Raw genomic sequence first — 54,905 nt, 5'->3', positions numbered from 1 at the left:
GCCTGCGCCAGCGCTTCCCGTGCGCCCAGATCGGCGACGTTCAGGCCGATGTGGTGAAAGTCGATCTGCCCGAACAGCACCGCGGGCTTGCCCAGCAGGTAGCCGTCGAAGGCCACCGCGCTGTTTTGCGTCGCGACAAAGGCGCAGTCGCGGATCAGCCGCGCGGTGTCGCCGCCGATCCGCAGGTTAGGGTAAAGGGTCGCCAGCCGGGCCAGCGCGGCATGGTCGGCGTCGTCGTAGCTTTCCCTTGGGTGCAGCGTGGCGATGGTGGGCCGGCCGGTGGCGGCGACCGCTTCCAGCATTTCGATCGGGCTCATGGTCTGGAACGAGCGGCAGCGGCGGATATGGCCTTGCAGCGGCACCAGGACCGTATCGCCGCGCCGGGGCGGCGGGCCGGGCAGCACGCGGTCGTGCAGCCGCTGGGCAAAGGCGCGCGCGGCCTGCGAGTCGACCGTGCCGGGATCGTAGCGGCTTTGCGCCACGGCAAAGCGCCAGCGTTGCTGCACCGGCTCGATCTGCCAGAACGGATAGTGATAGGCGCGGCGAAAGGTCAGCGCGCGGTCATGCGTCGGCGCCTCCATGTGAAACAGCGCATATCCGTCCCGCAAGGGCGCGGCCATGCGGGCCATGGCGCCGGTCTGGTGCCATTCGATGCGCCAGCCCGCGCCCTCCACCGCCTGGCGCAGTACGTTCATGAAGTTGAAGCTGCCGGCGCGCGCGGTTTCCAGCATCGAGCCTTCCAGATAGACGCGCAGGACGGGGGCATGGGTCATGGCCGGCAAGCTAGCGGGTGGCGCGGCGTGGCGGAAGGGGGCGGGTTGCGAAAGCGCGGCCCGGCCCATATCTGACGCGGCAGGGCTGAGATCGGAGAGAAGCATGTCCGAAGACAAATTTCCCGGCTGGCACGGCACCACCATCCTGGCCGTTCGGCGGGCCGGCCGCGTGGTCGTCGCCGGGGACGGCCAGGTCAGCGTCGGCCAGACGGTGATGAAGGGCACGGCGCGCAAGGTGCGCCGGCTGAACCCCGGCGGACATGAGGTGGTGGTGGGCTTTGCCGGCTCGACCGCCGATGCCTTCACCCTGCTGGAGCGGCTGGAGAAGAAGCTGGAGGCGGCGCCCGGCCAGCTGGCGCGGGCCTGCGTCGACCTGGCCAAGGACTGGCGCATGGACAAGTATCTGCGCAACCTGGAGGCCATGCTGATCGTCACCGACGGGCGCGACATCTTCGTGGTGACGGGGGCCGGCGACGTGCTGGAGCCCGAGCATGACGTGGCCGCCATCGGCTCGGGCGGGAATTTCGCGCTGGCCGCGGCGCGCGGGCTGATGGAGAGCGACCTGGATGCCGAGGCCGTGGCGCGCAAGGCCATGGCGATCGCGGCGGATATCTGCGTCTATACCAACGGGAACCTGACCGTCGAGGTTCTGGGGTAGTCAGGGGGCTCCGCCCCCCGCCCTTGCAGGGCGTCCCCCGGGGTATTTGGAAAACGGAAAAAGCCGGGACGGGGCGCTTTTCGGCGCTCGATCCGTTGCGGTTAGCGGTCCCTGGTCCGGCGGCTTGGTTGAAACGGCGGCGGGGCGGCTCTAAGTGATGCCGGAATGAGACAGGAGCCCCGAATGTCCGACCTGACCCCGCGCGAAATCGTGTCCGAACTGGATCGCTTCATCATCGGGCAAAGGGATGCCAAGCGCGCCGTGGCCGTGGCGTTGCGCAATCGCTGGCGCCGGCGGCAGCTGGGCGACGACTTGCGCGACGAGGTCTATCCCAAGAACATCCTGATGATCGGCCCGACCGGCGTCGGCAAGACCGAGATCAGCCGCCGCCTGGCCAGGCTGGCGCGTGCGCCCTTCCTGAAGGTCGAGGCGACCAAGTTCACCGAGGTCGGCTATGTCGGCCGCGATGTCGAGCAGATCATCCGCGACCTGGCCGATGCCGCCGTCATCGAGACCCGCGAGCGCATGCGCGACGAGGTCAAGGCGCGTGCCCACAAATCGGCCGAGGACCGGGTCGTCGCCGCCTTGGCCGGCGAGGGTGCGCGCGAGCAGACCCGCGAGATGTTCCGCGACAAGCTGAAGCGCGGCGAACTTGACGACAAGGTGATCGAACTGGAATTGCAGGACAATTCCAGCCCCTTCGGCATGATGGAGATTCCCGGCCAGCCGGGACAGCCCATGGGCGGCATGATGGACCTGTCGGGGCTGATGAAGGCTTTCGGCGGGCGGCGGGTCCGTCGCAAGCTGAGCGTCGCGGAAAGCTATGACCTGCTGATCGCGGAGGAGGCCGACAAGCTTCTGGACGACGAGGCCGTCAAGGCCGCGGCGCTGGAGGCGGTGCAGGAGAACGGCATCGTCTTCATCGACGAGATCGACAAGGTCGCTGCCCGCACCGATGCCCGCGGCGGCGATGTCAGCCGCGAGGGTGTGCAGCGCGACCTGTTGCCGCTGATCGAGGGCACCACGGTTTCCACGAAATACGGGCCGGTCAGGACCGACCATATCCTGTTCATCGCCAGCGGCGCCTTCCATATCGCCAAGCCCTCGGACCTGTTGCCCGAGCTTCAGGGCCGGCTGCCGATCCGGGTCGAGCTGCGGGCGCTGACCGAAGAGGATTTCATCCGCATCCTGACCGAGACCGACAACGCCCTGACCCGGCAATATACCGCGCTGATGGCCACCGAGGGCGTGACGGTCCAGTTCACCCAGGACGGCATCCGGGCGCTGGCGCGCATCGCGGCCGAGGTGAACGGATCGGTCGAGAATATCGGTGCGCGGCGGCTTTATACCGTCATCGAACGGGTGTTCGAGGAGCTTTCCTTCAGCGCGCCGGACCGTTCGGGCGAGACGGTGGTGGTGGACGCGGCCTTCGTCGAGAAGCATCTGGGCGATCTTTCGCGCTCGACCGATCTTTCGCGCTATGTGCTCTGAGGGAACCGCGGCGTGGTCCCGTCCGTTGTGCCGGCAGGTCAACGGACGGGAACGCCCATGAGTTATATATTTGGAATCATCATCTTCGTGCTGGATGTCTGGGCCATCGCCTCGATCATCAACACGAACGAGACCATGACCACCAAGCTGGTCTGGATCGCGCTGGTGGCGATCCTGCCGGTTCTGGGCTTCATCATCTGGTGGTTCGCAGGACCCAAGGCGAATTACGGCTGAGGGCTTTTCCGCCGTGCGCGGCGGTGGCATTGTCGCCCGCATACCACCAAAGGGCGGGGGACATGCCGGGGCGGATTCTTGTTGCGTTGCTGCTGTTGCTGCCGGCCTGCGCGCCGCGGGGCGAGATCACCGTCGCGCCGGAGGCGGCGCGGGTGGGCCATGTCGAGCGCATCTATGTCGCCACCAACCGCACCCCCGACGGCAGCCGGCAGGAGGGGGTCAGCTTCGGCCGGGTCGATGTCTCGGTCCCGCCCGAGCGCCGGCCCGGCTCGATTACCTATCCCCGCCAGGGCGCGAAACCCGATCCGCAGCGGGATTTCCTGGTCGCGGAATATGCCCGCTTTGCCCGGCCCGCGGATTTCCAGGCCGATCTGCGCCGCGCCATTGCCGCGCGGCCGGCGGGCGACCGCGATGTGGTGCTGTTCGTGCATGGCTACAACAACACCTTTGCCGAGGGGCTGTATCGCTTTGCCCAGATCGAGCGCGACCTGAGCCTGCCCGGCGTGCCGCTGCATTTTTCATGGCCATCGCGCGGGCAGCCGCTGGCCTATGCGGCGGATCGCGACAGCGTGCTTTATTCGCGCGACGGACTTGCACGCAGCATCGGCATCGCTGCCGAAGCCGGCGGCGGCAAGGCGATCCTGGTCGGGCATTCCATGGGCGCCCTGCTGCTGATGGAGAGCCTGCGCCAGATGGCCATCGCGGGCGAGCGCCGCACCCTGGACCGGATCGGCGCGGTGGTGCTGTTGTCGCCCGATATCGATGTCGGGGTCTTTCGCACACAGGTGCGGGCCATCGGCAGGCTGCCGCAGCCCTTCGTCATCTTCACTTCGGGGCGGGATCGGGCGCTGAACCTTTCGGCGCTGATCTCGGCCGAGCCGGTGCGGTTGGGCAGCCTGACCGATGCCGGGCCGGTGGCGGACCTGCCGGTGATGCTGGTCGATGTCGGCGCCTTTTCGACCGGGGACGGGCATTTCAACGTCGCGACCTCGCCGGCGCTGCTGCGCATCCTGTCGCAGGCGCAGGAGCTGAACAGCGTGTTTTCCTCGGACGTGGGCGGCGGGGTCGGGCCGCTGACCCGTGCGGCGCTGCGTGCCGAGCGGGCGGCGCAGATCGTGATCTCGCCGGCCTTCTAGCGCCGCAGATAGACGTAATATGCGCCCTCGCCGCCATGGCGGCGATGCGCGGGGCGGACCTGCAGCACCATGGCATTCAGCGGCGGCATGTGCAGCCAATGCGGCACGTTGTGGCGCAGCGCGCCGGGCCTGACCGGCAGCGGCGCATCCGGCCCGCCCTCGCGCCCCTTGCCGGTGATGACCAGGACCAGCCGCCGTCCCTCGGCCCGGGCCTGCAGGATGAAGCGGGTCAGCACCGGCTGGGCAACGGCCAGCGTCATGCCGTGCAGGTCGATCCGAGCTTCGGGCACGAGCTTGCCGCGGCTCATCTGGCGATGGGTCTTGTGATCCATGCGCAAGGGCTGGGCGTGCAGCGCCTCGCGCGGGGGCGGCGACAGGTCGAGACGGGTCGTGCCGGCGCTGGGCTTGCCGCCGATCCGCAGCCCGGCCAGCGGCAGCGGTGCGATTTGCGGCGTGGCTTGCGGCATGGCGGGCGGCTTTTTCAGGGGTCTGGGCTCGGGCGCAGGTTCGGCCTGCTTGCGTGCCGGGTGCAGCGCCACGGCCGTTGCGGCGACGCGGGACCACAGGGCCTTGTCCTCGGCCGAGAGTCCTCGCCGGCGTGCCATGGATCAGGCCGTGGCGACCAGTTGCCAGTTCGGGTCGTCCTGACCCATGCGGCGGGCAAAAGTCCAGGTGTCGCGCTGCTTGCGGGCGGCCTTGGGATCGCCTTCGATCACATTGCCGTCGGCGTCGCGGGTGGCGACGATCATCTCGCCGACGAAGCGCACCGAAAGCTCGGCCATGCCGGTGGCGGGGGTGAACTCGGCCCCGGCCAGCGCGGTTTCGCGGGTGCCCAGGAACTGCGCCTCGGTGGTCAGGTTGCGGGCCTTGCGATCCTCGATCACCGACTCGAAAGCCTCGGCCACCGGCGGCGCCAGAAAGCCGCGCACCTCGGACAGATCGCCGCGCTCGAAAGCCATCAGGATCATCTCATAGGCGGATTTCGCGCCCGACAGGAACGGACCCACGGCGAAATCGGGCTCGATCCGCTTCATCTCGGCCAGGGCCTTGGCTGCGGGGCTGCCGGGTTCGGCATGGTCGGTGATGTCGCTGTCGCCCGCCTCGGCGGTCCCGTCGATCACGTCGAAGCGGCGGCGCTGCACCGGCTCCTCGGGTATGCGCGGCGATTCGAACCCGTCACGCGTGCCAAGAACCCCGCGCAGGCGCAGGATCAGGAATACGGCAATCGCCGCGAGGACGAGCAGTTGCAGCAGGGGGTTCGACATCAACGGACCTAACGAGCTTTGTATCGGCGCTTTCGCATGCTTATGTAGGGTGGAGACCGGCCCAAGTCCAGTTTTGTGCCGGAAATAGAAGTGCCGGAGGAAAAAGGCGTTATGTGGCTGCTGTTGCCTTTCGTGATCCTGCCGATCGTCGAGATCGCGCTGTTCATCCAGGTGGGGGGCGTGATCGGCGTCCTGCCCACGATTGCGCTGGTCCTGGCCTCGGCCGTGGCCGGTGCGGCGGTGATGCGGCATCAGGGTGCGCGCGCGGCGCTGGACGTGCAGCGCGCCATGCAGGAATTCCGCGATCCGGGCCGGCCGATGGCGCATGGCGCGCTGGTCATGATCGCCGGGCTGCTGATGGTGGTGCCGGGGCTGTTCACCAGCGCATTGGGGCTTTTGCTGCTGATTCCGGCAGTGCGCAGCCTGATCCTGCGGCAGATGGCGTCGCGGGTGCAGGTCTCGGGCAGCGGCTTCAGCTATCGGCAGGGCTATGGGGCCGAAGGCGATTTCGGTGCCGATCCAGCGGGCTTTCGCCGCGGTCCCGGCTGGCGCGACGAAGGGGTGATCGACGGCGAATACTCGGTGCAGGACGACCCGCCCGGCCCGGTGCGCGAAGGGCTGACCGACCAGGGCGACGGCACGGGCGAGCAGTCTACGCGGCGCGGCAATTCGGGCTGGACCCGGCATTGAGCGCCGGGCGGCGGGGTGCTAGAACCCCGTCAGATCCGAGGAGAATTCCATGAGCGACGAGAACAACAGCGGCGCCGCCGCGCCCGAGGCCCAGAATCCCGGGCAGAATGCCGCCCAGCCGGCCGTGCGGTTGCAGATCCTGACGCAGTATATCCGCGACCTGTCCTTTGAGAACGCGGTGGCGCAGAAGGGCCTGCCCTCGGGCGATGTGCAGCCGGAAATCAGCGTGCAGGTCAGCCTGGATGCCCGCAAACGCCCGGCCGAGCACCAGTATGAGGTGATCAGCAAGTTCCGCGTGCAGTCCTCGAACGCCACGGATAAATCGCCCTTGTTCCTGTGCGAGCTGGATTACGGCGGCATCTTCCATGTCGAGGGCGTGCCCGAAGACCAGTTGCACCCCTTCCTGATGATCGAATGCCCGCGCATGATGTTCCCGTTCGTGCGGCGCATCGTCTCGGACATGACCCGCGACGGCGGCTTCCCGCCCTTCAACATGGACCCGGTGGATTTCGTGGCGCTTTACCGGCAAGAGATCGCGCGCCGGACGCAGGCCCAGCGGCCCGCCGACCAGCCGCTGTCCTGAGACGATCACTTCTGCGTGAGATCGACCCGTTTCCGCCCGCGGTCCCCAAGGCCGCGGGCTTTTCGCTGTCCGCCGCCGCTGCCGATGCGGTGCTGGCGCGGCCTGCGCGAAGGGGCTAGCTTCGCGGGGAAAATGACGGAGAACGGCATGGCGAAAGGCGCGAAACGGGCCTGGCAAAGGATGCTGTCGGGGCGCAGGCTGGACCTTCTGGACCCGACGCCGGTGGATATCGAGATCGGCGACATCGCCCATGGCCTGGCCTTCGTCGCGCGCTGGAACGGCCAGACCCATGGCGACTGGGCCTATACCGTGGCCGAGCATTCGCTGCTGGTCGAAGAGATCCACACCCGCGCCAATCCCGATTGCGAGCCGCGCTGGCGGCTGGCGGCGTTGCTGCATGATGCGCCCGAATATGTGATCGGCGACATGATCTCTCCGGTCAAGGCGGCGCTTGGCCGGGAATACGGCGAAATGGACGCGCGGCTGGCGGCGGCGATCCACCGCCGTTTCGGCCTGCCGGCGCAATTGCCCGCGACGGTGAAGCGCGCGATCAAGCGCGCCGACCGGATCTCGGCCTGGCTGGAGGCCGTGCAGATCGCCGGGTTCTCCAGGGCCGAGGCGGATCGCCTGTTCCCCGCGCCCCGGCCCGAATTGCTGCAGGGGTTGGAAATACGGCTGCGCCCGCCACTGGAAACCCGCAACGCCTATTTGTCGCGCTTTTCCCAGCTTATTGCGGAAATGGACCGGAAATCGTGATCCCGGAAAGAAAAACCCCGCATCAGGGATGCGGGGGAAACGGGCTCAGATTTCCATCTCTTCCAGTTTTTTGCCGGTATCCAGCGCCTCCTGCACCCAGCGCGGTTTGCGGCCACGCCCGGTCCAGGTTTGCGACGGATCGGCGGGATTTGCGTATTTGGGCGCAACCTTGCTGCGTGCTTGCTTGGCGATCGTCAGCTCGGCCAGGTTGAAGCCATATTCGCGCGCGGCACTTTCGGCCGCCGCCAGCGCCTCGCGCTTGCGACGATCCTCGAAGGTGGAAATGGCGCGGTCGAGCTTGTTGCGCAGATCCCGGAGTTCGCGCAAGGACATGGCGTCCAGTTCGATGCTCATATCGTTATCCTTGGTTTTGGCAGTCTGTGTCCCCAATATTTGCATTCCAATATGAATTGCAATCTTTTTTGAGAACCAGATTATTAACGCGGGCTGCGTTTGGCCAAAATCCGCTGCAAGGTCCGTCGGTGCATATGCAGGCGCCGCGCCGTTTCGCTGACATTGCGGTCGCATTGCTCATAGACGCGCTGGATATGCTCCCAACGTACGCGGTCGGCCGACATCGGCGTTTCCGGCGGGGGCGGCAATGTGTCGCCCCGCGCCAGAAGCGCGCGGGTCACGTCATCGGCATCCGCCGGCTTCGACAGATAATCCGTCGCACCCATCTTGACCGCGGCCACCGCCGTCGCGATGGCGCCATAGCCGGTCAGGACGACGATCCGGGTATCCTCGCGCGCCTCGCGCAGGGCATCGACCACATCAAGCCCATTGCCATCCTCAAGCCGCAGGTCGACGACCGCATGGGCGGGCGCGTGCTCGGCCACCGCGGCGCGGGCCTCGGCGACCGAGGCGGCGCGGGTGACGGCGAAGCCACGTTTTTCCATCGCACGGGCCAGACGGTTCAGAAAGATCTCGTCGTCATCGACCAGCAGAAGGCTGGGGTCGGGGCCGATTTGGTAATCCTCTGCCATATTCACTTGCCCTTGAAAGTTCACTGTTGATTAGAGTGTTTTGCCCATTCGGTCAAACCCCGGTGCTTGACGCAGCGTCAATGAAACAGGCGGCGCGTTCCGCCAGATCCTGGGCGGAAAGCTCACGGCCGAAGAGTTCGACGGTCCCGGAGCCGGGAATCACAAGATAGGTATTGGTCATGTGATCGACCAGATAGTTCTCGGGGTCCTCCTGATCATTCAGCTTGTAATAGTTCCGCCAGGCTTTCGATACGGCATCGATTTCCGCTGCGGTTCCGGTCAATCCGATCATTCGCTCATGCATGGCCCCGGCAAAATCGCGCAGCACCTCGGGGGTGTCGCGTTTCGGATCGACGGAAATGAAGACCGGCGTGACCTGCATTCCCTGTTCTTCCAGCATCGCCACCGCCTCGGCATTGCGGGCGCTGTCCAGCGGGCAGACATCCGGGCAATAGGTATATCCGAAATACAGCAGCGCCGGTTTTGCCAGCACTTGCCGGTCGCTGACCCGTCGGCCGTTCTGGTCCGTCAACTCGAAGGGCGCACCCAGACCGTCCAGCCCGCCCTGCGCCACGCCCTTGCGGCAGGGGGCGAAGGGATCGGCCTCGCCGCGCGACAGCCACAGCCAGCCCGTCACCAGCACCATCACCGCAGTGAGGCTGCCGAGGATCAGGATCGTTCTGTCTTTGCCCATCCGGCGCATCTCCAGTCCGTGGGCGCATTGATCGCGCATCCGGCCATGGGTATCAATGCAAAAGCCCGTCCTCCAACAGAAAGACCCAGCGTGCCATTCGGCCTTGTTTCCCACCGCATCGACCTTTTTCCCGGCCAGCCGGCCCCCGAGCCGATCCGCCTGCGCACCCTGATCCTGTTGCGCTGGGTGGCGATCGCGGGCCAGTTGGCGGCCGTGGGCGTCGCGCTGCTGATCGGAGCCGGCTTCCCGCTGGCGGCGGTGCTGGCGGTGATCGGGCTGGCGGTGGCGCTGAACCTGGCGCTGACGGCACGGCCGGACCGGCGCATCTCGGCACGCGAGGCGGCTTGGCAGCTGGGTTTCGACCTGGGGCAGGTGGCGGCCTTGCTGGCGCTGACCGGCGGGCTTGCCAATCCCTTTGCGTTGCTTCTGCTGGTGCCGGTGACGGTCGCGGCGACCGCCCTGCCGCCCCGGCATTTGCTGGCGCTGGGTGCCGCCACCTTCCTGATGGTGACGCTGGCGGCGGTCTGCGCCCAGCCGCTGACCTTCGGGTCGGGCGGGCTGGTCACGCTGCGCGAGCCGCTGCTGGTCGGGCACTGGTTCGCCATCGTGATCGGCGCGGTGTTCTTTTCCGGCTATGCCCGGCTGGTCGCCGCCGAGGTCAGCGCCACCTCGGATGCGCTGTTCGCCGCCCGCCTGGCACTGGAGCGGGAACAGAGGCTGCAACATCTGGGCGGCGTGGTCGCCGCCGCGGCGCATGAACTGGGCACGCCGCTGGCCACGATCAAGCTGGTCGGCGCCGAACTGGCCGACGAACTGGCCGAGGCCCTGCCCGAGCGCGAGGATCTGGCCGAGGATGTCGCCTTGCTGCGCCAGTCGGCGGACCGTTGCCGCGACATCCTGAAATCCATGGGCAGCGCCGGGCGCGACGACCTGCTGATCCGCTCGGCTCCGCTGATCGAGGTGCTGGCCGAGGCCGCTGCGCCCCATCACGGACGCGGCGCCGAGATCGTGGTGCTGCCGGCCTCCGAGCCGCTGATCGTCCAGCGCGATGCCGCCGTGATCCACGGGCTGCGCAACCTGATCCAGAACGCCGTCGATTTCGCCGCCCGCAGCGTGACCGTCGAGACCGGCGCCGACCGCCGCGATCTTTGGGTGCGGGTCGCCGATGACGGGCCGGGCTTTCCGCCCGCGCTGTTGCCGCGCATCGGCAGCCCCTTCCTGACCACCCGCCCCCGGGCCGAGGACGGGCGCAGCTATGAAGGCATGGGCCTGGGCCTGTTCATCGCCAAGGCTCTGCTGGAGCGCTCGGGTGCGCGGCTGCGCTTTGCCAACGGGGCGCAGGGCGGCGCCGAGGTCGTCGTCACCTGGCCGCGCGAGGTGATCGAGACCGGAAATCGCGCACCGTTGGGACCGAACCCCGAGATACTGGCCTGATCTCCGGCCGCGTTAACCACTTCTTAAAACATCCCGCTATAGTTGTATCCGACTGTATCGTTCAGGGATGTTCCGATGGTTGTGCATTTCCTTATCGCCTTTGCGGCGGCGGTGCTGGCGGTCTTGCCGGCCTTGGCCTTGACCCGGCTTATGGATCGGCGCCTTGCCGGGGCAGGCACGGCGCGCGGGCTGGAACGCGGGCTTGAGCCGACCGTCTTCCTGTTTCGCGACGGGGTGCTGGTCGATGCGACCTCGCCGGCCCGCGCCCTGTTGGCCAGCTTGCCGGGCGAGGGAGACTGGCAGCGGCTGAGTTCATGGTTGTGCATGCGCCTGCCGGAATTCGGCGCGCTGCTGCCCGATCTGGGCGACGCCGCGCGGATCGAGCTGAAGGAGCGCGCCGGCGACAGCCCGTTGCGGCTCTTGGCCGATGATCTGGGCGATGGCCTGCTGCGCCTGACACTGGCCGACCCGGCGGCCGAGGATGCCGGTATCCTGGTCGATTCCCTGTCCCTGCGCGCCATGGAGCAGGAGCTGGAAATCCTGCGCAGCGCCATGGACCATTCGCCGATGCTGGCCTGGCGGCAGGATCCGCAAGGTCAGGTCACCTGGGCCAATTCGGCCTATCTGAACCTGGCCGAGGCCAAGGCGCGGGGACAGACGGTCTGGCCCCTGCCCCGGATCATCGACCTGTCGGCGCGGCCGGTCCAGCCCGCCACCTCGGGCGGGGCGCGGCGGATGCAGGTCGACCATGACGGGCAGAGCCGCTGGTATGATTGCCACCTGCACGAAATCGGCGGGCAGACCGTTGCCATCGCCCTGCCCGCCGATGCGGCGGTCCGGGCGGAACGCTCGTTGCGCGAATTCGTCCAGACCCTGACCAAGACCTTTGCCGACCTGCCCATCGGGTTGGCGATCTTTGACCGCGATCGCAACCTGCAACTGTTCAATCCGGCACTGATCGACCTGACGGGGCTTGCGACCGGGTTCCTGACCGCGCGGCCGACGCTTTACGCCTTTCTGGACCGGCTGCGCGAGGCGCGGATGGTGCCCGAGCCCAAGGATTATCGCAGTTGGCGCAACCAGATGAACACGCTGGAGGCCGCGGCGTCCTCGGGGCATCACGTCGAGATGTGGTCGCTGCCCGGCGGGCAGACCTATCGCGTGACCGGACGGCCCCATCCCGACGGCGCGGTGGCCTTTCTGTTCGAGGACATCACCTCGGAAATCTCGCTGACCCGCAAGTTCCGCGCCGACCTGTCGCTGGGTGCCGAGGTGCTGGATGCGCTGGAGGATGCGGTGGCGGTCTTTGGCGCCAATGGCGATCTGCTGATCTCGAACCGCCGCTATGCCGATCTGTGGGGTGCGGCGGCGCCCGGCACGCTGGAGGGGCATGTCCAGGTCTGGACCGATGCCTGCGGTGCAAGCCCCGGCCTTGCCGCCCTGCGCGATGCGCTGAATACTGCCCTGCCGGACCAGCCCTTGCGCGGTGCCATGGCGGGGCCGGCGGGCGGGTTGTTGTCCTGGGGGCTGCGCGGGCTGTCCGGTGCCCGCCTGCTGCTGAGCTTTGCCGCCCCGGTGCCGAGCCTGCCGGTCGGGCGCGATGCGCCCCGCGCCGCACATGATCCCGAGCCGGCCGAACGTGCCGCGATGTCACGCGCCCTGACCGGATGATCGCGCCGCTCTTGCCCTGCCCGCCCGGCTGCGCTTCCCTTGGCAAAACCTGTCGGAGGGGATCATGGTGGCAATCGGACGAATGGCGGACACGGGACTATGGTCATGACGGTGGACCCCGATCTTCTGGCCGGGCGGCGGGTGCTGTTCGTCATGGCGCTGGATGCGGAATATGGGCCGCAGCTGCGCGCGCGGATCTCGCCGCTGATGACCGGCGTCGGGCCGGTCGAGGCGGCGGTCGAACTGACCGCGGCGCTGTCGCGGCTGGCCGCGCGGGATGAGTTGCCCGAACTGGTGGTCTCGCTGGGTTCGGCCGGCTCCCGCCGGTTGCAGCAATTGGGCGTCTATCAGGTCGCCTCGCTGGAATATCGCGACATGGACGCCTCGGCCCTGGGTTTCGCCCGGGGCGAGACGCCGCTGCTGGGCCTGCCCGTGCGCGTCGACCTGCCCTTGCAAATTCCGGGCATCTCCTCGGCCAGCCTGGCAACCGGGGCCAGTATCGTCAGCGGTGCCGGCTACGACGCGATCGCCGCCGAGATGGTCGATATGGAAAGCTTTGCGGTGCTGCGCGCCTGCCAGCGTTTCGGCCTACCGCTGATCGGGCTGCGCGGTATTTCGGACGGGGCCGAGGAACTGGCGCAGCTCTCGGACTGGACGCAATATCTGCATCTGGTCGATGAGCGCCTGGCCGAGGCCGTGGACCGGCTGGCCGAGGCGCTGGAGCGCGGCGAACTGGCGCTTTAGGCGTGCCAGGGCTGCCCTTCGCGGCTTTTCGCCGGCGCGACGTGGGCCAGCCCACGCCAGATGTCGCAGGGGGCATTCGCGGCGGGTGCCGGCGACATCGGGGCAAGGCGCGGCTCGCGGCAAGATGCGCTGGCCGCCACCCTGCGGGGTGGGCCTTGCAATCCCTTGCCGGCAGCAGGCGAAGTGCCGTCAGTCGCCGGCGATCAGCGTCTGCCCCTCGGGCCAGCGCAGCGAGGTGGTCAGGGTGATGACGCGTTCCTCGCCCGCGGCGATCTTGCCGTTCCAGACCAGCAGCCCGCGCTTGCCGTCGGGATCGGTCTCGTCGGGGCTGGGATCGGCGGACCAGTCGATGCGCAGGTTTTCCTGGGTCGAAACCGGCACGCGGTCGATCACCCGCAGCGGCCATTCCTCGCCCGTCAGGTTGCGCAGGCGCAGGATCGCGGTTTCCCGGCGCTCCGAGGATTTCGAGATCAGCCCGCGATTGCCCTCGATCTCGTCGGGAATGCGGCGCTCCAGCTTGATGCCGGTCAGCGGCCCGAAGCCCAGCTTCATGTCGTCGCCGGCGGCGGTCAGTTCCAGCGCGCCGCGTCCGACCATGGCGCCATCGGCATAGAAGGTCGCGTCGCCCGGCAGGATCACCGCCCCGGTCGAATTCACCGTATCGGCAACCAGATAGGCGCTGTCGTCGCGGCGCGGCACCGCCTCGGCGACGATCTCGGGCGCCAGTTCGTGCGAATCCAGCGGCAGGCGCAGCGCATCGGCGCCGTCGCGCATGTCCACCGGCGTCGGATAGTCATAGACCACGGTCTCGCCCACCATGCCGGCCAGGGCCGAGCCGGCGATCCCGGGCTCGGGTGCCGATGCGGGATAGGCGCGCTCCATCGAATCCATGACGGCCTGCTCGGCCATGGGCGCGGCCGAGCGGCTGTAAAGCTTGGCCTCGGGATCGCCGATGCGCGGGAAATCGGGCTGCAATTCGCTGGGCGCCGACTGGTCCATCGGCCGCGCAGTGGACAGCACCAGATGCACGCCGCGCCAGTCCTCGCCGGTATTCTGCCGCACCAGCAATTCGCGATCCAGCCGCAGCTTGCCTTCCTTGCGCTGCAAGGACAGGTCATAGACCGGCTCCCAGCTTGCCTGGCCGGTCAGGCTGGTGATGCGGATGCGGGCAGGCTGGCCCTGCCCCTGCACTGCGATCACCAGCGCGCCGCGTTCGGAATCCGGGCCGCGCAGGGCCTCGAGCCGGGCTTCGGCGCGGGCGAGTTCCTCGGCCAGTTCCTCGCGCCCCGCATCGGCGGCCTCGGCCTCGAGTTCGGCGCGGATCGCGGTCTGGCGCGCTTGCAGCAACTGCTCGCCCACCGAGCGGGTCAGCGCCGCGATGTCGCCGGTGCCGGCGGCGTCGGATTCGGCCAGTTTCATCAGGAATGCGATGGTGTCCTCGGCCGCCTCGGCCCGGGCCTTGATCTCGGCCACGCCGGCATCGCGTTCGGCCAGCGCGGCTTTCAGGCGGCGGACCTCTTCCTCGGCGGTGCGCAATTCGGGGGATTTCGCCGGGGTTTCGGGCAGGGCGCGTTCCTGCTGGAAGCCGGTCGCGCCGATCACCGCACCCTCGGCCGAAATGCGCAGGCTCGAGGCGTCGATGCCTTCCGGGATGCCGGGGATCACCAGCTCATGCGCGCCGGCGGGCAGGTCCAGGCTGGCCTCGCGCGTGACGCCGGCACCCCAGGGATAGACGGTGACATCGGTGACGCGGGCGGTCGTCTCGATCCGGTCGGCCAGCGCGGGACTGGCCAGCAGGATGGCGGTGGATATCAGAAGATGGCGCATCGGACCCCCTTGTCATGACCGGGCCAAGGTCAGCGAGGGGCGCCGGAAATGCAAGAGGGCGCCCCGGGGGACGCCCTCACATATCCGTTTGGGATCAGCCCTTCTTGAGGCAGCGATTGCCCAGAAGCTCGGCGATCTGCACCGCGTTCAGCGCCGCGCCCTTGCGCAGGTTGTCGCTGACGATCCACATGTTCAGGCCGTTTTCCACCGTCACGTCCTGGCGGATGCGGCTGACGAAGGTGGCGAAATCGCCCACGCATTCCACCGGGGTCGAGTAGCCGCCCGGCTCACGTTTGTCGATGACCAGGATGCCCGGCGCCTCGCGCAGGATGTCGCGGGCCTCGTCCTCGTCCAGGAAGTCCTCGAACTCGATGTTCACCGATTCCGAATGGCCGACGAAGACCGGCACGCGCACGCAGGTCGCCGTGACCTTGATCGCCGGATCGACGATCTTCTTGGTCTCGGCCACCATCTTCCATTCTTCCTTGGTGTCGCCGCTGTCCATGAACACGTCGATCTGCGGGATCACGTTGAAGGCGATCTGCTTCTGGAACTTCTTCGGCTCGACTTCCTGACCCGGGACATAGACGCCCTTGGTCTGGTTCCACAGCTCGTCCATGCCCTCCTTGCCGGCACCCGAGACCGACTGGTAGGTCGAGACGACGACGCGCTTGATGCGGGCGCGATCATGCAGCGGCTTCAGCGCCACCACCATCTGCGCGGTCGAGCAGTTGGGGTTCGCGATGATCATCTTGTTGCGGTAATCCTCGACCGCATCCGGGTTCACCTCGGGCACGACCAGCGGGATCTCGGGGTCGTAGCGGTAAAGCGACGAGTTGTCGATCACCACGCAGCCCTGCGATGCGGCGATGGGCGCATAGGTCTTAGTCGCGTCCGAGCCGATGGCAAACAGCGCGATGTCGTAGCCGGTAAAGTCGAACCCCTCGATATCCTTGCATTTCAAGGTTTTGTCGCCATAGCTGACCTCAGTGCCAAGGCTCCGGCGCGAAGCCAGAGCGACAACCTCATCAGCAGGAAACTGGCGCTCGGCCAGGATGTTCAGCATTTCACGGCCCACGTTCCCCGTGGCGCCGGCGACAACGACCTTGTAGCCCATTGGGGTCTCCTTCAACAAAGGACGCCGCGATATAGGGGGTATTGCGGAAAAGGGAAAGCGAGATTTCGTCAAAACGCCCGCTGATCTGGCAGGATTTCGGCTTAATGCCGAGCAATTCGGCGATCTGCCAGCATCAACTTATGCACCCATTCGGATTCCCCTTTGAAATCATGGGGAACCTGGTCGGCGGTTCGCCGGCCCGACAGCGAGAGCGAAGCGAAGAAATCGAAGCCGTAAAGCTCCAGCCGTGCCATGTCCGAGCGCGCGATCAGGTCGATCATCATGGCGCCGGTGGTGGGCGGGGCGCCCAGCCGGGCCTTGAGTGCCTGATAATCCGCAAGCGGATGCAGGTAGAAGCCGGGGCTGGTCGCCGTCCGCCAGTCCAGCCGCTTGCGCTTGGGCGACATCCACAGGACGCGGGTGGGTGCCAGGCGGGTGCGGTCGGCTGCGGAAAGCCGCACGGCCAGCGCCAGCCAGTCCGTGCGGCTGCCATGGCTTTCGGCCGAGGGTATCGGCGCGCGGTTGATGCGGATCACCAGATCGGCGGCGTCGATCTGTGCGCCGTGCCGGGTATCGGCCAGCGCGCGGGCATTGCCGACCAGCGCGATGCGCTTGCCCGCCAGATCGCCCAGCACCGCGGATTGCGGCGCCGAGAGGCGTTGCAGCGCGCCCTCGTCCCGCAGGGTGCGGGCAATCAGGAAGCCGAGGCGGTTCACGAAAGCAGCCCGCGATAGACTTCGACCAGGGCGCGGGCCTCGGTTTCGATGGCGTGATTCGCCTCGACATGGGCGCGTGCCGCCTGTCCTGCGGCATGGCGGGCGGAGGGATCGTCCAGCCAGCGCGCGATGGCCGCCTGCATGGCGGGCTGGTCCTCGGGCGGGATCAGGCTGCCGGTCACGCCGTCCGCGACCAGTTCCTCGAAGGCGCCGACGCGCGTCGCCACCACCGGCACGCCGCAGGACATGGCCTCCAGCGGGGTCAGGCCGAAGCCCTCCCATCGCTGAGGCGCGACATAGAGGTCCAGCGCGCCATACCACGCCGCCATCCGGTCCACCGGCACCTCGGGCGGAAACAGGATGCGCTGGGACAGGCCCGCCTCGGCCACCTGCGCCTTGAGCGCGGCCAGATAGGTGCGGTGCTTTTCCGTCGCCCGGCCCATGACCAGCGCGGTCACGCCGGGGCGCGAAGGCAGCAGCGCCAGCATCGCCTGCACGAAATCGCCGGTGCCCTTTTGCGCGCGGATGCGGCCGTAGCAGCCGACCAGAACCTGATCCGGCGGCAGGCCCAGGCTTGAGCGCAGCGCGGCCCGGTCGGCCGGGGGTGCGAAGCCGTCGGTGTCGATGCCGTGGTGGATGACGCGGGCGGGGTGGTCCAGATAGGCCGCACCCCTGGCCGAGGTTGCCACCAGCGCGTCCATCTGCGAGATCAGCCATTTCGTATAGCGGCTGTGCCGGCGCTGCGAGGCCGAGGTGAAGAGCAGCCGATAGCGCCGCCGCAGCACATGCCGCAGGATCAGCCCCAGCGCCATCTCGGTATTGCGGCGCGCGTGCCAGACCCGCCAGCGGTCGCGCGGCAACAGCGCGGCGCGGGCCAGCGGGATATGCGGCAGGCCGGGCGGCAGGCCGGGGCCGGTGGTGGCGATGCCGATCATCCCTGCCTGCACCGGGATCAGCCGCACCACGGTCGCCGTGACGCCCGACAGGCGGCGCTTCAGGTTCGGGGCGACCACGTCGATCCGGTCGGCGGGCATTTCAGGCATCGGGTGTCTCGGGCGTCAGGAAATACAGCAGGAACCCCACCGTAAGCGGAATCAGGAAGAACAGGAACAGGGTCGAGTATGCCTCGGCCGCGCTGCCTTGCGCGCTGGCCCAGCGATAGACCGGGCGCGAGGTGAATTGCAGCACCCCTGCCCCGCCGATCGAGAACATGTTGAGGAAGGTCACGCCCCGCCCCACCAGATGCGGGGGCAGAAAGGCGCGGCCATGCGCCATCAGCACGGTATAGGTCGCACCCGACAGCCCGACCAAAGCCAGGAATGCCACCGACAGCGCGACGCCCTCGGCGGGAAACAGCCACAGCCCGGCCATCACCGCCACGCCGGCGCCGTTGGCGATCAGCGCCAGCCTGCGGATCGAGCCCACCAGCCGCGTCGCCGGCCCGACCAGGAAATTGCCGACCACCATGGCGACGCCCATCGCCAGCGTCGCCCAGCCGATCAACTGGTCCGAGGCGCCATGCACCTCGGCCATGTAGGGGCCGGCCCAAAGGCCGCGGATCGCGGCCGAGGCGGCATAGTTCACCGAAAACAGCGGCAGGATGAACCATAGCGGCCGCAGCCGCAGGATCTCGGCCAGCGATCCGCGCGGCGCGGTGGCGGCCAGCCGCTCGGGGTCGCGGGTAAAGGCCAGGATCGCCAGCGCCACCGCCAGCGTGACCGCGGCCAGCGCCCATAGCGTCTCGCGCCAGCCGAAGGCCTCGGTCGCCCAGACCAGCGGCGCGGCGCCCAGGATATTGCCCAGCGAGCCGAAGCCCACCGCCGCCCCGGCCAATGTCCCGAACAGCGCTGTAGGATAGTTGCGGGCAAAGATGTAATAGCTGCCCATCAGCGCCGGCGCGCAGCCGATCCCCATCAGCGCCAGCGCGACATGCAGATGCCACGGCGCCTGCGCCAGCGCAAAGACCGCCGCCCCGCCCCCGCCGCCCAGGGCCAGCAGCACGGCCACCGTGCGGCGCGGGCCGATGCGGTCCAGCGCCCCGCCGATGGGGATCTGCATCAGCGCGAAGGTCAGGAACCACATGCCCGAGGAAATCGCCAGATCCTCGGGCCCCGCGCCCAGTTCAGCCTGCAGGACCGGCGACAGCACGGCCAGGAAGGCGCGATAGAACTGACTGAGCGTATAGGCCAGGATCAGGCTGATGATCCCCCCCGACAGCAATGCGCGCATGAAGCGCCCCCCTCCGATCCGACGGGCCGAGACTTGTCGATTGCCGGGCGGGACGCAATGGCCCCGCGGCGGATTTGCCGCGGGGTTGCCCGAACGCTTCACGACCCGCCCGCCTACCCAAGCCGGATCGGGCTGAACTGGGCGGATGCGGCTATTCGGTCTTCAGCTCGGCGTCCCAGGCGGTCAGGGGCGCCTCGCTCCATTCGCCATAGGTCGCGTTGGGCAGCACGATCCAGTCCACGCCGAAATGCGCCCGGTTCTCGTCCACCTTTTCGCGCTTGGTCGCGGTATCGGCCTTGTGGAACACGCCGTCGAAATCGTGCAGCGTATCGCCCAGCAGCAGGACGATCTCATGGTCCTCGGACACCACGCCGCGCCGCTCGACCTTGGTGGTGCCGTAAAGCAGCACATGATCCTCGGAAACCTGCGGCAGGCCCAGTTCGTTCAGCGTGGCGATGGTCGAGGGCTTGTTCTCGCCGAAACGGTCCGAGATGTAATAGATCGCCACCCCGGCCTTGTCGGCATGGTCCAGGAACTCCCTGGCGCCGGGGATCAGCGTGGGCTTGCCGTCCCGCTCCCAGAAGCCCCAGGTGTCCCAGGTGTCGTATTGGTGGCACGCCTGCATGTCGCGCACCAGAAGCGGGGTGTTGTCGATCACCGTCTCGTCCAGGTCGGTAACGACGGCCAGCCTGGCCGGATCCTCGGCCTTGGCGACGGCGGCGTCCAGCCGCTCGGTCGCCAGCGCAAAGGCCTGCAATTGCAGCGCCCGGACCTCGGCCGATTGCTGCTGATAGCGCAGGCCCATGGCGAATTCGCCGACCTGGCATTGCGGCATCTGCGCCGCGTCCTGCGCCACGGCGGCAGGCGCGATCAGGGCGGATGCGGTCAGGCCCAGCAGCAGGCGGCGGGCGATGTGGTCGTGGGTCATGGAACTCTCCCTGTTTTCTGGCGGGCGTTTGGGGCACCCCGGCGGAAGCGTCGGGATTGTTGATTGACCAGTCAAGCAAAAACCTGTCGTCAGGCCGAAGCCAGCCGCGCCGGCGCCTCGCGCACCGGCAGGTGGATCAGCGCGCTGAAGGCGCCGACGCCCACGCCGACCCACCAGACCAGCGTGTAGTCGCCGTAGATGTCATACATCTTGCCGCCCAGCCAGACGCCCAGGAACGAGCCGATCTGGTGGCTCAGGAACACGAAGCCGTAAAGCGTGCCCATGTAGCGCAGCCCGTAGATATAGGCGACGAGGCCGGAGGTCAGCGGCACGGTGGCCAGCCACAACCCGCCCATCACCAGAGAAAAGACAATGACGCTGGTGGGCGTGATCGGCATCAGGATGAACGCGGCGGCGGCGATGGTGCGCAGGGTATAGATCCCGGCCAGCAGGTATTTCTTGGTATAGCGCTTGCCCAGCCAGCCGGCAAAGATCGCCCCGGCGATATTGGCCAGCCCGATCAGCGAGATCGCCGCCGCCCCCAATGCCGAGGTGGTGGTGATGCCGATGCTGGCCAGCGTGCCCATCGGACTGATCGGCCCGCACATCTCGGTCACCATGGCGGGGAAATGCGCGGTGATGAAGGCAAGCTGGTAGCCGCAGGAAAAGAAGCCGGCAAAGATCATCAGGTAGGACGGGTCGGTAAAGGCGCGCTTCAGCACCGAGCCCATGCTTTCCTCCAGCTCGCTGCGGCTGGCGGGCTTGCCGCCGCCCAGCAGCGGCAGGAAGAACAGGCAGGCCAGCACGATCACGCCGAAGATGACGAACACCGTCTGCCACGGGTAATGGACCAGGAGCACCTCGGCCAGCGGCGCGCCGAAGACCTGTCCGGCCGAGCCGGCTGCGGTGCCGATCCCCAGCGCCAGGCTGCGGTTCTCGTCGCTGGCGGCGCGGCCGATCACCGCCAGGATGACGCCGAAGCCGGTGCCGGCGATGCCGAAGCCGACCATGACCTCCAGGAGCTGCATGGCCAGCGGGTCGGTGGCATAGGCGGTCAGGATCAGCCCGGCGGAATAGAGAAAGGCGCCGATGATGACCGACCAGCGGTCGCCCCAGCGTTCGGCCAACGCGCCGAAGATCGGCTGGCCGATGCCCCAGGCCAGGTTCTGGATGGCGATGGCCATGCTGAACTCGGCTCGCGGCCAGTCGAATTCCTGTGCGATCGGGATCTGGAAGACGCCGAAGCTGGCCCGCAGGGCAAAGTTGATCAGCAGGATGATCGAACCGCCGATCAGCACCGGCGTGAACAGCGGCGCGCGCATTGCCTTGGTCATGAACCTCTCCCTTTCGCAGCCTGCAATTCCTGCGCCCGGCCGGCGGTCGCGTCAATGGCGCTGATTGCCTGAATCGGGCGGCGGCGCTAGCCTTGGGGTTCAAGGCGATGCGGGGAACTGGATGTATCAGGTGATCGGAACCGGCAAGAGCCGCGCCATGCGCGTGCTCTGGATGCTCGAGGAATTGGGCCAGCCCTATGAACATGTCGCCGTCAATCCGCATTCCGAAGGCGTCCGGCCCTTCAACCCCGCCGGCAAGGTGCCGGTGCTGGTGGTGGACGGCACGCCCATCACCGATTCGACCGCTATCCTGAACTATCTGGCCGACAAGCATGGCGCGCTGACCCATCCGGCCGGCAGCCTCGACCGGGCACGGCAGGACAGCCTGACGCAATTCGTGCTGGACGAATTCGACGCGGCGCTGTGGCTGGCGGCGCGGCACAGCTTCGTGCTGCCCGAGGAAATGCGGCTGGCGGCGATCAAGAACACGCTGCGCTGGGAATTCGAGCGCAGCCAGCGCACCCTGGTGCATCGTATCGCCGAGGGGGGCTTCCTGATGGGCGATCGCATGACCGTGCCCGACATCATCCTGGCGCATTGCCTGACCTGGGCGCTGACGGCACGCTTTCCGATCACCGAGCACCGGCTGACGGATTATCTCCAGATGATGCGCGCCCGCCCGGCTTACCTGCGCGCGGCGGCCAGATAGGCGGCGGCGCCCTGCCCGGCCAGCCGCCCGGTGGCAAGGCAGCCGGTCAGCAGATAGCCGCCGGTCGGCGCCTCCCAGTCCAGCATCTCGCCGGCGGCAAAGACGCCGGGCAGCGCCTTCAGCTCCAGCGCATCGGTCAGGCTTTCGGCGGCGATCCCCCCGGCCGAGGAAATCGCCCGCTCGATGCCCATCGGCCCGTCGTGCCGCAACCGCAGCGCCTTGGCGCGCATGGCCAGCCGCTCGGGCTCGGCAGGCAGCGGTTGGCCCCACTCCATCAGCAGCGCCGCGCGGACCGGATCGCCCAGAACCCGCCGTAGCCGGTTGCCGACCGACAGCTTCGAGGGCGCGCGCGCAAGGCGCCGCGCCAGTTCCCCGGCATCCAGGTCCGGCGCCAGATCGACGAAAGCCTCGGCCCCGTCGCGCATCGCGGCCGAGACCTCATAGATCCCGCCGCCCTCGATTCCCTGGGCGGTGACGACCCATTCGCCGCGTCCGACCCGGCCGGCGACATGCAGGGCCACGCCCTTGACCGCCTGGCCGAAATGCCGCGCCATCTGCGCCGACCATGTGACGCGGAACCCCATGTTCGCCGGCCGGAACGGCGCCACCGCCACGCCCCGCCCAACCAGCCAGGGCACCCAGGCCGCATCCGAGCCCAGCCGCGGCCAGCTCGCCCCACCCAAAGCCAGCACCACGGTGCGGGGCGCCAGCACTTCGATCCCGTCCGGCACCTCGAAGCGCCAGCCTTCGCCCAGAAAACCCGTCCAGCGCCAGCGCGCCCGCAGCTCGACCCCCATCGCCGCAAGCCGTGCCAGCCAGGCCCGCAACAGCGGCGACGCCTTCATGCCGACCGGAAACACCCGCCCGGTCGAGCCGGTGAACAACTCCACTCCCAGCCCACGCGCCCAGGCCATGACCTCCTGCGGCCGGATTTCTCCGTTCTTCAAATACTCCGGGGGAGGCCGAAGGCCGGGGGCAGCGCCCCCATATCGCGTCACGAACAGTTCCCAGGCTTCATCCCGCGTCAGGTTCAGCCCGGATTTCCCCGCCATCAGGAACTTGCGCGCCGGGGTCGGCATGGCCTCGGCCACCACCACCCGGGCGCCCTGCCCGGCCAGCACCTCGGCCGCCATCAGCCCGGCCGGCCCCGCGCCGATCACCAGGGCCTCGATCTCGGTCACCGCCCGCCCCGCGGCATCATGCACAGCCGCAACAGCATCCGCTCCATCAGCGCCATGGCCGGCGCCCGGGACGAGGATCGCAGCACCAGGTCGGTCTCGATCAACTGGTGGATCGCATCCTCCAGCGCCCGCATCCCCCAATCCTGCGCCTGGCGAATCATCCTGTCGCGGCGCGGACCAAAAACCGGCGGCCGCAGCCGCGAAAGCCCCGCTCCCGGCCCGCCCGGGTCCGAGGCCCCGGCATGCAGCGCCCGGAAATGCCGCAGCGCCGCGATGCACAGCGTCACCGGCACCGTGCCCTGCCCCTCGATCCGCCGCATCAGCGTGCCGAACTCTCGCGCGCGGCCCTCGGCCACGCAATCGATCAACTCGTCCACCTCGGCCTCGATGGTGGCGGGCGCCAGGGCTGCGATCTCGGCGGGGGTCAGCGGCTCGGGGTCGCCATGCTTGTAAAGCCCGATCTTTTCCACCGTCTGCCGGAAATCCCCCGGATCCAGTGCGCGGGACAGCGCCATCAGGTCGCGCATGGCGTCGCGCGGCACCTCGCGCAGGCCGGCATCCTTCAGCCAGCGCCCGATCTCCTCCTCGCCGGGCGGGTCGTCGTAGATCGGCGCCGTGACGGCGGCGGGATGCGGCTCGAAGAGCTTGCGCAGCGCCGAGGACTTGCCCAAGGCACCGCCTGCGACCACGATCACCGCATCGCCCGGCTTCCATTCCGCGATGGCCGAGGCGACGGCGGGCGCGGCGGCGTCCGGCGCGTCATCGACCAGCACCACGCGCTGGCCGGGAAAGAAGCCCACCGCCTTGACCGCATCCAGAAGCGCTGCCGGATCCTTGCGCAGATCAGCGCCGGGAATGCGGGTCAGGCGCATCTCTTCCTCGGCGCCCTCCCCGACCAGCGCCTTGACCGCCTCGGCGCGCTTCAGCGCCACGCGCATCGCGTCCTGCCCATGGAGCAGCAGCGCCGGCCGCGTCGGATCGGGCCGCGCCAGGTAGCGTCCGATCTCGGCGCCCTTCAGGATCATGGCACCGCGTCGGGCTGGACGGCCAGGAGCCGCGTCACCACTTGGTCGGCCAGCATCCGCGCCAGCCGTTCATGCGCGTCCTGCTCGGCCGCCATGGTGGCGATGGTGGTGCCGGTCGTGGAATACGAGGTAAAGCTGCTGACCTGCCCGTGCGTCACCTCGCGGCCGGTTCCGGCTTCGGTCAGGGTAAAATCGGCGCTGCCGTTCAGGGCATAGCGCGTCGTTACCTCGTCGGGGGTGATCGCCTGCGGCACCACGGCGATGCGCAGCCTGTAGTCTAGCAGGAAGCGGGCATTCGCTTCGGGCCCCAGCCGTTCGGCGATGCGGCCGGCAAAGGCAAAGTCGTCCGGCGTGCGCGGATCGGCGGTGCGGACCTGGCCGAACAGCTTGCCGCCCGTGCCCCCCGGCCCGTAGACCGGGGAAAAGCCGCAAGCCGCCAGCGCCAGCGCGGCCAGGATGACCGCCCGCCTAGACCACGACATTGACGATCCGCCCCGGCACCACGATCAGCTTCTTCGGCGCCTGCCCCTCCATGAAGCGCCGCACGGTTTCGTCGGCCAGCACGATGGCCTCGATCTGGTCCTTGGGCATGTCCTTGGGCACCTCGATCTCGGCCCGGCGCTTGCCGTTGATCTGGATCGGCAGCACCACGCTGTCGGAAACCAGCAGCGCCGGATCGGCCTTGGGCCAGGCGGCATCGACCACCATGCCCTGCCCGCCGGCCTTCATCCAGATCTCCTCGGCCAGGTGCGGCACCATGGGCGCCATCAGTTGCGCCATGATGCGCAGCGCCTCGCGCCGGCTTTCGCCGCCCGCGCCCGACTTGGCGATGGCATTCGCCAGCTCATAGATCTTGGCCACGGCCTTGTTGAAGGCAAAGCCCTCGATGGCGCGCGTCACCTCGTCGATGGCGCGATGCGCGGCGCGGGTCAGGTCGGGGTCGGCCCCGTCCTCGGGGATCTCGTCGGCCAGCCGCCAGACCCGGGCGAGGAAGCGGTTCGCGGCCTCGGCCCCGGCAGCGGTCCATTCCACGTCGCGCTCGGGCGGGCTGTCCGAAAGCATGAACCAGCGCGCGGTATCGGCGCCGAAGCCTTCGACGATGTTCACCGGATCGACGACGTTCTTCTTGGACTTCGACATCTTGGCCGAGGGAATCACCTCGACCGGCGTGCCGTCGGCCAGCTTGCCGTCCACCACGTCCTCGGGCAGGTGATAGACCGGGCGGCCGCGCTCGTCGCGGGTCATGTAGATCTCATGCGTGACCATGCCCTGCGTGAACAGCGCGTCGAAGGGCTCCTTGGCGCTTTCCGGCAGGTGGCCGGTCTTGACCATGGCGCGGGCGAAGAAGCGCGAATAGAGCAGGTGCAGGATCGCATGCTCGATGCCGCCGATATACTGGTCCACGTTCATCCAGTAGTCGGTCTCGGGCCGGTCGGTCGGCGTGGCTGCGTGCGGCGAGGTGAAGCGCGCGTAATACCAGGACGAATCGACGAAGGTATCCATGGTGTCCGTCTCGCGACGGGCCGGGCCGCCGCATTTCGGGCAGGTCGTCGCGGCCCAGGTCGGATGCCGGTTCAGCGGGTTGCCGGGCACCTCGAAGCTGACGTCCTGCGGCAGCAGCACCGGCAGGTTCGCCTTGGCCTCGGGCACGGTCCCGCAGGCGTCGCAATGCACCACCGGGATCGGGCAGCCCCAGTAGCGCTGGCGCGAGATGCCCCAGTCGCGCAGGCGGAACTTGGTCACGCCCTCGCCGTAGCCGGCGGCCTCGGCATGCCGGATGGCGGCATCCACCGCCGCCTCGCCGGTCTGGTCGGCTGCGCCGGCAAAGCCGCGCACATAGGTCACGGTCTCGGATTTCAGCGGCACGAAAGGCGCCTTGGCGACCAGCGCATCGGCCTGTTCCAGGTCCATGCCGCGCTCGCCGAAGGTGGCGCGGATCGGCAGCCCGTATTTCGTGGCGAACTCATGGTCGCGCTCGTCATGCGCGGGCGAGCCGAAGATGGCGCCGGTGCCGTAATCCATCAGCACGAAATTGGCGATCCAGATCGGCAGTCGCCAATCGGCATCCAGTGGGTGGCGCACCGTCAGGCCGGTGTCGAAGCCCATCTTGGGCGCGGTCTCGATGGCTTCCTCGGTGGTGCCGATGCGGCGGCACTCTTCGACGAAAGCCGCGACCTTGGGGTCCGAGGCGGCCAGCGCCTTGACCAGCGGATGATCCGGCGACAGCGCCACGAAACTGGCGCCCATCAGCGTGTCGGGCCGGGTCGTGTAGACCTCGATGGCCGGGAAATCGGGCAGGTCGACGGTGTGGAAGCGGAATTGCAGCCCGCGCGACTTGCCGATCCAGTTCGCCTGCATCAGCCGCACCTTCTCGGGCCAGCCCTCCAGCCCGTCCAGCGCCGACAAGAGCTCATCCGAGTAATCCGAGATCTTGAAGAACCACTGCGTCAGTTCCTTGCGCTCGACCGTGGCGCCCGAGCGCCAGCCCTTGCCGTCGATCACCTGTTCGTTGGCCAGAACCGTCATGTCCACGGGGTCCCAGTTCACCTGCGCCGACTTGCGGGTGATGAGGCCGGCCTCCAGCATGTCCAGGAACAGCGCCTGCTGCTGGGCGACATAGGCGTCGTCGCAGGTGGCGAATTCGCGGCTCCAGTCGATGGACAGGCCCAGCGGCTTCAACTGGCCGCGCATGGTGGCGATATTGCCATAGGTCCAGTCGCGCGGATGGCCGCCCTGCTCCATCGCCGCGTTCTCGGCCGGCATGCCGAAGGCGTCCCAGCCCATCGGATGCAGCACGGAAAACCCCTGCGCGCGCTTGAACCGCGCCACCACGTCGCCCATCGTGTAGTTGCGCACATGGCCCATGTGGATGCGTCCCGAGGGATAGGGGAACATCTCCAGCACGTAATATTTGGGCCGCTCGTCCCGCACGGCGCGGAACGTATCGGCCTGCTCCCACGCCTCTTGCCAGCGCGGTTCGCTGATTGCGGGATCATAGGGCATGGAAACCTCCGGGCGACAGATTGCCCGCAGGGTATTAGCCGCTTGCCCGATGCAGGTCCAGCGGGGTCGGGTGGATCAGAGGTTGCGGTCCTGGACCCGCAGCTGCCGGGCGCGCGTCAGGATCGCATCCTCGACCGCGCGCACGGTGTCGGGCGCCACCGACGCACCGCCCGCACCCTGCAAGGAAACCTTGAGCGCACGCGCATCCAGCGCCGGGTCGCTGACCTTGATCGTGGCGCGATAGGACCGCCCGCCGCCCGGAGGCGTGCCATAGCCGGTGACGATGACGCCGGTGAACGGGTCGATCGACTGGATCGGCAGGAAGTTCAGCACGTCCAGGCTGGCGTTCCACAGGTATTTGTTCACCGCCACCGTGTCGTTGGGATTGCGGCGGTCCGAGAACACGTCCCAGATCGTCTCGCGCCGTTCGGCGACTTGCGGCTGGGCCTGGCGATTCCCGCCCGGGGCCGAGGTCGCCGAGCCGGCCGAGCCCATGGAGCCCATGCCCGAGCCACCGCCCGAACAGGCGGCAAGCCCGGCCGAGATCAGCAGGGCGGCGGTCAGCCGTGCGGCGCGTCTGGTCATCTGGTGTCCCCCGGATCGTCCTTGCGCGAGCCATAGCGCAATTCCGCCCCTTGCGACAAGAGAGGCCGCGCCACGCCGCGCGATCCTTGCCTGTCGGGGTGATATGGCTCGCGCGCGTAAAGCCCCCTTTTGCGCGGGATCGGCCGGTTGCGGGCTGTTGCAACGGGGTGTGGCCCATGTGCATCACAGGCTTTCGGAATCCGGCTAAGCCGATGCGATTCCGTTGCAATGCGGGGGGGAAAGCGCGACACCACTTGCATACCCCAAACCGGCCCGCCGGGTGGGGCATACGAGAGAGACAAGAGGGAAACATCATGAAAAAGGCTCTTATCGCCTCCACCGCGCTGCTCCTGACCGCGGGCGTGGCTGCCGCCGACGTCAAGATCTCGGGCTACGGCCGGACCGGTGTGATCTATTACGAAAACAACGCCGCTCAGGACGCCGCCGGCCTGAACGAGTCGCGTGTTGTCAGCCGCCTGCGGATGAACATCGACGCCTCGTCCTCGACCGATTCGGGCGTTGACTTCGGTGCTCGCTTCCGTCTGCAGTGGGACCAGGGCTCGGACGACGGCCAAGCTCAAACCAACGCCGGCAAACTCTGGGTCAGCGCCCAAGGCTTCACCGTTGAAGTCGGTAACGTCGACACCGCCTTCGACTCGAACGGCCTGATCTACGAAACCGAACTCGGCTCCTATGACCGTTCGGTCGGCTTCAGCGACGTCGCCGGCGCTTTCTTCGCCTATGACTCGAACGGCTACGTCACCGATCAAGTGGACCGCGTGGGCATCCGCGCCCTCTACACCCTGGGCGACCTGAAGCTGCAAGCCTCCTATGTCGATCCCGACCAGTCGGGCCTGAACGAAGTTCTGGAAGAAGAGTTCGGCTTCTCGGTCGACTACACCTGGAACGAGCGTCTGGAACTGTCCGCTGCCGCCGCGTTCAACGGCGCCGGCATCGACGGCAACGACATCTACTTCCTCGGCGCCCGCTACGCTGTTCTGGACAATGCTCGCATCGGTCTGAACTTCGTTGACGCTGGCGACGAAGAAGATGGCTACGACGGCAAGACCATCGCCCTCTACGGCGACTACACCCTGGCTGATGGCCGCACCAACCTGGAAGCCTACATCGCCAACAACGATCGTGACAGCAACGAAACCGACAACGCGTTCGGTATCGGCGTGAACTACGATCTGGGCGGTGCCCGCCTGGGTGCTTCGCTGCAGCGCGACTATGCCGAGAACGTGACCGCCGACTTCGGCGTGCGCTTCGAGTTCTGATCCTTCGGGATACGGAAACAGGAAGAGCGGGCCTTGCGCCCGCTCTTTTCTTTTGGAAATCATGCCGTCATGGGACTGGATGAGATCAGGCGCCGCATCAGCGCGGCCGAGACAGCTTCGGGGCGCGCGGTGGGCGAGGTCACGCTGATCGCCGTCAGCAAGGTGCAGCCCCCCGACCGGGTCGAAGCGGTGCTGGACGCTGGCCAGCGCGTATTCGGCGAAAACTACGTGCAGGAGGCGGCGGGGAAATGGCCCGGCTGGCGCGAGCGTTTCGCCGGCATCGAGTTGCACATGATCGGCCCCTTGCAGACCAACAAGCTGAAGCCGGCGCTGGAGCTTTTCGACGCCATCCATACGCTCGACCGTCCCTCTCTGGCGACGAAGCTGGCCCGGCAGGTGCAGGTGCGCGGGGCCTGCCCGCAGCTTTTCGTGCAGGTGAACACCGGCGCCGAGCCGCAAAAGGCCGGCATCCTGCCCGATGAGGCCGATGCCTTCATCGCCCAGTGCCGGGCGCTGGATCTGGCGATCTCGGGCCTGATGTGCATCCCGCCCGAGGATCGTGATCCGGTGCCGCATTTCCGCGACCTGCGCGACATTGCCGCCCGCAACGGGCTTGCCGGCCTGTCGATGGGCATGAGCGCGGATTTCGAAACCGCCATCGCCGAGGGCGCCACCCATGTCCGCATCGGCAGCGCGATCTTTGGCGCGCGCGATTACCGCTAGGCACCCGGGCCGCGAGGGCGGCCTCGGCCGGTTAGCACGATTAATATTGCTGATGCGACCTTGGCGACGGCCGGCTATCCTGCCCGTCAGGTTTGCGTGATTCGTTTGGATAGTGCCATGTTCCTGCTGAGCAGTCTGATCAGCTTTCTGTTCGCGGGCCTTGCTGTCGACGTGGCGTCCACGACCCGCAATTCCGAAGGGGGCGCGGACCCCGACAGGCCCCAAGACCCCGGCGACGACGATCCCGATCAGCCCCAGGGACTTTTGGTCGAGGGCAGCGAGGGTTCGGACTGGTTGGCCGGCGGCGATGGCGACGATCTGCTGATCGGCCATGGCGGCAATGACGATCTGCATGGCGGGCTGGGCAATGACACGCTGCTGGGCGGCGACGGCACCGACTGGATCTATGGCGACGGCGATTATGGGCCGGGCGGCGACGATTCCATCGAGGGCGGCGCGGGTGACGACTATCTGGCCGGGCAGGGCGGCAACGACACCGTGCATGGCGGTCCGGGCGACGATTCTATCTTTGGCGGCGATGGCGACGATTTCCTGACCGGCGGCGATGGCGAGGACTGGATCTCGGGCAATGCGGGCAACGATACGCTGGTGGCCGGGCGCGGCGAGGATGATCTGGACGGGGGCGACGGCGACGACCTGCTGATCGGCTCGGCCCATCCCGACCGGGCCTGGCTGCATGGCGGCGCCGGCCGGGACACGCTGCATCCCGGGCCTGGCGATTTCGCCGAGGGCGGCGAGGGCGAGGATCTGTTCCTGCTGGATGCGCCGGGCGACGATCCGGGCGAAAACCTGCCGGTCATCGGCGATTTCGACCGGCATCAGGACCGCATCGAGCTGCGCTATCACGGCACCGGCGAGGGGACCCAGCCCCGGATCTCGTTGCAGCGCGAGACCGACGGCTCGGCCGTGATCCGGCTGGACGGGATGGCGGTGGGCCGGATATTGCAGGCCGAGGGGCTGCGCGTCGCCGACATCGCCCTGACCCGTATCGCGCCGCGCGGCTAAACGGCAGAAAACCCTTTCCTTTGCGGCCGTTTCCGCCTATACGCCCGCATCCGCTTGGGTGATTCCGGCGGTATCTCTCCATGGGCCTGTGCTGGACGACATCCCGGCCTGAGCCATAACCCCTTGATCCTGAAAGGAGCCCCCGATGTCGATCACGGTCGAAGAAAAGAACCGCGTGATGACCGAATTCGCCACCAAGAAAGGCGATACCGGCTCGCCCGAGGTGCAGGTCGCGATCCTGTCCTCGCGCATCGCCACGCTGACCGAGCACTTCAAGACCCACAAGAAAGACAACCATTCGCGTCGTGGCCTGCTGAAGCTGGTCGCGCAGCGCCGCAAGCTGCTGGACTACCTGAAGGGCAAGGACGAAGCCCGCTACAACGTGCTGATCGCCAAGCTGGGCCTGCGCCGCTAAGGCAGGCTGCTGCGTGCCAGGCACGCTTTCGGAAGTTCGAGGCGCCCGTTGCGAAAGCCGCGGGCGTTTTTCGTTCCGCATCGCGGGCCGGTCGATCAGCGAAAGCCGGCAAGAGCGGCAGATCGGATCCGGGGGATCGCTGTCATGGATATTCGGCGTCCGGCATCCTTGCGACTCGCTTGCCGGGCGAATATCGCCCTGGCAAGCGGCGCTCTTTCCAAGTCCTCCGCATCGGCGGCGAGCCGGCCTTTCCGTCGGATCGCACGAACGGAGCCTGCATGCAGCCGCACCGGCAATCCGCCTGCGACGGCAGCGACCCAAGACACTTCCCATATCCCTTGTTTTCCTGTATGGGGCGTCTCCATCTGTGACGTGACGCCAGGCCCCGGGGCACATGCGAAGGATAGGGGCGGCGGCAATGGGGCCGCCATTTGACACGGGACGCGACCGGAAGGGCCGGCGCGTCGCCAGAGGAAACCAGATGTTTGATGAAGTGAAGAAATCCATCCAGTGGGGCCAGGAAACGCTCACGCTGGAAACGGGCAAGGTTGCCCGTCAGGCCGACGGCTCGGTCATCGCCACCCTGGGCGAGACCAGCGTCATGGCCAACGTCACCTTCGCCAAGGAACCCAAGCCCGGCCAGGACTTCTTCCCCCTGACGGTGCATTACCAGGAAAAATACTATGCTGCCGGCAAGATCCCCGGCGGCTTCTTCAAGCGCGAGGCCCGTCCTTCGGAAAAGGAAACGCTGACCGCGCGCCTGATCGACCGCCCGATCCGCCCGCTTTTCGTCCCCGGCTTCAAGCATGAAGTGCTGGTGATGTGCACGGTGCTGAGCCACGACCTGGTCAACGATCCCGACATCGTCGCCATGATCGCCGCCTCGGCCGCGCTGACGATTTCCGGCGTGCCCTTCATGGGCCCGATCGCCGCCGCCCGCGTCGGCTTCGCCGATGGCGAATATGTGCTGAACCCCGAGGTCCAGGACATGGACCACCTGCGCCTGAACCCCGAGCAGCGGCTGGACCTGGTCGTCGCCGGCACCCGCGATGCGGTGATGATGGTCGAATCGGAAGCCTATGAGCTGACCGAGGCCGAGATGCTGGGCGCGGTGAAGTTCGGCCACGAAGCGATGCAGCCGGTAATCGACCTGATCATCGACCTGGCCGAGGCCGCCGCGAAGGAACCCTTCGAGTTCGCCTCGCCGGATTACAGCGCGCTTTATGCCCGGGTGAAATCGCTGGGCGAGGCCGATATGCGCGCCGCCTATGCCATCCACGACAAGGGTGAGCGCCGCGACGCCATCGAGGTCGCCAAGGCGAAGGTCCTGGCGGGCCTGTCCGAAGAGGAACTGCTGGACCCGAACCTGGGCTCGGCGCTGAAGAAGCTGGAATCGGGCATCCTGCGTGGCGGCATCATCGACGGCCGTCCGCGCATCGACGGCCGCGACAACAAGACCGTGCGGCCCATCGATTGCGAAGTCGGCTTCCTGCCCCGGACCCACGGCTCGTCGCTGTTCACCCGCGGCGAGACGCAGGCGCTGGTCGTGACCACGCTGGGCACCGGCGACGATGAGCAGATCATCGACGCGCTGCATGGCAACTCCCGCAGCAACTTCCTGCTGCATTACAACTTCCCGCCCTATTCGGTGGGCGAGGTGGGCCGCGTCGGCAGCCCCGGCCGTCGCGAGATCGGCCACGGCAAGCTGGCCTGGCGCGCGCTGCAAGCCGTGCTGCCGGCGCCGACCGACTTCCCCTATACCATCCGCGTGGTCAGCGAGATCACCGAGTCGAACGGCTCGTCCTCGATGGCCTCGGTCTGCGGCGGTTCGCTGTCGATGATGGATGCGGGCGTGCCGCTGAAGGCGCCGGTCGCCGGCGTCGCCATGGGCCTGATCCTGGAAGAGGACGGCCGCTGGGCGGTGCTGACCGACATCCTGGGCGACGAGGACCACCTGGGCGACATGGACTTCAAGGTCGCCGGGACGGAAAACGGCATCACCAGCCTGCAGATGGACATCAAGGTCGCGGGCATCACGCCCGAGATCATGGAACAGGCGCTGGCGCAGGCCAAGGATGGCCGTCTGCACATCCTGGGCGAGATGTCCAAGGCTCTGTCCGAAGGCCGCCGCGAGTTCAGCGCCCATGCCCCGCGCATCGAGACCATGACCATTCCGACCGACAAGATCCGCGAAGTGATCGGCTCGGGCGGCAAGGTGATCCGCGAGATCGTCGAGACCTCGGGCGCCAAGGTGGACATCAGCGACGACGGCACCATCAAGATCGCCTCGGCCAATGCCGATTCGATCAAGAAGGCCTATGACATGATCTATTCGATCGTGGCCGAGCCGGAAGAGGGCAAGATCTATGTCGGCAAGGTCGTGAAGCTGGTCGATTTCGGCGCCTTCGTGAACTTCTTCGGCAAGCGCGACGGTCTGGTGCATGTCAGCCAGATCGCCGGCAAGCGCCTGAACCACCCCAACGAGGTGCTGAAGGAAGGCCAGGAGGTAAAGGTCAAGCTGCTGGGCTTCGACGACCGCGGCAAGGTGCGCCTTGGCATGAAGATGGTCGACCAGGAGACCGGCGAGGAGATCGCCCCCGAGAAGAAGGAAGAGGCCGCCGAAGGCTGAGCCTTTCGCGACATCAGGAGGGACCCGGCATCGTCCGGGTCCTTTTCATGACGGCCCCGGACATCAGCGGATGGACAGGGTTCATTCACGGCGGGAACAGGTGGATGGTCAGGCGCAGGAAATCCCGGATCGAGCGCTTCTTTTCGCTCAACCAGCACCGCAAGCGCTGGGGGGCGTGGCGGCATGTCGCCGCTGATCCCGACCTGACGGCGATGCGCGAGCGGATCGTCGAGGCCGGCGAGCCGGTGCAGACAGGCCGCACAGAAAAATCTCTCGACTTGCACCTGGCAAATCTGAGGCGCGAATTTTCTGGCCAACCCGAGCTTCTTCTTCATCACGCGACGCTGATCGTGCTTATCCGCCGCGAGGTGCGTCCGGCCGAAAGCCTTGGGCAGTTTCTTGCGCTGTGGGGGGAGGAGGCAGAATTTCTTTGCGGAAATCTGAATCTCCGCTGGCTGATTTCGGCGGCGGATACTTTTGCCGACCACGCCCCTGATGTGCAGGCGCGCGCGGCCGCAATGATGGCCTCACTATTGGGTAATACCGTAAAGATCTACGAATCCGACCGTTATATCCGCGGTGCAGGAGTATCGGCCCCTTTGCCCAAGCGGGTCGAACGGCTTCAAACTGAGCGGGTGACATTGTTCGACGGGATGCTGGTCTTTACCGTCGGAACCGAAGACACTCTTCGAAACATGTACTGGCGGCTGGAGCCTTACTTTGCCGCCGGTCACGCGGGGAAGATCCTCAAGACGGTCTATGACCGGATGCAGGTCAACGACACGGCCTTTGCCCGGCTTCGCGCGCTTCACCGCCGCGACCGCACCGGCTGGTGGGAGGACGAGGCATGAGCGCCCTTGACCCGCCGGACCGCCTGGTCCCGGTCTATCTCATCAACCTCGACAGTTCGGATGAGCGGCTTCGTTCAGCCACCCGGCAACTGGACGAGGCGGGCATCCCTTTCGAACGCGTCCCGGCCTTTGACGGCAGGGCACTGCGGATCGAGGAATTTCCCGATTATGACCCTGCCGGGGCGATGGCCTATATGGGCCGGCCTTTGCGCGGGGGCGAGATCGGCTGTTATCTCAGCCATCTCGATTGCGCGCGGCGGTTTCTGGACAGCGGCGCCGAATATGGCGTGGTGTTCGAGGATGACATGCAATTGAAGCCCGGCTTTGCCAAGGGGTTGCGCATCCTGTCGGACTGGCTGGACCGGCATGATCGCGACTGGGATCTGATCAATATCGGTGCCGGCCAGCACAAGATATTTACCCCGGTCATGGGTTTCGAGGTCGCAGGCCGGCATCATGACCTGACCCGCGCCCATTACTTTCCCATGACAACGACCGGGCTGATCTGGTCGCGGCAGGGGGCCGAGACCTTTGTCAGCACGCATCGGCGCATCACTGCCGGGGTGGACAATCATTTCCGCCACTGGCTGACCCGCAGCGACCGGGGACTGGCGGTCTGGCCGCCGCTGGTCACGACGACTGGCGTGGAAAGCCAGATCGAGGACGGCAAGGGCAAGCGGTCGGCAACCGGTCGGCACCCGCTTTACGGGCTGATCAAACAGCGGCGCCAGCTGATCAACAAGCTGATCGCATGGCGCCACAAACGGCGGCTGGCGCGAGGGTGAAAAGGCCGCGGGCGGTGCCGCGGCCTTTGCGACTTGGCGTCAGGCCGGATCCTTGGCAAAGCGCAGATAGGGCAGTGCCTTGTTCAGCTGGCCGTATTTCGCCTCGGCCGCCGCGTCGTCCAGCGCCAGCGCGACGATCACGTCCTGGCCCGGCACCCAGTTCGCGGGAGTGGCCAGCGGCACGCCGTCGGTCTTTTGCACCGCATCCAGCGCCCGCAGGATTTCGGCAAAGTTGCGGCCGACCGACATCGGATAGGTCATGGTCAGCCGCACCTTCTTGTCCGGGCCGATGATGAAGACGGTCCGCACCGTGGCCGAATGCTGCGGCGTGCGGCCCTCGGTCGGCAGGTAGTAATCGGCCGGCAGCATGTCATAGGCCTTGGCGACCTTGAGGCCGGTGTCGTCGATGATGGCGAAATTCGCCGGCGTGCCGGCCACCTTTTCGATATCGGCCTTCCATTTGCCGTGGTCCTCGACCGAATCGACCGAGACGCCCAGAACCTTGGTGCCGCGCTTCTCGAACTCGGGGATCAGCTGTGCCACGACGCCGAATTCCGTGGTGCAGACCGGGGTGAAATCGCGCGGATGAGAGAACAGGACCGCATAGCTGTCGCCGATCCAGTCGTGGAAACTGATCTGGCCCTCGGTCGAGTTCGCGGTGAAATCCGGGGCGGTGTCGTTGATGCGCAGGGACATGTCGGATCCTTTCGGTTGATCTCAGGCGCCAAGATAGGCATCCGCGGCGGATTGTCCAACTCGATCTGTTCAGTCGTGATAAAATCCACCCCTGCTGCCGCTTGCAGCCCGGTCCCGCGGGTGCCAGTCTGCGGGCCAATCGCAGATCAAGGGAGGCTCGGATGAGCGGACTTGCCGACAAGCGGAAATTCTACATCAACGGCCAATGGGTCGCGCCCAGCCAGCCGAACGACCTTGAGGTCATCGACCCCTCGACCGAAGAGCCGGTTGCGGTCATCAGCCTGGGCGGCCAGGCCGACACCGATGCGGCGGTGGCCGCGGCCAAGGCGGCCTTCCCGGCCTGGGCGGCCACGCCCCCGGCCGAGCGGCTGGCCCATGTCGAAAAGATCCTGGAGATCTACAAGCGCCGCGCGCCCGACATGGCCGCCGCCATCAGCGCCGAGATGGGCGCGCCGCAGGACATGTCGCTGAACGACCAGACCGCCGCCGGCAGCTATCACATCGAGACCTTCATCGAGGCGTTCAAGGGTTTCGAATTCATCCGCCCGCTGCGTCCCGACACACCGACCAGCATGGTGGCATGGGAGCCGGTCGGCGTGGTCGGGTTGATCACCCCCTGGAACTGGCCGATGAACCAGGTCACGCTGAAGGTGATCCCGGCGCTGCTGGCCGGCGATACGGTGGTGCTGAAGCCCAGCGAGATCGCGCCGCTGTCCTCGATCGTCTTTACCGAGATCGTGGACGAGGCCGGGTTGCCGCCGGGGGTCTACAACATGGTGAACGGCGATGGCGCGGGCGTGGGCTCTCAGCTTTCGGTGCATCCCGACGTGGACATGATCAGCTTTACCGGCTCGACCCGCGCCGGCATCGCCATCACCAAGGCCGCCGCGGACACGCTGAAGAAGGTGGCGCTGGAACTGGGCGGCAAGGGTGCGAACCTGGTCTTTGCCGATGCCGACGAAAAGGCGGTGGTGCGCGGGGCGCGGCATTGCTTCTACAACAGCGGCCAAAGCTGCAACGCGCCGACGCGGATGCTGGTTGAGCGGTCTTTCTATGAGACCGCGGTCGAGCAGGCCCGCAAGGTGGCCGAGGAAACGGCCGTGGCAAGCGCGCATCAGCCCGGGCGGCATATCGGCCCAGTGGTCAGCAAGCAGCAATGGGACAAGATCCAGGATCTGATCCAGAAGGGCATCGACGAGGGCGCGCGCCTGGTCGCCGGCGGCCCCGGCCTGCCCGAGGGCGTCAATCGCGGCTATTTCGTGCGCCCGACCGTCTTTGCCGATGTCACCAACGACATGACCATCGCCCGGCAGGAGATCTTTGGCCCGGTGCTGTCGATCATCCCCTTCGACAGTGAGGAAGAGGCGGTCGGGATCGCCAACGACACGATCTATGGCCTGACCAATTACGTCCAGACCGGCGACGGTGCGCGCCGCAACCGGCTGGCGCGGCAATTGCGCGCCGGCATGATCGAGACGAATGGCCAAAGCCGCGGCAGGGGCTCGGCCTTCGGCGGCGTCAAGGCGTCCGGCCGGGCGCGTGAGGGCGGCGTCTGGGGGCTGGAGGAGTTCATGGACAGCAAGCAGATCAGCGGCTGGGACCCGGAAGCGTGATCCGTGGGGCCGCCTTTCGGGCGGCCCTTTTCCTTGCGGGGTCATGCCGCTAGCATCCGCGCCATGAAGGGCGAGGGGGCGCGAAAGATGAAAACCATCCTGATCACCGGCGGCGGCAGCGGTATCGGCCGGCTGACCGCCCGGCGGTTCCTGGAGGCCGGCTGGCGCGTCGGGCTGATCGGCCGGCGCGAGGCGGCCTTGGCCGAGACGGCGGCGGGCCACCCGGATGCGCTGGTCCTGCCTTGCGATGTGACGGACGAGGCGGCGGTCGATGCCGCCTTTGCCCGCGCGGTGGCGGAATGGGGACGGCTGGACGTGCTGTTCAACAATGCCGGCGCCATCCTGATCTCGCGCCTGATCGACGAGATTTCCTGGCAGGAATGGCGCGACATCGCCGGGGTGAACATCGACGGCATGTTCCTGTGCGCCCGCGCCGCCTTTCGCCAGATGCGGCGGCAGCAGCCGATGGGCGGGCGGATCATCAACAACGGCTCGATCGCGGCCGAGGCACCGCGTCCCGGCTCGGTGCCCTATACGGTCTCGAAACATGCGGTGACGGGGTTGACGCGGACGCTGGCGCTGGACGGCCGCCCCTATAACATCGCCTGCGGCCAGATCGACGCCGGCAATGCCGCGACCGAGATGATATCGGCCGTGGCGACGCAGGGCGCGCCGCAGGCCGACGGCTCGATCCGGCCCGAGCCGGTGATGGATGCGGCGAACGTGGCCGAGGCGGTGCTGCACATGGCCAGCCTGCCCGAAGGCGCCAACGTGCTGCATATGACGGTGATGGCGACCAACATGCCCTTTGTCGGGCGCGGCTGAACAGTCTTGGACATGCGAAAGGATAAGGGATGAAACTGCTGCGCTATGGCCCGCCGGGCCGGGAAAAGCCGGGGCTGCTGGACGGCGAGGGCCGCATCCGCGACCTGTCGGCCCATGTCGCCGATATCGCCGGCGCGGTGCTGGAGCCCGAGGGGCTGGCCGGGATCGCGGCGCTGGACCTGGACGGGTTGCCCATCGTCTCGGGCCAGCCGCGGCTGGGGCCCTGCGTGGGCCAGGTGCCGAAATTCGTCGCCATCGGGCTGAACTACGCCGACCATGCCGCCGAGGCCGGGCTGCCGGTGCCGGCCGAGCCGGTGGTGTTCAACAAATGGACCAGTTGCATCATCGGCCCGGACGACGACGTGGTGATCCCGCCCGGCGCGCAAAAGACCGATTGGGAGGTCGAGCTGGGCGTGGTCATCGGCGCCCGCACGAGCCATGTGTCCGAGGCGATGGCGCTGGAGCATGTCGCGGGCTATTGCGTGGTCAACGACGTGAGCGAGCGCGAATGGCAGGCCGAGCGCGGCGGCACCTGGGACAAGGGCAAGGGGTTCGACACCTTCGGCCCGATCGGTCCCTGGCTGGTCACGCGCGACGAGGTGCCCGATCCGCAGGCGCTGGAGCTGTGGCTGGAGGTGGACGGGCTGCGCCGCCAGCAGGGCTCGACCGCGACGATGATCTTCGGCGTAGCCGAGATCGTGGCCTATTGCTCGCGGCTGATGACGCTGATGCCCGGGGATGTAATCACCACCGGCACGCCGCCCGGCGTCGGCATGGGCGCGACGCCGCCGGTATTCCTGCGGGGCGGCGAGGTCATGCGGCTGGGCATCGAGGGTCTGGGCGAGCAGCGCCAGAGGGTGCGGCGCAGCGACTGACGGCGCGGGTGCCGGAGTATTTGCAGAACGAAGAAGGCCGTCAGGCTTCGGCGGCCAGCGTTTCCGCCAGCGTGTCGGTCTTGGTGAAATAGTCCGGCGACAGCCGCAGCACCCCCGGCAGGTCCAGCAGAACGCGGCGCAGGTGCTGGCGGATGGCGGCCTCGGCGCGGTCGGGGTCGCCCGCGGCGATGGCCTCGGCCACGTCGCGGTGCTGGGCCAGCATGGTGTCCTTGGGCGTCATCGCCGTCAGCAGGTGGCGGGCGCGGTCGAGATGCATCTTCATCTGGTGCAGGTGGTTCCAGACCATCGCCTTGCCGGCGATCCCTGCCAGGGTGGCGTGGAATTCCTCGTCCAGCTGCGCCAGTGCCGCCGGCTCGGTCTCGGCCTCCTGCCGGGCGATCTGGCGGGACAGCGCCTCGCGGTCCTGCGGTTGCGCGCGGGCGGCGGCCAGGCGCGCGATGTCGGATTCGACCGATTCGCGGATGAAGCGCGTGCAGAGCACCCATTCCATGTCGATGCGGGTGACGAAGGTGCCGCGCTGCGGCCGGACCTCCAGCAGCCCCTCTCCGGCAAGGCGGATGAAGGCCTCGCGCACCGGCTGGCGCGATAGGGCGCATTGGTCGGCGATCTCCTGTTCGGAGAGGCGCGTGCCGGGCGGCAGTTCGCCGCGGATGATGCGCTGGCGCAGGCGGGCGTGCAATTGCGCCGCGAAGGGCGCTTGCCCGCCCGTGGCGGATAGGGCTTCGGTCGATGCGGGGTCCATGAATCCTCCCTGAACCCGCATTAGTTCTATCCTTGATCTTGCGTCAACCTTTCGGGCTGCGGCAAAAGCTCATCACCGTGCTTTGGCGGTAGAGCTCGCCCGGCCCCAGCAGCGCCGAGGGATAGTCGGCATGGTTGGGCGCATCGGGCCAGAGCTGCGATTCCAGCGCGATGCCGGCATGGCGGCCATAGGGCCTTCCGTTTAGGCCCGGCGCGCCGGGCGCCAGATGCTCGCCGGGATAGACCTGGAGCCCCGGCTCGGTCGAGCGCAGGCTCATCATCAGCCCGCCCGCCTGGAGCATCGCGACCTTGCGCGGCATGATCCGGCGCCGGGACGAGACGCAGAGGTTGTGGTCGATGCGCGGCCCGCCCAGCCGTTCGCCCAGGGCGACCGGGGCGCGGAAGTCCAGATGCGTGCCCTGGACCGGGGCGGGGTCGCCCAGCGGGATCATGTCCCCGTCCACCGGCAGATAGGTCTCGGCCGGGATGGCCAGCCGGTGGTCCGCCACGGTTTCCGCGCCGTCGAGGTTGAAATAGCTGTGCTGGGCGAAATTGCAGAAGGTGGCCTCGTCCGAGGTGGCGAGGATCGTCAGCATCAGGGTCGGGCCGGGCAGGATGGACCAGGTGGCGCGGATCAGCATGGCGCCGGGAAAGCCCATATGCCCCGCGGGCAGGTAATCGGCCAGCGCCACCGAGCTTTCGTCCCAATCGGCCAGCATCCAGTTGCGGGTGCCGCAGCCGTCATGGCCGCCGTGCAGCAGGTGGCGCCCGTCCTGGTTGCGATCCAGTTGCAGGTCCTGCCCGTCGATCACGGCGCGGCCATGCGCGATGCGGTTGGCATGGCGCCCGACCACGGCGCCGAAATAGCGGCCTTCGTCCAGATAGGGCTCCAGCCGGGGAAAGCCCAGCACCAGCGAATGCCCGACCCCGGCCAGCCGCAGATCCTGGAGCGAGGCGCCCAGCGTGATGATCGAGGCCGTCAGCCCGTGGCCCGAGATCGTCGCCTGCATCACCGGCCGGCCATCGGGAAGCATGCCGAACTTGCGGGGCATCATGCCTTGACCCGCGGCTCTGGCCGGCCCCGGGTGCCCGGATCCAGAAGCCAGGTGCGGCCATCCTCGGGACCGTGCCGGCCCTCGGCGGCGCTGGTCACGATCAGCTGCGAGAGATCCGGGCCGGCGAAGGCCGGGCAACTGGGCTGGCTGGCTGGCAGGGTCAGGCGGCGAAGCAGGCTGCCGTCCGGGGCATGGCAGGCAACCGAGCCGCTGCCCCAGCGCGCGTTCCAGAACCGGCCCTGCTCGTCGGTGACGGCGCCGTCGGGGAATTGGTCGGTGCCGGCCAGGTCCAGGAAGACGCGGGCCTCGGTGCGGGGCCAGCCCCGCTCGTCCAGGTCCTGCGACCAGACAGTCTGGGCGGCGGTGTCGGCGAAATAGGCCCGGCGCCCGTCAGGAGAAAAGCAGATCGCGTTCGGGATGGACATGTTTCCCCGCAGCAGGCGTAGCTCTCCTTCAAGATACCGATAGATCGCGCCTTTTCCAGCCTTGGCATCGCGTGCCATCGTGCCGAGCCAGAAGCCGCCGAAAGGATCGGCCCGCCCGTCGTTCGAGCGGTTGCCGGGCCGGTCGGCTTCCAGTGCGACCAGCCGTTCCTGCCGGCCGTCGCGCAGGTCGAAGCGGATGAGCGCGGTTTCGCTGGCGATCAGCAGGTGGTCGCGGTCGATCCAGCCGGCGGCCGAGACCATCTCGTCGAAGCGCCATTCCAGCTCGGTTCCGTCCTGCCGCGACAGGAGCCGGCGGCCGAGGATGTCGAACCAGAAAGGCTGGGTGCGCTCGGGATGCCAGAAGGCGCCTTCGCCCAGCTCGCAGATGCGGGGGTCGAAGACCTGTGCGCTCATGCGCAGGCCCGCAGCGCCGCGACGATTTCGCGCGCGCGGGCGGCAACCGTCTCGGGCCCGTCGCCGGGACGATAGAGCGCGCTGCCGATGCCGAAGCCCTGCGCCCCGGCGTCCAGCCATTCGGCGAAATTCCCCGGGCCGGCACCGCCCACGGCATAGACCGGCAGGTCGGGCGGCAGCACCGCGCGCAGCGCCTTCAGCATGCCGGTGCCGGCCTGGTCGGCGGGAAACAGCTTCAGTCCGGTCGCACCGGCGGCGATGGCGGCAAAGCATTCGGTGGCGGTAAAGACGCCGGGCCAGGATTGCAGGCCGCGCGCCCTCGTCTCGCGGATCACCGCCGGATCGGTGTTGGGTGAGACGATCATCCGCCCGCCCGCATCGGCCACCTGCGCGACCTGGTCCACCGTCAGCACGGTTCCGGCGCCGATGGTCGCCTGTCCGTCCAGTGCCGCTGCAATCAGCCGGATGCTGTCCAGCGGATCGGGCGAGTTCAGCGGCACCTCGATCCGGTCGATGCCGGAAGCGACCAGGGCGCGGGCGACGGGCAGGGCCTCGGCCGGGGTCAGGCCGCGCAGGATGGCGATGATGGGCTGGGTCATGTGTCCTCCGGCAAGTCGAGGCGGGCGGCGGCAAGGCCGGCCAGGACCAGGGCGCTTGCGTCTTTCTGGCATGTCCTGGCGCCCGCTGCCAGCAGCAGGGTTTCGTAAAGCCGCGCCAGATCCGGCGCGCCGACGATCACGGTCGGGGCGTCCCGCCAGAAATCCCGCGCGGCGGCCAGTTCGGCGCCGATGAGCAGGCCCGAAAGCCGCCCCGCCGCCTGCTCCGGCGCGAGGCCCCGCAGCAGGGCGGCGGCGCGCAGGGCAAACAGCCCCGATTGCGCGGCATGGGGATCGGCCAGCGCCTGGGCCCCTGCCTGGGCAAAGGCCGCCGGGTCGGCGCGCGCCGTGCCGATGGTCAGCCGCAGCACCGATTGGCCGGCAAGCAGCGCGAAGATCTCTCCGGTCATGAAGCTGCGAAAGCGTTCGACCCGGCCCCGCGACAGCCGGACCCATTTGCTGTGGGTGCCGGGCAGGCAGAGCGCGCCCTCGAAATCCGGGTGCCCGGCCAGGAAGCCGGCGATCTGGGTTTCCTCGCCGCGCATGACGTCGGGCGGCTCGGCCTGCGACAGGCCGGGCAGGATGCGGACATCCAGCCGCGGGTCGCGGGTGGGAATGCTCGTGGCGCGGCGCGGGTCGATGGGCGGGCAGGGGGTGGCGCGATAGCTCGCCTCGGCCCAGCCGCCGCGGGCGCCGACCATGCCGCAGGCGACGACGCGCATCCGGCCGGTCGCGGGCAGCCAGTCGGCGATCAGGTCGAGCAGCGCCGGCTCGAATTCCGCAGGCGTCAGCGCGCTCATGCCGCGATCCGAACTGCGGGCGCCCAGCGGCTGCGCATCCCGCATGGCCCAGGCGCGCAGCCTTGTGGTGCCCCAGTCGACGGCGATCCAGTCGGGGGTCACGACTTGCTCTTGTTCGACACGTCGAAGATCACCGCGGCCATCAGCACCAGCCCCTTGATGACCTGCTGATAGTCGATGCCGATGCCCAGGATGGACATGCCGTTGTTCATTACCCCCATGATGAAGGCGCCGACAACCGCGCCGATCACCGTGCCGACGCCGCCCGCCATCGAGGCGCCGCCGATGAACACCGCCGCGATCACGTCAAGCTCGAACCCCACGCCGGCCTTGGGCGTGGCCGAGTTCAGCCGGGCCGAGACCACGATCCCGGCCAGCGCCGCCAGCATCCCCATGTTCATGAAGGTCAGGAACACCACCCGCTCGGAATTGATGCCCGACAGCTTGGCGGCCTTGGCATTGCCACCGATGGCATAGATGCGCCGGCCGATGGTGGTGCGCTCGGACACGAAGGCGTAAAGCGCGACCAGCACCGCCATGACCATGAAGACGTTGGGCAGGCCGCGGAAATTCGCCAGCACCCAGGTCATCCAGACCAGCGCCAGGAAGATCAGCGCGTTCTTGGCGGCGAAGAAGGCGAACGGCTCGTCCACGATGCCCACCGCCTCTTCGCGCTTGCGGCCGCGGATCTGCAGCCACAGGATCGCCAGCGCCGCGCCCCAGCCCAGGATCAGCGACAGCGTGTTGGGCTTGTCCGGGCCGAAGAGGTCGGGAATGAACCCCGAGGCGATCATCTGGAATTCGCGCGGAAAGGGGCCGATCGACTGGCCTTGCAGGATCCACATGGTCAGGCCGCGGAACACCAGCATCCCGGCCAGGGTGACGATGAAGCTGGGGATCTTCCAATAGGCGATCCAATAGCCCTGGATGCCGCCGATCACCGCGCCTGCGGCCAGGCTCAGCACCACGACGACCGGGATCGGCAGGCCCAGCCGGACGATCATCAGCGCCGAAAGCGCGCCGACGAAGGCCGCGACCGAGCCGACCGACAGGTCGATATGGCCGGCGACGATGACCAGCAGCATGCCGACCGCCATGATGACGATATGGCTGTTTTGCAGGAACAGGTTGGTCAGGTTCACCGGCCGGAACAGGATGCCGCCGGTCACCACCTGGAAAAAGGCCATGATGACGATCAGCGCGAAAAGGATGCCGTATTCGCGGATGTTGCGGCGGATGAAGCCGAAGGTGTCGCCGCGGCGGTCGGTGGTGGTGTCAGACATGGGCGGCCTCTGCCTCGATTTCCTCGGGGGTGACGGTTTCGTCGGTCAGGTCGTGGCCCGAGCGGATGATGACCTGCATGATGCGTTCCTGCGTCGCCTCGACCGTCGGCATCTCGCCGACCAGCCGGCCCTCGTTCATCACCAGGATGCGGTCGGTGATGCCCAGGAGCTCGGGCATTTCCGACGAGATGACGATGATCGACTTTCCGGCGGCGGCCAGATCGCGGATGATGGTGTAGATCTCGTATTTCGCGCCCACGTCGATGCCGCGCGTCGGTTCGTCCAGGATCAGGATTTCGGGCTCGGCGAACAGCCATTTCGCCAGCACCACCTTTTGCTGGTTGCCGCCCGACAGGTTCATCGTGCGGCTTTCGACCGAGGGCGAGCGGATGTTGATCCGCTGGCGATAGTCGCGCGCCACCGCCCCCTCGCGCTGGCGGTCCACCACGCCGCGGGTCGAGATGCCGGCAAGGTTCGCCAGCGGGATGTTGCGGCGGATCGTGTCGTCCAGCACCAGGCCCAGCGACTTGCGGTCCTCGGTCACATAGGCGAGGCCGGCGCGGATCGCGCGCGGCACGGTGGACAGGTCGGCCGGCTTGCCGTGCAGCGTGACCGAGCCGGATTTCCAATCGCCCATCGAGCGGCCGAACAGGCTCATCGCCAGTTCGGTGCGGCCGGCCCCCATCAGGCCGGCGATGCCCAGAACCTCGCCGCGCCGCAGGTCGAAGCCGGCGCCCTTGACCAGCAGGCGGCCGTCGCGCGCCGGATCGGCGACGGTCCAGTCGCGCACCTGCATCACCACCTCGCCGACCTTCGGCTGGCGCGACGGATAGCGGTCGCTCATCGAGCGGCCGACCATGTCGCGGATGATGCGCGATTCCTCGACCATGCCGTCGTGATGCGCCACCGTCGCGCCGTCGCGCAGCACGGTGATGCTGTCGCAGACCTGGCTGATCTCGTTGAGCTTGTGCGAGATCAGGATTGCCGTCATGCCCCGGTCGCGAAATCCGGCAAGCAGGCGCAGCAGCGCGTCGCTGTCGTTCTCGTTCAGGGAGGAGGTCGGCTCGTCCAGGATCAGCAGGTCGACCTTTTTCGACAGCGCCTTGGCGATCTCGATCAGCTGCTGCTTGCCCATGCCCAGGCTGCCGACCTTGGTTTCCGGGCTTTCGCGCAGGCCCACCTGGGCCAGCAGCTCGGCGGTGCGGCGGTTGGTCTCGCGCCGGTCGATGATGCCGCGCGTCGCGATCTCGTTGCCCAGGAAGATGTTCTCGGCAATGGACATCTGCGGCACCAGCGCCAGTTCCTGGTGGATGATGACGATGCCCTGTTCCTCGCTGTCCCTGATCGAGCGATTGGCCACGGGCCGGCCGTCATAGAGGATCTCGCCCTGATAGCTGCCATGCGGATAGACGCCCGACAGCACCTTCATCAGCGTGGATTTCCCGGCGCCGTTCTCGCCGACCAGTGCGCGGATCTCGCCGCGCCGGACGGCCATGTTGACATTGTCGAGGGCCTTCACGCCGGGGAATTCCTTGGTGATCCCCCGCATTTCCAGAATCGCGTCCATGGCCACCCCTTGCGGTCACGCGGATCGCGCCGCCGCAAGAAACCTGCGGCGGCACCCGGTCACTTCAACTGGTCCTCGGTATAATAGCCCGAACCGACCAGCACCTCTTCGAGATTCCTTTCGGTCACGGCCACCGGCTCCAGCAGATAGGAGGGCACGGTCTTGACGCCGTTGTCATAGCTTTCGGTATCGTTCACCTCGGGCTCTTCGCCCTTCATCATGGCGTTGACCATGCCGACGGTGACCTTGGCCAGCTCGCGGGTGTCCTTGAAGATGGTGGAATACTGCTCGCCGGACTTGATCGACTTGACCGACTGGATCTCGGCGTCCTGGCCGGTCACGATGGGCATGGCCAAGTCGCCCGAGCCGTAGCCGACGCCCTTCAGCGACGACAGGATGCCGATGGACAGCCCGTCATAGGGCGACAGAACCCCGTGCAGCGGCTTGTCGGTGTAGTTCGCCGACAGGATGTTGTCCATGCGCGCCTGGGCCGTGGCCGGATCCCAGCGCAGCGTGCCCACCTTGTCCATGCCCATCTGTCCCGAGGCGATCACGACCGAGCCGTCGTCGATCAGCGGCTGGAGGACCGACATGGCGCCGTCATAGAAGAAATAGGCGTTGTTGTCGTCCGGGCTGCCGCCGAACAGCTCGACATTCCAGGGCTTCATGCCCGGAAAGCGTTCCTTCAGCCCGTCGACCAGCGTGGTCGCCTGTTCCACCCCGACCTTGAAGTTGTCGAAGGTGGCGTAATAGTCGATGTCGGGCGTGTCGCGGATCAGCCGGTCATAGGCGATGACCTTGATGTCGGCGGCCTTCGCATTGGCCAGCGCGTTCGACAGCGTGGTGCCGTCGATGGCGGCGATCACCAGCACGTTTACGCCCTTGGTGATCATGTTCTCGATCTGCGCCAGCTGGTTGGGGATGTCGTCGTCGGCATATTGCAGGTCGGTCTGGTAGCCCGCGTCCTGGAACTGCTTGACCATGTTGTTGCCGTCGTCGATCCAGCGCGCCGAGGTCTTGGTCGGCATCGAGATCCCGACCATGCCCTCGGCCACGGCGATGCCGGGCAGCGAAAGCGCCGCCGCCGAGGCCAGAGCCAGGGCGTATTTCCTCAGGTTCAGCATGTTTCCTCCCTGTCGATATTGCCCGGGTGGCGGCCGCCTCCACGGCATGGCCCAGCCGGTGCTCCCCCTTCTTGCGCGGCGCGGAAAAATCGGGCCTCCGAGCCGCGGCGGCGGTTGCGAACCGCCAGTCCGACCGTGAGGCTAGTCCTGGGTCATATGTCCGTCAATTATGCAGAAAGTGAGTTTGCATATCGAAACTGATATGAAGGTTTGCGCCAACATGAGCGGCATCCGGTTTGCAGGCAAGGCAGCGTGGTTCAGGCGTCGGCGCGCAGATCGGACCAGTCGGGATGGCGGTCGAACTGGGCGCGCACATAGCTGCAGGCCGGCACGATCAGCACGCCGCGCGCCCGTGCATCCGCCACCAGCCGCCGCACCAGCGCGGCAGCGGCGCCCGAGCCGCGCATGGCGTCGGGCGCATAGGTGTGGTCGGCGACGATGATGCCGGGGCCGCCGGCGCGCCAAGTCAGTTCGGCCTCGCCCTCGATTCCGGGCAGGGTGACGACATAGCGGCCGGAACTGCCGTAATCCTCATGCGCGACATGAATGGTCGGTTGCACCATGGTTTCCTCCGTCACTTCGCCGCCATCATGCATGACGGTTGTAATCCGGCCCATCCCCGCTTGGTCGCGACGTTGCGGCCCGGGCGCGTAGCGGTTTTCGGGGCTGGTGCTCCGGCCCTGCTGTGGGCGGGGATCCGGCGCCAGGATCCGGCGCAGTTCGGGCGAAAACGGCCCGGCGAGGCGTTCGAGCCGGGCGATATCGACCTTGATGCCGCCCATGCGGTCCTTGACGGCACGCAACCCGGTGCGGTGCCAGCACCCGTCCTGCCACCGCTCGATCTCAAGATAGTTCGAGCCGCTGTCGAGCGGCAGGCGCAGGTGCCGGTCAAGGTGCAGATAGGACGGTGCCGCGGTATCCTTGCGCGCGCCGTCGACCGGACGCAGTTCGCGACCGGCCCGCGGATGCGCATGGGCCTTACCCAGCATCGCGGCCAGTTCGTCGAGCATGCGGCGCGAGATCTGGCCGGGAACCGGCGTCGGTTCGGCGGTGTCCGCCTCGGTTGCCGGGCCGGATGCTTGCGCCGGCGATCCGGCGGCTTGGGACCAATTGCCCAGGACCGCGATGCGGGCGGCCAAGGTGCGGGCTGCGGCATGGCCGGCAGGCGGGCCGGTGGCGATCAGCCCCTCGCCGCCGCCGACGGTGGGCGCCAGTCCGGCCTGGATCATCTCGTGCATGATGTCCTCGAGCCGACCGAGCCGCGCGATCGCCTCGTTCATGGCGGCGCGGGCCTGGTCCAGCCCATCGGCATCGGGGAAGGCGCGGCGAAGCCGGGTGACTTCACCGTTGCCGGGACCGCCGTTTCCCGCCTTTCCGGACGCCTTTGCCATCCCGTCCCATTGCCAGTTCGACACCGCGTTGCAGGCGATCCTATGCCCGCACGCGGCGCTTGGCCATATGCGGCATGGCAAGCCGGGTCAGGCGCGTTCGGAATACTCGAACAGCTCGGTATTGACGACGATATCCTCGTCCGCGCCGACGAATGGCGGGATCATGATGCGCAGCCCGTTGTCCAGGATCGCCGGCTTGAAGCTTTTCGCGGCGGTCTGGCCGTTCAGCACCGGCTCGGTCTCGGCCACGCGGCAGATCACTTTCTGGGGAATGCGCACCGACAGCGCCTCGTCGCCGTAATATTCGACAGCGGCCACCATGCCGTCTTGCAGGAAAGGCCGCCGCTCGCCCAGGAGATCGGCGTCAAGCTCGGTCTGCTCGAAGGTCTCGCTGTCCATGAACACCAGCTTGCCGTCCGATTCGTACAGGAATTGCTGGTCCTTGGTCTCCAGATGGACCTGCTCGACCTTGTCTTCGGAACGGAACCGTTCGTTCAGTTTGCGCCCGTCGCGCAGGTTCTTCAGCTCGACCTGGGCAAAGGCGCCGCCCTTGCCGGGCTTGACGTGGTTCACCTTGACCGCCGCCCACAGCCCGCCGTCATGATCCAGCACGAAGCCGGGCTTGATTTCATTGCCATTGATCCTGGCCATTTGGGATTACCTTGAAAATATTAGGGAATTTCCGACGGCCCGGGGGTTGAACCGGGATTGCGCGCACCTATATCCATTGCCGTGCCTCAAGGCAACCGAAAGGCGTTTCGTGCGTTGTCAAGGGTGCCTGCGAATTTCCGCATGTCGCAAGAACGTTGCTTTTGGCAGCTATTCAACGTATCTGCCGGGGTTTGCATGCCATGCATGGCGGTCATGCGGCGGGAGGCATACCGAATCACGGCACCGATCGGCTAAGCCGGCCAGTGCCGCCTATGAGGCAGGATGATGCAGCAACCTTGGCATTGGTCAAGGTGCGGGGGCACCGCAAGAAAAACAGGATAATGATGATGCGCGATTTCGTGGATGGCTCGGCTTTCAATTTCGAACAGGGACAGCGGGCCCGCAAGCTTTTTGCGGCCGTTGTGCTGGCTGCGCTGGACGATGCGATCGCCGATGACAAAAAATACGGCAACGGGCCCGATCAGATCGCACGTTGGGCACGCTCGCGCGACGGCCGCGAGGTGCTGTCCTGCGCCGGGATCGATCCGAACGAGCGTGTCGTGAAGGGGCTGATGGAATTCGTGGCCAAGGGCGTGCGCACCTCGGTCGCGCTGTCGCGCGAGGAAAGCGAGCGCCGCCACGCCGCCGAAGAGGCCGACGCAGCGTAAGCGCCGGCGCCGCGCATTGGCTGGGCCGTCCCGCGGGGCGGCCTTTTTCGTTGCGGGCGGTGGCCGCTATGCAGGGCGGGGCTGACATTGGCATTTGCTGCCTGCCGTCATACCAAGCACCCAATCTCTCTGGTGGCAGGAACGGGAAATGATCAACGCCTATACAGCCGGGGCAAGCCTGTTGCGCGTGAAGGGCATGACCGTGGGGCTGGTGGCCATGCTCAGCGGCATTGCCTCGAATCCGGCCTATGCGAACATGGTTTCCACGATTCAGACGCCACCGGAGCAAGGGATTGAAGAACTGTCCAACGCCCAGTCCCTCCATGAGCTTTCTCTGGCGAACTTCATCGCGAGCAACTGCCGGATAGAAGGCGTCGGTGCCGGCGATGCGGCACTGATCGCCGGCACTGCTCAGGCCGTTGCCGGCCACATGGGCCTGAGCATGGACGATTACTTTTCGAACTTTCTCCAGCCTGCCTTGAACAAGGTCAGCATGCCCGACGCCTGCGACAAACATGCCGAGGCGACGCGCGACATCGCCCTGAGGCTGAAAGAACTGGGCGGCGCGGTCATCGAGTGAGGGGCGGGCGGCTCAGCGAAACAGATGCAGCGCCAGCGGAGCGATGATCGAGGTCAGCACCGCGTTCAGCCCCATGCCGATGCCGGCGAATGCGCCCGCGGTCTCGTTCACCTGAAAGGCGCGGGCGGTGCCGATGCCATGTGCGGCCACGCCCAGCGAAAAGCCGCGTGCCCGCCAGTCGCGGATCCCCAGCGCATTCAACAGCGGCGTGGCGATGATCGCGCCGAAGATCCCCGTGACCAGCACCAGGACGGCGGTGATCGTGGGCTCTCCGCCCAGCCCCTCGGCGATGCCGATGGCGACGGGCGCGGTGGTCGATTTCGGCGCCAGGCTTGCCAGCATCACCTCGGACAGCCCGAAGGCCCGGCCGATGGCCAGCGCCGAGACCACAGCCGTCACCGAGCCCGCCAGCAGCGCCGCGACCAGCGGCAGCAGCGCCTTTCTGACCCGGCGCAGGTTGTCGTAAAGCGGCATTCCCAGCGCCACCGTGGCCGGGCCCAGCATGAAATGCACGAATTGCGCGCCCTCGAAATAGGTCTGGTAGCTGGTGCCGGTCAGCCCCAGCACGCAGGCCAGCAGGATCACCGCGCAAAGCACCGGGTTGGCCCAGCTTTGCCGGCCCATGGCCCGAAAGAAGGTGTCGCCCAGCCAATAGGCGATCAGCGTCGCCGTCAGCCACAGAAGCGGCCCTTGCGTAAGATAGCTCCAGATCAGCGCCGCGTCGGTCATTCCTCGGGCCCGCCCATCCGTTTCACCACGGCGCGGAACACCAGCGCCCCAGCCGCGATGGCCAGCGCGGTCGATACGGTCAGCGCCAGGGCCACCGCCAGCCCATCGCTACGGAACTGGCCCAGATGCGCCACCACGCCGACGCCCGCCGGCACGAAGAACAGCGACAGATGGCCCAGGATGCCGGTGACCACCGGGCGCAGCATCTCGGCCAGCGCCGGGCGCAGGCTGCAGGACAGGACCAGCAGCAAAAGGCCCAGCACCGGGCCGGGCAGCAAAAGGCCAAGGCTGCGCGTGGCAACCTCTCCGATAAGCTGGAAGACCAGGATGATGGCAAGCGCGGGAATCATGCCGGCCAGATTAGCAGCGTATTTCTTGTGGTGAACCCTTAAATCTTGTGGATAACCGCCGAAGCCCCGCCATATCTGGGGGTTTGTGTTGACTTGAGGCCCAGGATCGCCAAAAATCCGGGGGATTTGAACGATCTTCGTGGACCCTTCGCATTGCGCTTTGACCGCCTGCGCCTCAATGGTTTCAAAAGCTTCGTGGACCCGACCGACCTGGTCATCCACGAGGGCCTGACCGGCGTGGTCGGCCCGAACGGCTGCGGCAAGTCGAACCTGCTCGAGGCGCTGCGCTGGGTCATGGGCGAAAACCGGCCCACCGCCATGCGCGGCGAGGGGATGGAGGACGTGATCTTTGCCGGCACCGCGCGGCGTTCCGCCCGCGCCCATGCCGAGGTCACGCTGACCATCGACAACAAGGCCCGCCTCGCCCCTGCCGGCATGAACGACAGCGATGCGCTGGACATCACCCGTCGCATCACCCGCGACGCCGGCAGCGCCTATCGCATCAACGGCAAGGAGGTGCGGGCGCGCGACGTGCAGATGCTGTTCGCGGATGCCTCGACCGGGGCGCATTCGCCGGCGCTGGTGCGGCAGGGGCAGATTTCCGAACTGATCAATGCCAAGCCCAAGGCGCGGCGGCGGGTGCTGGAAGAGGCGGCGGGGATTTCCGGCCTCTACCAGCGCCGGCACGAGGCCGAGTTGAAGCTGAACGCGGCCGAGGCGAACCTGACGCGGGTCGACGACACGCTGGACCAGCTTTCCACGCAGGCGGCCAGCCTTGCGCGGCAGGCCCGTGCCGCGGCGCGCTATCGCGAGATCGGCGCCGCGCTGCGCCGGGCCGAGGGCGTGCTGCTTTATCGCCGTTGGGCCGAGGCCGATCAGGCCAAGGCAGCCACGGCCGAAGCGCTGCGCGCGGCGATCCGCGCCGCTGCCGAGGCCGAGGCAGAGGCCCGCCGCGCCATCGCCGCCCGCGAGGAGGCCGAGGCGAAGCTGCCGCCCCTGCGCGAGGAAGAACAGGTCGCCGCCGCCATCCTGTCGCGCGCCACCGTCGAGCGCGAGGCGCTGGACGAGGCCGAGGCCCGCGCCGGCCAGGCCATCCAGACGCTTCTGGCGCGGATCGCCCAGCTCGACCGCGACATCGAGCGCGAATCGGCGCTGAACCGCGATGCGGGCGAGGTGATCGAGCGGCTGGAATGGGAACGGCGCGAGCTGGAAAAGGCCGGGCAGGGCCATGAGGAACGGTTGGACGCAGCCGGCAATACCGCCGAGGAAGCCGCCGAGGCCCTGCGCGAGGTCGAGGCCAAGCTGGCCGAGCTGACCGACGAATCCGCCCGTCTTGCCGCCCGCCACCAATCCGCCGAGCGGCTGGTCCATGACCTGCGGCAGATGCAGGAGCGCGCCACCCTTGCCGCGCATGATGCCGAGGCCGCGGCCGCCCGCGCTACCGAAGCGGGTGCCGAGGCCGATGCCGCCCGCGAAGCCGCCGAGGAAGCGCAGGAGGAAGCCCGCGAGCGCGTCGAGGCTGCCGAGGAGGCGTTGGCCGACGCCGAGGAAGCACGCGCCGCGCTGGAGACCGAGGAATCCGCCGCCCGCGCGGCGAGGGCCGAGGCCGAGGGCGAGGTCTCGGCGCTGAGTGCCGAGATGGCGGCGCTGAAGCGGTTGGTGGAGCGCGGGCAGGGCGGCGATTCGATCCTTGACCTGGTGCGGGTCGCGCGCGGCTACGAGGCGGCTTTCGGTGCGGCGCTGGGCGACGATCTGGGCGTCGGGCTGGCCGGCGACGGTTCGGGCTGGCACCTGCTGCCGGCCTATGGCTCGCCGCAGCCGTTGCCTGAGGGCGCCGCTCCGCTGTCGCCGCATGTCGAGGCGCCCGAGGCGCTGGCCCGCCGGCTGTCGCAGGTCGGGCTGGTCGCGGATGCGGCGATGGGCGCGGCGATGCAACCGGCGCTTGCCCCCGGCCAGCGGCTGGTCACGCAGGCGGGTGACCTGTTTCGCTGGGACGGCATGCGGGTGATGGCGGGCGAGGCGGCGTCCTCGGCCGCGCTGCATCTGCAAAAGGTCAACCAGCTTGCCGAACTGACCGAACAGGCCGAGGCGGCGCAGGCCCGTGCCGGGGATGCGCAGGCCGCGCATCAGGCGCTGCGCGACCGCCACCTGGCCGCGACCGAGGCCGAAAAGCGCGCCCGCGACGCAAGGCGCGAGGCCGAGCGCGGGCTGTCCGACGCCGTGCGCGCCGTGACCCGGGCCGAATCCGAGCTTTCCATGGCGCAAAGCCGCGCCGAATCCGCCCGCGCCGAACTGGCCCGGCATCGCGAGGATGCACTGGACGCCCGTGCCCGGCTGACCGAGGCCGAGCGGGCGCTCGCCGAACTGCCCGACCGCGGCGCAGCGGCAGCGGCGCTGGAACATGCCCGCACCGGGGTCGAGGCGGCGCGCATCGCCACCCTGACCAGGCGTGGTGCGCTGGACGAGCTGCGGCGCGAGGCGAATGCGCGGACCAGGCGCCTGCAAGAGATCGCCAAGGAGGAATCCGGCTGGCGGCTGCGGCTGGACCAGGCCGGAACCCGCGCTGCCGAACTCGCCGCCCGCCGCGAGCAGGCCGCGGAGGATCTGGAGGAAGCCGAGGCCCAGCCCGAGATCCTGGCCGAGCGTCGCGGCGTTCTGACCGAGGCCGAGGCGCAGGCTGCCGCCCGCCTGTCCCGCGCCCGCGATGCGCTGTCGGCCGCCGATCAGGCGCTGCGCATCGCCGCCGAGACCGAGCGCGAGGCCGAGCGCGCGGCATCCGACGCGCGCGAGACCCGCGCCGCCCGCGAGGCCCGCGCCGAGGCTGCGACCGAGGCCGAATCCACTGCCCGGCTGCGCATCCACGAAGAGCTTGAGGCCACGCCCGAGGCGCTGCTGGAATCTCTGGGCGAGGTCGAGGAGATCGCTCCCGAGGCGCTGGAGGACCAGATCGCCCGGCTGCGCCAGCAACGCGATGCGCTGGGCGCGGTCAACCTGCGTGCCGACGAGGACAAGCGCGAGCTTGA

At 67.7% G+C, this 54,905-nt stretch carries 55 protein-coding genes (2 of these 55 running past the window's edge); 24 read left to right on the top strand and 31 right to left on the bottom strand.

Annotated elements, in window-relative coordinates; genetic code table 11:
• Positions 1-773, bottom strand: partial view of a hypothetical protein gene (locus tag QPR87_RS07395; protein WP_285048953.1) — the 5' portion only. It extends 148 nt beyond the left edge of the window; 773 of the gene's 921 nt are visible here — the first part of the coding sequence; its start codon is at positions 771-773; its stop codon lies off the left edge, out of view.
• A gap of 103 nt (positions 774-876) precedes the next feature.
• Here QPR87_RS07395 and hslV point away from each other — a divergent pair, with 103 nt between their 5' ends.
• From hslV to QPR87_RS07375, 4 genes are all read left to right on the top strand, one after another.
• The gene (gene hslV, locus QPR87_RS07390; protein WP_011749066.1) at positions 877-1,431 is read left to right on the top strand and encodes an ATP-dependent protease subunit HslV; all 555 of its coding nucleotides are present in this window, start codon (positions 877-879) and stop codon (positions 1,429-1,431) included.
• 183 nt (positions 1,432-1,614) lie between these two features.
• Positions 1,615-2,922 carry an ATP-dependent protease ATPase subunit HslU gene (gene hslU / locus QPR87_RS07385; protein ID WP_104493157.1) on the top strand — a complete coding sequence of 436 codons (1,308 nt, stop codon included), beginning with the start codon at positions 1,615-1,617 and terminating at the stop codon, positions 2,920-2,922.
• Between the two features lie 57 nt (positions 2,923-2,979).
• On the top strand, positions 2,980-3,156 hold the full coding sequence (locus tag QPR87_RS07380) for a PLD nuclease N-terminal domain-containing protein (RefSeq protein ID WP_011749064.1): 177 nt from the start codon (positions 2,980-2,982) through the stop codon (positions 3,154-3,156).
• Positions 3,157-3,218: 62 nt separating this feature from the next.
• The gene (locus tag QPR87_RS07375) at positions 3,219-4,292 is read left to right on the top strand and encodes an alpha/beta hydrolase (protein ID WP_285048952.1); all 1,074 of its coding nucleotides are present in this window, start codon (positions 3,219-3,221) and stop codon (positions 4,290-4,292) included.
• On the opposite strand, the gene QPR87_RS07370 is transcribed toward QPR87_RS07375, so the two are convergent.
• Positions 4,289-4,897 (bottom strand): Smr/MutS family protein, encoded by a 609-nt coding sequence (locus tag QPR87_RS07370; RefSeq protein WP_285048951.1) that lies wholly within the window; start codon positions 4,895-4,897, stop codon positions 4,289-4,291. The two genes, QPR87_RS07375 and QPR87_RS07370, sit on opposite strands and share 4 nt — an antisense overlap.
• A gap of 3 nt (positions 4,898-4,900) precedes the next feature.
• Positions 4,901-5,557 carry a Tim44/TimA family putative adaptor protein gene (locus tag QPR87_RS07365; protein WP_011749061.1) on the bottom strand — a complete coding sequence of 219 codons (657 nt, stop codon included), beginning with the start codon at positions 5,555-5,557 and terminating at the stop codon, positions 4,901-4,903.
• A gap of 111 nt (positions 5,558-5,668) precedes the next feature.
• On the opposite strand from QPR87_RS07365, the gene QPR87_RS07360 reads away from it, so the two are divergent.
• The 3 genes from QPR87_RS07360 to QPR87_RS07350 all read left to right on the top strand — a co-directional run bounded on the left by QPR87_RS07360 (position 5,669) and on the right by QPR87_RS07350 (position 7,586).
• Entirely contained in the window at positions 5,669-6,247 is a 579-nt protein-coding gene (locus tag QPR87_RS07360; protein WP_285048948.1) for an FxsA family protein, read from the top strand.
• Between the two features lie 49 nt (positions 6,248-6,296).
• On the top strand, positions 6,297-6,830 hold the full coding sequence (gene secB, locus QPR87_RS07355; RefSeq protein WP_230999604.1) for a protein-export chaperone SecB: 534 nt from the start codon (positions 6,297-6,299) through the stop codon (positions 6,828-6,830).
• Positions 6,831-6,977: 147 nt separating this feature from the next.
• A complete protein-coding gene (locus QPR87_RS07350; RefSeq protein WP_104493224.1) occupies positions 6,978-7,586 on the top strand; it encodes a YfbR-like 5'-deoxynucleotidase in 609 nt (202 codons plus the stop codon).
• Positions 7,587-7,631: 45 nt separating this feature from the next.
• Here the strand turns inward: QPR87_RS07350 and QPR87_RS07345 are convergent, their stop codons facing one another.
• From QPR87_RS07345 to QPR87_RS07335, 3 genes are all read right to left on the bottom strand, one after another.
• Positions 7,632-7,940 (bottom strand): H-NS histone family protein, encoded by a 309-nt coding sequence (locus tag QPR87_RS07345; protein WP_011749057.1) that lies wholly within the window; start codon positions 7,938-7,940, stop codon positions 7,632-7,634.
• A gap of 83 nt (positions 7,941-8,023) precedes the next feature.
• A complete protein-coding gene (locus QPR87_RS07340) occupies positions 8,024-8,572 on the bottom strand; it encodes an ActR/PrrA/RegA family redox response regulator transcription factor (protein WP_011749056.1) in 549 nt (182 codons plus the stop codon).
• Positions 8,573-8,624: 52 nt separating this feature from the next.
• Positions 8,625-9,275, bottom strand: coding sequence for an SCO family protein (locus QPR87_RS07335; RefSeq protein ID WP_502921601.1), 651 nt, complete (start codon positions 9,273-9,275; stop codon positions 8,625-8,627).
• 81 nt (positions 9,276-9,356) lie between these two features.
• Between QPR87_RS07335 and QPR87_RS07330 the strand changes: the two genes are divergently transcribed.
• The 3 genes from QPR87_RS07330 (at position 9,357) to QPR87_RS07320 (ending at position 13,115) form a co-directional block, all read left to right on the top strand.
• A complete protein-coding gene (locus QPR87_RS07330) occupies positions 9,357-10,700 on the top strand; it encodes an ActS/PrrB/RegB family redox-sensitive histidine kinase (RefSeq protein ID WP_285048945.1) in 1,344 nt (447 codons plus the stop codon).
• Between the two features lie 75 nt (positions 10,701-10,775).
• On the top strand, positions 10,776-12,371 hold the full coding sequence (locus tag QPR87_RS07325) for a PAS-domain containing protein (protein WP_285048944.1): 1,596 nt from the start codon (positions 10,776-10,778) through the stop codon (positions 12,369-12,371).
• Positions 12,372-12,476: 105 nt separating this feature from the next.
• A complete protein-coding gene (locus QPR87_RS07320; RefSeq protein WP_104493222.1) occupies positions 12,477-13,115 on the top strand; it encodes a 5'-methylthioadenosine/S-adenosylhomocysteine nucleosidase in 639 nt (212 codons plus the stop codon).
• A 189-nt stretch (positions 13,116-13,304) separates the two neighbouring features.
• Here the strand turns inward: QPR87_RS07320 and QPR87_RS07315 are convergent, their stop codons facing one another.
• The 7 genes from QPR87_RS07315 to QPR87_RS07285 all read right to left on the bottom strand — a co-directional run bounded on the left by QPR87_RS07315 (position 13,305) and on the right by QPR87_RS07285 (position 21,266).
• A complete protein-coding gene (locus QPR87_RS07315; RefSeq protein WP_285048943.1) occupies positions 13,305-14,942 on the bottom strand; it encodes a DUF4139 domain-containing protein in 1,638 nt (545 codons plus the stop codon).
• A 94-nt stretch (positions 14,943-15,036) separates the two neighbouring features.
• A complete protein-coding gene (locus tag QPR87_RS07310) occupies positions 15,037-16,059 on the bottom strand; it encodes an aspartate-semialdehyde dehydrogenase (RefSeq protein WP_011749050.1) in 1,023 nt (340 codons plus the stop codon).
• A gap of 101 nt (positions 16,060-16,160) precedes the next feature.
• A complete protein-coding gene (locus QPR87_RS07305) occupies positions 16,161-16,775 on the bottom strand; it encodes a glycosyltransferase family 29 protein (protein WP_285048942.1) in 615 nt (204 codons plus the stop codon).
• The gene (locus tag QPR87_RS07300) at positions 16,772-17,818 is read right to left on the bottom strand and encodes a glycosyltransferase family 4 protein (protein WP_285048941.1); all 1,047 of its coding nucleotides are present in this window, start codon (positions 17,816-17,818) and stop codon (positions 16,772-16,774) included. The genes QPR87_RS07305 and QPR87_RS07300 overlap by 4 nt, the downstream gene beginning before the upstream one ends.
• Positions 17,811-19,004, bottom strand: a complete 1,194-nt coding sequence (locus QPR87_RS07295; RefSeq protein ID WP_104493149.1) for an MFS transporter — start codon at positions 19,002-19,004, stop codon at positions 17,811-17,813. Before QPR87_RS07295 ends, QPR87_RS07300 begins: the two co-directional genes overlap by 8 nt.
• Positions 19,005-19,155: 151 nt before the next feature.
• Positions 19,156-19,932, bottom strand: coding sequence for a 5'-nucleotidase, lipoprotein e(P4) family (locus QPR87_RS07290; RefSeq protein WP_285048940.1), 777 nt, complete (start codon positions 19,930-19,932; stop codon positions 19,156-19,158).
• A gap of 89 nt (positions 19,933-20,021) precedes the next feature.
• The gene (locus QPR87_RS07285; protein WP_011749045.1) at positions 20,022-21,266 is read right to left on the bottom strand and encodes an MFS transporter; all 1,245 of its coding nucleotides are present in this window, start codon (positions 21,264-21,266) and stop codon (positions 20,022-20,024) included.
• A 121-nt stretch (positions 21,267-21,387) separates the two neighbouring features.
• On the opposite strand from QPR87_RS07285, the gene QPR87_RS07280 reads away from it, so the two are divergent.
• Positions 21,388-21,975, top strand: coding sequence for a glutathione S-transferase family protein (locus QPR87_RS07280; RefSeq protein WP_285048939.1), 588 nt, complete (start codon positions 21,388-21,390; stop codon positions 21,973-21,975).
• Here the strand turns inward: QPR87_RS07280 and QPR87_RS07275 are convergent.
• The 5 genes from QPR87_RS07275 to QPR87_RS07255 form a co-directional block, all read right to left on the bottom strand.
• A complete protein-coding gene (locus QPR87_RS07275; RefSeq protein ID WP_285049043.1) occupies positions 21,951-23,147 on the bottom strand; it encodes a BaiN/RdsA family NAD(P)/FAD-dependent oxidoreductase in 1,197 nt (398 codons plus the stop codon). The two genes, QPR87_RS07280 and QPR87_RS07275, sit on opposite strands and share 25 nt — an antisense overlap.
• A 5-nt stretch (positions 23,148-23,152) precedes the next feature.
• Positions 23,153-24,181 (bottom strand): DNA polymerase III subunit delta, encoded by a 1,029-nt coding sequence (gene holA / locus QPR87_RS07270; RefSeq protein ID WP_011749042.1) that lies wholly within the window; start codon positions 24,179-24,181, stop codon positions 23,153-23,155.
• On the bottom strand, positions 24,178-24,663 hold the full coding sequence (lptE, locus tag QPR87_RS07265; protein ID WP_011749041.1) for an LPS assembly lipoprotein LptE: 486 nt from the start codon (positions 24,661-24,663) through the stop codon (positions 24,178-24,180). The genes holA and lptE overlap by 4 nt, the downstream gene beginning before the upstream one ends.
• Positions 24,650-27,184: a leucine--tRNA ligase gene (leuS, locus tag QPR87_RS07260; RefSeq protein WP_285048936.1), complete on the bottom strand. Its 2,535-nt coding sequence runs from the start codon at positions 27,182-27,184 to the stop codon at positions 24,650-24,652. Before leuS ends, lptE begins: the two co-directional genes overlap by 14 nt.
• A 75-nt stretch (positions 27,185-27,259) precedes the next feature.
• Positions 27,260-27,769, bottom strand: coding sequence for a DUF3576 domain-containing protein (locus QPR87_RS07255; protein ID WP_011749039.1), 510 nt, complete (start codon positions 27,767-27,769; stop codon positions 27,260-27,262).
• Between the two features lie 314 nt (positions 27,770-28,083).
• Between QPR87_RS07255 and QPR87_RS07250 the strand changes: the two genes are divergently transcribed.
• The 7 genes from QPR87_RS07250 to QPR87_RS07220 all read left to right on the top strand — a co-directional run bounded on the left by QPR87_RS07250 (position 28,084) and on the right by QPR87_RS07220 (position 35,478).
• On the top strand, positions 28,084-29,049 hold the full coding sequence (locus QPR87_RS07250; protein WP_285048933.1) for a porin: 966 nt from the start codon (positions 28,084-28,086) through the stop codon (positions 29,047-29,049).
• Positions 29,050-29,118: 69 nt separating this feature from the next.
• On the top strand, positions 29,119-29,772 hold the full coding sequence (locus tag QPR87_RS07245) for a YggS family pyridoxal phosphate-dependent enzyme (protein ID WP_285048932.1): 654 nt from the start codon (positions 29,119-29,121) through the stop codon (positions 29,770-29,772).
• Positions 29,773-29,889: 117 nt separating this feature from the next.
• A complete protein-coding gene (locus tag QPR87_RS07240; protein WP_285048931.1) occupies positions 29,890-30,798 on the top strand; it encodes a calcium-binding protein in 909 nt (302 codons plus the stop codon).
• Positions 30,799-30,943: 145 nt separating this feature from the next.
• Positions 30,944-31,213, top strand: a complete 270-nt coding sequence (gene rpsO, locus QPR87_RS07235; protein ID WP_011749035.1) for a 30S ribosomal protein S15 — start codon at positions 30,944-30,946, stop codon at positions 31,211-31,213.
• Between the two features lie 481 nt (positions 31,214-31,694).
• Positions 31,695-33,842, top strand: coding sequence for a polyribonucleotide nucleotidyltransferase (gene pnp / locus QPR87_RS07230; protein WP_285048930.1), 2,148 nt, complete (start codon positions 31,695-31,697; stop codon positions 33,840-33,842).
• A gap of 104 nt (positions 33,843-33,946) precedes the next feature.
• Positions 33,947-34,693, top strand: a complete 747-nt coding sequence (locus tag QPR87_RS07225; RefSeq protein ID WP_285048929.1) for a hypothetical protein — start codon at positions 33,947-33,949, stop codon at positions 34,691-34,693.
• Positions 34,690-35,478, top strand: a complete 789-nt coding sequence (locus tag QPR87_RS07220) for a glycosyltransferase family 25 protein (protein ID WP_285048928.1) — start codon at positions 34,690-34,692, stop codon at positions 35,476-35,478. Before QPR87_RS07225 ends, QPR87_RS07220 begins: the two co-directional genes overlap by 4 nt.
• Before the next feature lie 39 nt (positions 35,479-35,517).
• Here QPR87_RS07220 and QPR87_RS07215 read toward each other — a convergent pair whose 3' ends face one another.
• Positions 35,518-36,174, bottom strand: coding sequence for a peroxiredoxin (locus QPR87_RS07215; protein ID WP_011749031.1), 657 nt, complete (start codon positions 36,172-36,174; stop codon positions 35,518-35,520).
• Positions 36,175-36,335: 161 nt separating this feature from the next.
• Between QPR87_RS07215 and QPR87_RS07210 the strand changes: the two genes are divergently transcribed.
• The 3 genes from QPR87_RS07210 (at position 36,336) to QPR87_RS07200 (ending at position 39,487) form a co-directional block, all read left to right on the top strand.
• Positions 36,336-37,787, top strand: coding sequence for an aldehyde dehydrogenase family protein (locus tag QPR87_RS07210; RefSeq protein WP_285048927.1), 1,452 nt, complete (start codon positions 36,336-36,338; stop codon positions 37,785-37,787).
• Positions 37,788-37,874: 87 nt separating this feature from the next.
• Complete coding sequence (locus QPR87_RS07205) at positions 37,875-38,612, top strand: SDR family oxidoreductase (RefSeq protein WP_011749029.1); 738 nt, start codon at positions 37,875-37,877, stop codon at positions 38,610-38,612.
• Positions 38,613-38,641: 29 nt separating this feature from the next.
• Positions 38,642-39,487, top strand: a complete 846-nt coding sequence (locus QPR87_RS07200; RefSeq protein ID WP_011749028.1) for an ureidoglycolate lyase — start codon at positions 38,642-38,644, stop codon at positions 39,485-39,487.
• A 40-nt stretch (positions 39,488-39,527) separates the two neighbouring features.
• Here QPR87_RS07200 and QPR87_RS07195 read toward each other — a convergent pair whose 3' ends face one another.
• From QPR87_RS07195 to efp, 10 genes are all read right to left on the bottom strand, one after another.
• Positions 39,528-40,250 (bottom strand): GntR family transcriptional regulator, encoded by a 723-nt coding sequence (locus QPR87_RS07195; protein ID WP_011749027.1) that lies wholly within the window; start codon positions 40,248-40,250, stop codon positions 39,528-39,530.
• Between the two features lie 43 nt (positions 40,251-40,293).
• Positions 40,294-41,304 carry an aldose epimerase family protein gene (locus QPR87_RS07190; RefSeq protein WP_285048926.1) on the bottom strand — a complete coding sequence of 337 codons (1,011 nt, stop codon included), beginning with the start codon at positions 41,302-41,304 and terminating at the stop codon, positions 40,294-40,296.
• Positions 41,301-42,143: an SMP-30/gluconolactonase/LRE family protein gene (locus QPR87_RS07185; protein WP_285048924.1), complete on the bottom strand. Its 843-nt coding sequence runs from the start codon at positions 42,141-42,143 to the stop codon at positions 41,301-41,303. The genes QPR87_RS07190 and QPR87_RS07185 overlap by 4 nt, the downstream gene beginning before the upstream one ends.
• Positions 42,140-42,742 carry a 2-dehydro-3-deoxy-6-phosphogalactonate aldolase gene (locus QPR87_RS07180; RefSeq protein WP_285048923.1) on the bottom strand — a complete coding sequence of 201 codons (603 nt, stop codon included), beginning with the start codon at positions 42,740-42,742 and terminating at the stop codon, positions 42,140-42,142. The genes QPR87_RS07185 and QPR87_RS07180 overlap by 4 nt, the downstream gene beginning before the upstream one ends.
• Entirely contained in the window at positions 42,739-43,641 is a 903-nt protein-coding gene (locus QPR87_RS07175; protein ID WP_285048921.1) for a 2-dehydro-3-deoxygalactonokinase, read from the bottom strand. The genes QPR87_RS07180 and QPR87_RS07175 overlap by 4 nt, the downstream gene beginning before the upstream one ends.
• Complete coding sequence (gene mmsB, locus QPR87_RS07170) at positions 43,638-44,822, bottom strand: multiple monosaccharide ABC transporter permease (RefSeq protein WP_011749022.1); 1,185 nt, start codon at positions 44,820-44,822, stop codon at positions 43,638-43,640. The genes QPR87_RS07175 and mmsB overlap by 4 nt, the downstream gene beginning before the upstream one ends.
• On the bottom strand, positions 44,815-46,389 hold the full coding sequence (mmsA, locus tag QPR87_RS07165) for a multiple monosaccharide ABC transporter ATP-binding protein (RefSeq protein WP_104493140.1): 1,575 nt from the start codon (positions 46,387-46,389) through the stop codon (positions 44,815-44,817). The genes mmsB and mmsA overlap by 8 nt, the downstream gene beginning before the upstream one ends.
• Positions 46,390-46,448: 59 nt before the next feature.
• Positions 46,449-47,513 carry a multiple monosaccharide ABC transporter substrate-binding protein gene (chvE, locus tag QPR87_RS07160; protein ID WP_230999582.1) on the bottom strand — a complete coding sequence of 355 codons (1,065 nt, stop codon included), beginning with the start codon at positions 47,511-47,513 and terminating at the stop codon, positions 46,449-46,451.
• Positions 47,514-47,770: 257 nt separating this feature from the next.
• Positions 47,771-48,904: a GNAT family N-acetyltransferase gene (locus tag QPR87_RS23735; RefSeq protein WP_502921600.1), complete on the bottom strand. Its 1,134-nt coding sequence runs from the start codon at positions 48,902-48,904 to the stop codon at positions 47,771-47,773.
• A gap of 87 nt (positions 48,905-48,991) precedes the next feature.
• Entirely contained in the window at positions 48,992-49,555 is a 564-nt protein-coding gene (gene efp, locus QPR87_RS07150) for an elongation factor P (RefSeq protein ID WP_011749018.1), read from the bottom strand.
• A 347-nt stretch (positions 49,556-49,902) separates the two neighbouring features.
• On the opposite strand from efp, the gene QPR87_RS07145 reads away from it, so the two are divergent.
• Both QPR87_RS07145 and QPR87_RS07140 read left to right on the top strand, forming a co-directional pair.
• Positions 49,903-50,223 (top strand): DUF6280 family protein, encoded by a 321-nt coding sequence (locus QPR87_RS07145; RefSeq protein WP_024842734.1) that lies wholly within the window; start codon positions 49,903-49,905, stop codon positions 50,221-50,223.
• Between the two features lie 148 nt (positions 50,224-50,371).
• The gene (locus QPR87_RS07140; protein WP_041529995.1) at positions 50,372-50,803 is read left to right on the top strand and encodes a hypothetical protein; all 432 of its coding nucleotides are present in this window, start codon (positions 50,372-50,374) and stop codon (positions 50,801-50,803) included.
• A 12-nt stretch (positions 50,804-50,815) separates the two neighbouring features.
• Here QPR87_RS07140 and QPR87_RS07135 read toward each other — a convergent pair whose 3' ends face one another.
• Together QPR87_RS07135 and QPR87_RS07130 are read right to left on the bottom strand one after the other, a co-directional pair.
• Positions 50,816-51,532, bottom strand: a complete 717-nt coding sequence (locus tag QPR87_RS07135; protein ID WP_011749015.1) for an LrgB family protein — start codon at positions 51,530-51,532, stop codon at positions 50,816-50,818.
• Positions 51,529-51,882 (bottom strand): CidA/LrgA family protein, encoded by a 354-nt coding sequence (locus QPR87_RS07130; RefSeq protein ID WP_011749014.1) that lies wholly within the window; start codon positions 51,880-51,882, stop codon positions 51,529-51,531. The genes QPR87_RS07135 and QPR87_RS07130 overlap by 4 nt, the downstream gene beginning before the upstream one ends.
• Before the next feature lie 153 nt (positions 51,883-52,035).
• Between QPR87_RS07130 and QPR87_RS07125 the strand changes: the two genes are divergently transcribed.
• Positions 52,036-54,905: the 5' portion of a chromosome segregation SMC family protein gene (locus QPR87_RS07125; RefSeq protein WP_285049031.1), read on the top strand. The gene runs 574 nt beyond the window's last position; only the first 2,870 of its 3,444 coding nucleotides appear in the window; the start codon lies at positions 52,036-52,038; its stop codon lies off the right edge, out of view.

The organism is Paracoccus sp. SSJ (assembly GCF_030234105.1).
Classification (GTDB): Bacteria; Pseudomonadota; Alphaproteobacteria; order Rhodobacterales; family Rhodobacteraceae; genus Paracoccus; species Paracoccus denitrificans.
Note: the sequence above shows the minus strand (reverse complement) of the source record. Positions and strands in the feature narration are given on the sequence as shown.

Excerpts from the sequence above, each read along its gene's own strand:
- hslV (WP_011749066.1), top strand. The coding sequence starts at position 877 with ATGTCCGAAGACAAATTTCCCGGCTGGCACGGCACCACCATCCTGGCC.
- hslU (WP_104493157.1), top strand. The coding sequence starts at position 1,615 with ATGTCCGACCTGACCCCGCGCGAAATCGTGTCCGAACTGGATCGCTTC.
- QPR87_RS07380 (WP_011749064.1), top strand. The coding sequence starts at position 2,980 with ATGAGTTATATATTTGGAATCATCATCTTCGTGCTGGATGTCTGGGCC.
- QPR87_RS07375 (WP_285048952.1), top strand. The coding sequence starts at position 3,219 with ATGCCGGGGCGGATTCTTGTTGCGTTGCTGCTGTTGCTGCCGGCCTGC.
- QPR87_RS07370 (WP_285048951.1), bottom strand. The coding sequence starts at position 4,897 with ATGGCACGCCGGCGAGGACTCTCGGCCGAGGACAAGGCCCTGTGGTCC.
- QPR87_RS07365 (WP_011749061.1), bottom strand. The coding sequence starts at position 5,557 with ATGTCGAACCCCCTGCTGCAACTGCTCGTCCTCGCGGCGATTGCCGTA.
- QPR87_RS07360 (WP_285048948.1), top strand. The coding sequence starts at position 5,669 with ATGTGGCTGCTGTTGCCTTTCGTGATCCTGCCGATCGTCGAGATCGCG.
- secB (WP_230999604.1), top strand. The coding sequence starts at position 6,297 with ATGAGCGACGAGAACAACAGCGGCGCCGCCGCGCCCGAGGCCCAGAAT.
- QPR87_RS07350 (WP_104493224.1), top strand. The coding sequence starts at position 6,978 with ATGGCGAAAGGCGCGAAACGGGCCTGGCAAAGGATGCTGTCGGGGCGC.
- QPR87_RS07345 (WP_011749057.1), bottom strand. The coding sequence starts at position 7,940 with ATGAGCATCGAACTGGACGCCATGTCCTTGCGCGAACTCCGGGATCTG.
- QPR87_RS07340 (WP_011749056.1), bottom strand. The coding sequence starts at position 8,572 with ATGGCAGAGGATTACCAAATCGGCCCCGACCCCAGCCTTCTGCTGGTC.
- QPR87_RS07335 (WP_502921601.1), bottom strand. The coding sequence starts at position 9,275 with ATGCGCCGGATGGGCAAAGACAGAACGATCCTGATCCTCGGCAGCCTC.
- QPR87_RS07325 (WP_285048944.1), top strand. The coding sequence starts at position 10,776 with ATGGTTGTGCATTTCCTTATCGCCTTTGCGGCGGCGGTGCTGGCGGTC.
- QPR87_RS07320 (WP_104493222.1), top strand. The coding sequence starts at position 12,477 with ATGACGGTGGACCCCGATCTTCTGGCCGGGCGGCGGGTGCTGTTCGTC.
- QPR87_RS07315 (WP_285048943.1), bottom strand. The coding sequence starts at position 14,942 with ATGCGCCATCTTCTGATATCCACCGCCATCCTGCTGGCCAGTCCCGCG.
- QPR87_RS07310 (WP_011749050.1), bottom strand. The coding sequence starts at position 16,059 with ATGGGCTACAAGGTCGTTGTCGCCGGCGCCACGGGGAACGTGGGCCGT.
- QPR87_RS07300 (WP_285048941.1), bottom strand. The coding sequence starts at position 17,818 with ATGCCTGAAATGCCCGCCGACCGGATCGACGTGGTCGCCCCGAACCTG.
- QPR87_RS07295 (WP_104493149.1), bottom strand. The coding sequence starts at position 19,004 with ATGCGCGCATTGCTGTCGGGGGGGATCATCAGCCTGATCCTGGCCTAT.
- QPR87_RS07290 (WP_285048940.1), bottom strand. The coding sequence starts at position 19,932 with ATGACCCACGACCACATCGCCCGCCGCCTGCTGCTGGGCCTGACCGCA.
- QPR87_RS07285 (WP_011749045.1), bottom strand. The coding sequence starts at position 21,266 with ATGACCAAGGCAATGCGCGCGCCGCTGTTCACGCCGGTGCTGATCGGC.
- QPR87_RS07280 (WP_285048939.1), top strand. The coding sequence starts at position 21,388 with ATGTATCAGGTGATCGGAACCGGCAAGAGCCGCGCCATGCGCGTGCTC.
- holA (WP_011749042.1), bottom strand. The coding sequence starts at position 24,181 with ATGATCCTGAAGGGCGCCGAGATCGGACGCTACCTGGCGCGGCCCGAT.
- lptE (WP_011749041.1), bottom strand. The coding sequence starts at position 24,663 with ATGTCGTGGTCTAGGCGGGCGGTCATCCTGGCCGCGCTGGCGCTGGCG.
- leuS (WP_285048936.1), bottom strand. The coding sequence starts at position 27,184 with ATGCCCTATGATCCCGCAATCAGCGAACCGCGCTGGCAAGAGGCGTGG.
- QPR87_RS07255 (WP_011749039.1), bottom strand. The coding sequence starts at position 27,769 with ATGACCAGACGCGCCGCACGGCTGACCGCCGCCCTGCTGATCTCGGCC.
- QPR87_RS07250 (WP_285048933.1), top strand. The coding sequence starts at position 28,084 with ATGAAAAAGGCTCTTATCGCCTCCACCGCGCTGCTCCTGACCGCGGGC.
- QPR87_RS07245 (WP_285048932.1), top strand. The coding sequence starts at position 29,119 with ATGGGACTGGATGAGATCAGGCGCCGCATCAGCGCGGCCGAGACAGCT.
- QPR87_RS07240 (WP_285048931.1), top strand. The coding sequence starts at position 29,890 with ATGTTCCTGCTGAGCAGTCTGATCAGCTTTCTGTTCGCGGGCCTTGCT.
- rpsO (WP_011749035.1), top strand. The coding sequence starts at position 30,944 with ATGTCGATCACGGTCGAAGAAAAGAACCGCGTGATGACCGAATTCGCC.
- pnp (WP_285048930.1), top strand. The coding sequence starts at position 31,695 with ATGTTTGATGAAGTGAAGAAATCCATCCAGTGGGGCCAGGAAACGCTC.
- QPR87_RS07225 (WP_285048929.1), top strand. The coding sequence starts at position 33,947 with ATGGTCAGGCGCAGGAAATCCCGGATCGAGCGCTTCTTTTCGCTCAAC.
- QPR87_RS07220 (WP_285048928.1), top strand. The coding sequence starts at position 34,690 with ATGAGCGCCCTTGACCCGCCGGACCGCCTGGTCCCGGTCTATCTCATC.
- QPR87_RS07215 (WP_011749031.1), bottom strand. The coding sequence starts at position 36,174 with ATGTCCCTGCGCATCAACGACACCGCCCCGGATTTCACCGCGAACTCG.
- QPR87_RS07210 (WP_285048927.1), top strand. The coding sequence starts at position 36,336 with ATGAGCGGACTTGCCGACAAGCGGAAATTCTACATCAACGGCCAATGG.
- QPR87_RS07205 (WP_011749029.1), top strand. The coding sequence starts at position 37,875 with ATGAAAACCATCCTGATCACCGGCGGCGGCAGCGGTATCGGCCGGCTG.
- QPR87_RS07200 (WP_011749028.1), top strand. The coding sequence starts at position 38,642 with ATGAAACTGCTGCGCTATGGCCCGCCGGGCCGGGAAAAGCCGGGGCTG.
- QPR87_RS07195 (WP_011749027.1), bottom strand. The coding sequence starts at position 40,250 with ATGGACCCCGCATCGACCGAAGCCCTATCCGCCACGGGCGGGCAAGCG.
- QPR87_RS07190 (WP_285048926.1), bottom strand. The coding sequence starts at position 41,304 with ATGATGCCCCGCAAGTTCGGCATGCTTCCCGATGGCCGGCCGGTGATG.
- QPR87_RS07185 (WP_285048924.1), bottom strand. The coding sequence starts at position 42,143 with ATGAGCGCACAGGTCTTCGACCCCCGCATCTGCGAGCTGGGCGAAGGC.
- QPR87_RS07180 (WP_285048923.1), bottom strand. The coding sequence starts at position 42,742 with ATGACCCAGCCCATCATCGCCATCCTGCGCGGCCTGACCCCGGCCGAG.
- mmsB (WP_011749022.1), bottom strand. The coding sequence starts at position 44,822 with ATGTCTGACACCACCACCGACCGCCGCGGCGACACCTTCGGCTTCATC.
- mmsA (WP_104493140.1), bottom strand. The coding sequence starts at position 46,389 with ATGGACGCGATTCTGGAAATGCGGGGGATCACCAAGGAATTCCCCGGC.
- chvE (WP_230999582.1), bottom strand. The coding sequence starts at position 47,513 with ATGCTGAACCTGAGGAAATACGCCCTGGCTCTGGCCTCGGCGGCGGCG.
- QPR87_RS23735 (WP_502921600.1), bottom strand. The coding sequence starts at position 48,904 with ATGGCAAAGGCGTCCGGAAAGGCGGGAAACGGCGGTCCCGGCAACGGT.
- efp (WP_011749018.1), bottom strand. The coding sequence starts at position 49,555 with ATGGCCAGGATCAATGGCAATGAAATCAAGCCCGGCTTCGTGCTGGAT.
- QPR87_RS07145 (WP_024842734.1), top strand. The coding sequence starts at position 49,903 with ATGCGCGATTTCGTGGATGGCTCGGCTTTCAATTTCGAACAGGGACAG.
- QPR87_RS07140 (WP_041529995.1), top strand. The coding sequence starts at position 50,372 with ATGATCAACGCCTATACAGCCGGGGCAAGCCTGTTGCGCGTGAAGGGC.
- QPR87_RS07135 (WP_011749015.1), bottom strand. The coding sequence starts at position 51,532 with ATGACCGACGCGGCGCTGATCTGGAGCTATCTTACGCAAGGGCCGCTT.
- QPR87_RS07130 (WP_011749014.1), bottom strand. The coding sequence starts at position 51,882 with ATGATTCCCGCGCTTGCCATCATCCTGGTCTTCCAGCTTATCGGAGAG.